Origin of the sequence: Proteus sp. G3927, from assembly GCF_963894685.1 — a bacterium.
In the GTDB taxonomy this organism is placed as follows: domain Bacteria; phylum Pseudomonadota; class Gammaproteobacteria; order Enterobacterales; family Enterobacteriaceae; genus Proteus; species Proteus mirabilis.
Genome location: NZ_CAWQGX010000028.1, coordinates 1 through 57,671 on the forward strand (window position 1 = coordinate 1; position 57,671 = coordinate 57,671).

The window sequence follows — 57,671 nt, forward strand, 5'->3', positions numbered from 1 at the left end:
CGCCTGCAGTGATGTTGCCCTGAGTTTTTCCTTCAATGGAAATATAGCAAGGAGTTGGCATAACAATATCCTTTTATCAAAAACGACAAATTAAATTAAATGATTGTCTTAAAAACAATCCGTTAGTCATGTCTGTCATCTTAGCCAGTGCGCACGGTAAGACTTCGGTAAAGGATAATAAAATCTTATCAATATGCTGTAAACAGCCCGTTTTTTTTGTATCTCTCTAGGATAAGTCACTTAGCGTAAACTGGTTGAAATATCACTATATCATGCTGTAAAAACAGTCATAAAAAGTGTTTATCAGCATAAAATATGATGAATAAATAGACAAATTGCTCGCAGCCCAAGAAACACTATGTACATAAAAATATATTTTGTAACAGAAATGTTAAATCAAAAATAGCGCATATAATCCATTGATTTTAAAGTATTAAAAATCAATTGCATTGAATTATACTGTCCTTTTTCCATGAGCAGTCCAAATTGGTCAATATATTTAGCTGTTAAGCTCAATTTAATTAAAATATCATGCTAATTAAGCCACTATTTTTATTTAACACACTCAATATGCGTATATTTCAGTCTTATTTTTACGTACCAATACTCATTTTATGGAGGCTAATTATAAAACTATACAATGAACAAGTAGAAAATAAGGATAGGGAGATACAAAAGTTTTAGTTTAACTATCTTGGTCTTTGCTTATTGATGATAAAGATATGCTGTTATTCCAGTATAAATTAAGAAGCGATGCTCATTACAGTAGCAATATTGAGAGAAGATTTTTCATATCATATTAGGGTAAAGATCTATTTGAGCCATATTAGTATTTATCCTTGATTGGAATAGGTAATCCTCTTATTTGATAACAATAAAGATATCTCTATAGTTATTTAGCTATTTATGGTTAGTCTTTTTTGGCTTATAGCACCATCTTCTTACTCACTATAAGAGATACATCGTACTAAAAAATTAAAAATCCATTTATTAAAGCAGAATATTTTTCAGATCATACCCTTAAGTTAAACCAAATATAGCTGTATTATGTTTGCAATTCTGTTTTCATAAAAAACTAATTCACACCTAAATAGTTTCATTGCGTTTTTATTTTTTATCATATACTCGTTATATATATGTTATTTTTAATATATCAATATGTAGCGTCACAAAGGGCTTGAAAACCTATTATCCCCTCTTATTTTCTAACACGTTATATTCCTATGAATAAATTGATATCTCAAAAAAACCTCTTTATTGCTCTTAAATCAAGATTAACGCCTTAACTTAAAAAACCATAAGATATTGAAAATAAAGCAAAATATAAAAACATCACCAATATCCAAAAAGGCTTGTTTAATATGTATCCATCATCGTGATACAAATATAATGAGTAAAAGCTAACTTATCCTAAAATTGAAATAACCTTTCAAGCAAAATAGATAAAATAAGTAATTATGCTAGAAAAAGATGAAATTATATTACTAATTGTAAAATATGAACTTAGCTCACAGAATTTTATAAATTAATATATTCTATATTTATTAAATTGAGTTTAATTTATATTGCAATTAGCTATATCATTTAGATACTCATTATTAGAGTAACCACCGAATAAGTTAGCTTTCATAATTATAGTCAAACTTATTTCTTATCCCGATAAGATGCCCTATTGATACTGCTCTCAGCTTATTTAATATAAAAATAAGAACTCATATAATAAATTACCTATTGACCCTAAGTTAATTTTGTATATCATGACCAAAACTAAAAAATAAACTTTGTACAATATTAAACATATTTAAACACCTTACTGGGAAAAGAATTCTTAACGCAGAGCCTGTTTTGTTCTGTGTAGGGAAGTGCATGCTCTAAATTTATTATTAATTTTTAATTTAGGCATTTTATTTATGGAATTAAGAAGTTATTGCATACTCATACAAGGAGCTTAACTTAAATGAGTAAGAAAAATCTCGGTAGTGTTGCCCCTAAAGAAAGGATTAATATTAAATATACGCCAAATACTGGCGGAGCTCAGGCTGAAGTCGAACTTCCATTGAATATGTTGATTGTTGGGGATATGAAAGGTAAAACGGAAGAGACCCCCATTGAAGATCGCAAAGCGATTTCAGTCAATCAAAACAACTTCAATTCTGTTATGGAAAGTGCTGGCATTAATTTAAATATTAATGTTCGCAATACCTTAGAAGAAAGCAGTGATTCAGAGCTTAATGTTAACCTTGATGTGAAATCTTTACAGGATTTCTCTCCTGATAGTATCGCTCGCCAAGTGCCCGAATTAAATAAACTTCTCGAATTGCGTGAAGCTTTAGTTGCATTAAAAGGTCCTCTAGGCAATGTCCCAGCTTTTAGAAAGCGTCTTCAAGAACTACTTGAAAATCAAGAAACTCGCGAACAGCTTCTAAAAGAGCTCGATATTGCTGCTAATCAAAAATAATGTTTATAGAGGATTATTTCATGTCACTAAATGCAGAAGCTCAAGAGCAACAAGCCCCCGCATCTACAGGCTCTTTACTTGATGAAATTATGGCTCAATCACGTATGTCTCCAGAAACAGAAGCATACGATATTGCCAAACAAGGTGTTGCTGCTTTTATTAGTAATATTTTCGCCAGTGAATCTGAAGACCAACAGATCAATCGATTATTAATCGATAAAATGCTTGTTGAACTTGATAATAAACTAAGTACTCAAGTTGACGAAATTCTTCACGCGCCTAAATTTCAAGAAATTGAAGCTTCATGGCGTTCTTTAAAATTACTCGTTGATCGCACTGATTTTAGAGAAAATATTAAGATCAATATTCTTCATGCAACTAAAGAAGAGTTATTAGAAGATTTTGAATTTTCTCCAGAAATTGTTCAATCAGGCTTCTATCAACACGTCTACTCTTCAGGATACGGCCAATTTGGTGGTGAACCTGTTGCAACAGTTATTGGTAACTACGCCTTTAACAATACTGCGCCAGATATGAAGTTAATGCAGTATGTTAGTACTGTTGGTGCAATGGCTCACGCGCCATTCCTATCATCTGTTTCACCTAATTTCTTTGGTATTAATAGCTACGCTGAACTGCCGGCAATTAAAGATCTAAAATCTGTTTTTGAAGGCCCTGCACATACTAAATGGCGCTCACTGCGTGAAGCAGAAGATTCCCGTTATTTAGGGTTAACAGCACCGCGTTTCTTATTACGTTTGCCATACTCTCCAACAGAAAACCCTGTAAAAATGTTTAACTATTCAGAAAATGTTAAACAAGACCATGAGCACTATTTATGGGGTAATACCGCATTCTTATTAGCAAGCTGTATTAATGATAGTTTTGCAAAATATCGTTGGTGTCCAAACATTATTGGCCCACAAAGCGGCGGTACAGTTAATGATCTTCCTGTGCATATTTTTGAAGCGATGGGTGAATTACAAACTAAGATCCCAACTGAAGTTTTAGTTACCGATCGTAGAGAATTTGAACTAGCAGAAGAAGGCTTTATCACGCTGACCATGCGTAAAGGCAGTGATAATGCTGCATTCTTCTCCGCAAACTCGGTTCAAAAACCAAAAGTCTTCCCAAATACTCCTGAAGGCAAATTGGCAGAGACTAACTATAAGTTAGGAACTCAATTGCCATACATGTTTATTATCAATCGCTTAGCTCATTATATAAAAGTATTGCAACGTGAACAGATTGGCTCATGGAAAGAGCGTCAAGATCTGGAGCGTGAACTCAATATTTGGCTTAAGCAATATGTCGCAGATCAAGAAAACCCACCAGCAGATGTTCGTAGTAAACGTCCATTGCGTTCAGCTGAAATCAAAGTACTTGATGTTGATGGCGATCCAGGTTGGTACCAAGTCGCTATTCAAGTTCGCCCACATTTTAAATATATGGGTGCAAACTTTGAATTATCACTTGTTGGTCGTCTTGATAAAGAGTAACGGTGATGGCATCCAATTATGGCTGGCAGGCTAATGCTGGCGCCAGCTTATTTGAACGGATCCGAGGGAAAAACTTAGGTTTTTCCCATCGTTCGCGAACAAATACACTCATTGAATCAATAAAACAGAATTTAAATTACATCTTAAATGCTAGACCTGATGGTTGCCAAGGAACGCCACCCTTAGGGATCCCTGATTTAAATGATGCGACTCAATCTACGGTTGATTTTAAATCTCACCTAGAAGATAGCATTAGTAGTTGCATTATTGCGTATGAACCACGGATCAGCAAAGTTGTAGTGAAATTTCTTGAAGAAGATGCAGATAGTTTATCTTTACAATTTAATATTAATGCTTTTATTGATTTAGAAAATAAGCAGCAACTTATTGAATTTAATGTGTATTTAGATAATAACCGTAGATATCAGCTTAAATAGCATTAATATGTCATCAAAATCCTACTTTACCAATGAATCAGAATACTTAAATGAGCTGACTGAGCAAGTTGCCAAAGAAAAACCGCAACTTGTTAATTTGCTTTCGCACAATGTTAAAGATCCTGATACTTCGCGGATTATGGATGGGCTATCTTATTTATCGGGTAATTTACGCCAGCAAATAGATAGACAATTTCCTGAGTTAACTAACAGTTTAGCCAATATGCTTTGGCCAAACTACGCACGCCCTGTGCCAAGCATGACGATTGTTGAATATCATCCTAATTATGCTCAGTGCCAACACGCAACAAAAATTTCAGCAGGACAACCTTTTAGTGCCACTCCACTTTATGTGCAAAGTGAGGAAACAAACCACGAGACGTTATTTCAATGTCGATTTAGTCAAAGTCGCGACCTCTGGTTAATGCCGACAAAAATCAGTAACATTTTGCAGCAAACAACCGCCATTGAAATAACATTTGAGTTAGCAACAAAACAGCCACTTGCCAATATTGGCTTAGATAAATTGTGTTTTTACTTAAATGGTGCGCCATTTACTACAAATCAGCTCTATTTTTTATTAAGCCAGCATGTGCAGAGTGCCTCTTTAGTCACAGATGTACATACGCTACCTCTTACTCACTTTTCAGTTACGCCTGTTGGTTTTCAAAAGCAGGATGCCTTACTTCCATACCCGAAAAATAGCTATGATGGCTATCGTATACTGCAAGAGTTTTTCTGTTTTCCTGAAGCCTTTCTCTTTCTAGATATTCATGGTTTGGATGACATTCCTTTGGCTATCGAAGCAGAGCAATTCAAACTGGTGATCAATTTTGATCTAGAAATTCCTGATGGCGTTATTCTTTATGACGACAGTATTAAACTTAATTGCACCCCTATTGTGAATTTATTTCCTATTGATAGTGAAGCAATAAATTTGACGGGGAAAAGTGAGGAGTATGTTTTAAGTCCTAATTACCAACTTACTGAATGTTTTGATATTTTTTCGATTAATGAGGTTAGAGGGTTACGTTATCCTAATGATGCTAAACCTTATCCGATCACCTATACAGCATTTGAAAGTTTTTATCATCAAAACCATCAAACTCAAAATCATGGCTATTACCGTTTAAAGATAAGTCAAAATGAACAGTTATACGGCTATTCCCATCGACTTTCTTTTGTTCGTCAGCAAGAGCCTCAGTTACAACAGTGTGAAGAAACCGTTTCTGTTGCACTCAACTGTACTAACCGCTATATCGCTTCCCAGTTATCGACGCGTTCTATCGATTTAGATAGTGCATCAATTCCTTATGGGGCTTTATCTGCTAAGAATTTATTCGCACCAACACTGCCTTTATATCCATTATTAGATAAAACATTATATTGGTCTGAATTAACTAATTTATCTTTAAATTATCAGTCTTTGCTCAATCTTGATTCATTAAAAAAAATATTACAACTCTATGATTTACCGTCTGTTTATAACACACAGGTTGCAAGGCAATCACAAAAACGCCTAGATGCATTAGTTGATTTACATTCAGAGCATATTGAGCATATCTACAAAGGGCTTCCTGTTCGTGGTCTGAAGACAACGTTAGTTGTTCATCAAAATGCGTTTCTTTCGGAAGGAAGTTTATTCCTATTTTGTACCGTTATCGCTCAATTTTTCACCTTATATACCAGCATTAATATGTTTCATGAGTTGGAAGTTATTAACCTTGATAATAAGGAAGTTTATCGATGGCCAGCACAAATCAACCAGCACATACTGAAGTAATCGATCGTTGGCTGGAACAAGCTGGCTCATCGGTAACAGAGTATAATTTTTATCAACTCGTTGAATTGTTAAATAAAATAATTCATCAAGATGTCAACTCGATGGAGGATGACAGCGGTATTCTTCGCTTTAAATCTTATTCAAATATTGCATTTCCGACGCGAGATGTTATTTCCATTGAAAAAAATAATGTCGAACAATATGAATTAGAAGTCGCTTTTTTGGGCTTACAAGGAAGTCAGTCCCCCCTACCAGGCTATTATCTGGATGAGTTTGCTTGGGAAGATGCACAACAGATAGAAGGTATCTCCGCTTTTCTCGATATCTTCAATCATCGTCTGATAGCGTTACTTTATCGGATCTGGCGCAAATATCGTTACTACATTTGCTTTGAAAATGAAGGACAGGATTCATTTTCACAATATATGTTTTCTCTCGTTGGATTAGGTAATGGAGCTAATCGCGGTCGGATCAAAATCAACCATAGCAAAATGCTCGCTTATGCTGGTCTTTTGGCGAGTCCAAGTCGCTCTTCTGATGTGATTAGTAGTCTTATATCTCACTGTTTCGACTTAGAAAATGTAAAAGTAATTGGTTGGGAGACACGCCGTGTTCCTATTCCTGAATCACAACAAAACAAGTTAGGTACGATTTCTCATCAATCCGGACAAAAATCTCGCCCACGAATGTTATTAGGGGAAAATTTTAGTCTGGGCTCACACATATATGACTGCAATGGAAAATGCACCATCGAAATCAGTGAATTAAGTTTAGAACGCTATATGCGTTTTTTACCTAACGGCAGTGATTTCGCACCATTAGTTGCCTTTGTTTCTTACATTTTTCATGAGCAATTAGCTTGGGATTTACGTCTTAGCATTGCTGAAAAGCAAGCCGAAGGGTTCCGTTTGGGTCACCAACAACACAACCAATTAGGCTGGCAAAGCTTTTTAGGTCAACCCGCAAAGAAACCGGATGTCACCATTACGGTATTGGAATAAAGAGATGGATAAATATCAGCCAACAATTTCTTTTAGCATCAAAAATAGTGAACAGCTAGAAAGTGGTTATCTGCCAAATGCGACTTTAACTCAAAGTGGCGGACAGATTGGTAGTGGCAATCAATGTGACTGGAAAATCCAAGATAATGAAGGTGCTATTGCCGATCGGCAATGTACGGTGTTTTGGAAAGATCAACACTTTTGCTTAAAAGTAAATTCAGGTCCTGTTTACATTAATAATGCGATTATTCCATTGCATCTTGATGCCGTTAGACTGACCCAAGGTGATCAGATAAAAGTGGGTAAATTAGTTATTGCCACCAATATTAGTCTTACCGGAGAGCCGGTACAAAATATGATGGCGATGACGCCTCAGTCTATTATCGCAAAAGATCATAATCCGCTAGATTCATTATTTGATGTTGATACAACAGTCAAAAATGAGCGGAAAGAGCCTCCGTTTGTACCAACCGTTCAGGGTGCATTAACAACAGACCCACTACAGGCTTTAGAAAACGAAAATCTAAGCTTAATTTCTAAAAACACACAAGCTACTTCAGACGATCCTTTATTGAGTGACCCCCACTCGTATTCATCTGCCTTTCCGACATCAGATAATCAAGAGAATACTATGGTCCAAGAATTTATTGATTTACCTAAAATCACACCTAATGAAAACGAACATATGACCGATGTCGATCATGTGGCAGTTAACCCTCTGATGAAGGGATTAGGTATCCACCTTAATTTAACAAATACACAGCATGCTAATGATTTTCTTGTTGAACTGGGTAAAACCGTCAAAGCGGCTATTGAAGGTTTACTGATTTTGCAACAACAACAAGAAAGCTTACAAGATAAGCAATTACGCCCAATTGAAGATAATCCTTTACGTCTTAATAGTGGCTATGAAGAGACAATGAAGTTGATGTTTACCGATGAACGTAGCCCTGTACATCTTTCAGCACCAGCGGCAGTAACAGAAAGCTTGCACAACATCCAATTGCATTATCAAGCGAATCAAGAAGCTATTTCAACCGCACTATCAACCATGTTGGCAGCATTCTCTCCTGAACATTTATTAAACCGCTTTTCTCAGTATCGACGAGCTTCAGATAACACACCAATGAATGATGGCTGGGCTTGGGAAATGTACAACAACTATTACAAAGAACTCTCTTCATCTCGGCAACAGGGTTTTGAAAAATTATTCTATGAAGTATACAGCCATGCTTATGACAGAGCGCTGAGAAAAGGAATAGAGGAAGCTTAATATGCAGCTTAGAACTTTCTCAATATTACTGTTATTTAGCTCTTTTTTAATATTGAGTGGATGTAGTAAACCTTTTGAAGCCGCGGGTAAAATGGGGAAAATCTTATTAGATCCCTCAACTCCTGTTGGGCAACCGAAAGATCAGCCCTCTACCGTTGCATTAACCATCCTTGCGGAGCCCTATATTAATCCTAATCAGGAAGGTGAAGCTGCGCCGATAAATATCCAAGTTGTTTATCTTAATGAAGATTCAGTATTTGGCTCTGTTGATCATGATCAGATAGATGCAAAAGAGGGTGACTTAGAGAAAGTTCTAAAGAAAAATTATATTGACCATCAAGACTACACCATTTTACCTGGCCAATATAAACCCTTCCCTACTATGACGTTAGACCCATCTAACCGTTACATTGGCATTATTGCCTATTACTCAGATCCTGATAAAGCAGAATGGAAGAAAATAGTCAAAGCGCGTGGTAAAGGACGCCACTACTTCCTATTAGTGCACATTAGGGAAAATGAAATCGAATTTAGACAAGAAGAGGATGATTAATATGTCAACTAAAAATAGAGTGATCTGGCGTGAAGGGCTATTTATCAAACCTCAACATTTTCAGCAACAACAACGTCATCAAGATTATATGACGGTGAGTATTTTAAATAACTTTTTTTCACACTTTTGGGGATTTAGTACCTTAAAATTGAGTGACGATTTATATGCTTTAGGTCGTATTGGTATTAAAGAAGCTTCTGGTGTTATGCCAGACGGCACCATTTTCTCTATACCAAACCAAGATTTACTACCACAGCCTATTGATATAACGAATATTACTGATAGTGACAGCAGTATTATTTATCTGGCTTTTCCTTTAATGAACGAGAATGTCAGTGAAATTTCCACTGAACATAACGGTAGTCGTTTACTTTCTCGCTACAGCGAAAGCACCGAAAATATTCGTGATTTACATACTGAAAATGGTGATATCAGTGCTATTCATGTTGCACAGCTCACACCAATACTCAAACAAGGTAAACATGGTTTAGATGCCTATGTTGCTTTACCTATCTGTCGTATTAGAGAGCGTAATGCTAATGGTAATTTAACGCTAGATAATGATTATATTCCCAGCCTATTAAATATCCGTGCCTCAACATTATTGAGCCAATTTCTCACCGAGCTTGAAGGAACGCTATATGAAAGAGGAAAACAAATTGCCTCTCGCATTGGTGCCCCAGGTCAGCAAGGTGTTGCGGATGTGGCAGAATTTATGATGTTACAAGTGCTTAATCGCACTTATCCACTCTATTCGCATTATGCTCAAGAGCCGGTGATCCATCCTGAAAAACTATTTCGAGATTTATTAGAGCTTTGTGGTGAACTACAAACATTCACGAATACTTCACGTTTACCTGAAAATATTGCCAAATATCAACATGCTAAATTAACAGAAAGTTATATTCCATTAATAGCCAGTATCCGCGAAGCACTCAGTGTTGTCTTAACACCAAGAGCGATCCCAATCCCGCTACAAGTTCAAGAGCATGGTATTCGTGTAGCAACCATTCATGACAAACAACTGCTACAACGTGCTGAATTTATTATTGCGGTGAAATCACAAATGCCGCAAGAGCAACTACGTCGCCAATTCCCACAACAAACTAAGGTGACAACAATCAATAACATTCGCAGCTTGGTTAGTGTGCAAATACCGGGTGTTCCTTTATCACCACTTTCGGCTGCACCAAGACAATTACCTTATCACTCGGGATATAACTATTTCCATTTTGATCAACAAGGCAATGAATGGAAAGGGATCCAGCAGGATGGCAACATCGCATTCCACGTTTCAGGAAACTTCCCCGATCTCGATATTCAGTTATGGGCAATAAGAGATGGAGCACTCTATGACTGATGATATTTTACTGAATCATGATGATGAAGAGCGCATTACAAAGAAAAATTACCAACTGCCGCTAAGAGGAAACAACATCAATCCAATGATAGATGCTGCTACACCTTTATTAGGCATGGTATTGCGCATGAAAGCGATGTCTGAAACCCCACTTTCAGAAAAGCTGTACCAACAAGTTGTCATGGATATTACCTCTATTGAGCAACAATTACAGATCCAAGGTTACGAGCCAGGTGCCATTGTTTCATTTCGTTATGTGCTATGTACTTTTATTGATGAAACCGCCCTTGGATTAGGCTGGGATCAAGATAATGGTTGGGTAAAACAATCATTACTGGTTCATTTTCATAATGAATCATGGGGTGGTGAAAAAGTCTTTGTCTTAATTGAAAGATTATTAGGTGAACCTAAACGTTACCTCGATCTGATTGAATTTATCTACCTTTGTTTATGCCTAGGATACCGCGGGCGCTACAAAGTCTCTGCGGGACAAAATGATGAATTTAATCATTTATTAAGACGCTTACAAAAACAGATCCAACAGCTAAGAGGTAACGCTAAGCCAATAGTTCTATTTGAAAAAGGTGATAACCAACAAAGCCGTTATCGTTTAGGTAAGCGTTTAGGGGCTCGCTATATTCTCATAGGTACAGCGGTATTCGCGTTGATTATTTATAGCATTTATTCATCCAGACTGAATTATCAAACACTCAGTATTGTGGAACAACTTAATACTTTACTTGGCTAGGACGCATTATGATCCAAATTGATCTCTCTACTCTCGTTAATCGATTACACCCAATAGCTAAGCATGCCTTAGAAAGTGCAGCCGCTTACTGTGTAAGCCACCAGCAACCTGAAATTACGATTGCTCAGTTTCTACAAAAACTGATAGAAACGCCATTAACTGACATTCGTATGATCAGTCAAAAAAGCGCATTAGATATTAATGCGTTATCAGAGTTATTAGATATCGACATTCCGCCACATCAAGTTATTACACAAAGTTATCCTAGTTTTTCACCCTTATTAGTTGAATGGATGAAAGATAGCTGGCTATTAGCGTCAACTGAACTAAATCACAGTGAACTTCGCTCTGGTGCATTGTTTTTAACTTTATTACAAATGCCTTTGCGTTATCTTGCGAAACCTGTTGCCGATATGCTTGCGCAGATTAACCGCGACCAATTAAAACTCAATTTTGATCAATGGACTGAAGGCTCTGCTGAATCGCCTTTTGACGAAAAAACAGTATCAGAAAAAGGTAACCTTGCTGCTGATTCATTGTTAGCGAAATTTACTCATAACATGACTGAACAAGCGCGAAATGGTGAGTTAGATCCGGTCTTATGTCGCGATAATGAAATCGACTTAATGATTGATATTCTGTGCCGTCGCCGTAAAAACAATCCTGTAGTAGTCGGAGAGCCCGGTGTGGGTAAAAGTGCGTTAATTGAAGGACTAGCACTACGTATTATTGCCGGAGATATTCCTGATAAATTAAGGGGTTGTGAACTTCTTACTCTTGATTTAGGCGCATTACAAGCAGGTGCTGCAGTCAAAGGCGAATTTGAAAAACGCTTTAAAGGCATTATGCAAGAAGTCACTCAATCTCCTCACCCTATCATTCTATTTATTGATGAAGCACACACCCTCATTGGTGCAGGTAACCAGCAAGGTGGCTTAGATGTTTCTAATTTATTAAAACCGGCTTTGGCGCGTGGAGAGCTACGAACTATCGCAGCAACGACTTGGAGCGAATACAAAAAATATTTTGAAAAAGATGCCGCGTTAGCGCGCCGTTTCCAATTAGTGCAAGTCAAAGAGCCATCATCTGCAGAAGCCATTATCATTATGCGTGGCTTACGTAGTATCTATGAAAAATCCCACCATGTCTTTATTGATGATGAAGCACTACGAGCCAGTGCTGAATTAAGTGAACGTTATATCTCTGGACGTCAATTACCAGACAAAGCCATTGATGTATTAGATACAGCCTGTGCAAGAGCCGCGATTAATCTATCTTCGCCACCAAAGGCATTATCCTCTTTGAAAACAGAACTCCATCAAATCAATATGGAAATGGATGTATTACAAAGAGAACACTATTTAGGTTTAGATGATCATTCTGAGCGTCTTGAAACGTTAGCCTCACAAGCAAGTGCTATTGAACAACAAGCAACTGATTTACAGCAAGCATGGGAGCAACAAAAAGAGCTTGTATCTCAAATTATTACGTTACGAGCAACATTACTTAATAATGCTACCGAAGCGACTAATGACGATGTCGCAAATGATGTTGCAAATAATGAAGAGGTAAGTGATATAAGAACTTATAGTGAAGCAGAAGATGCTGAAGATAATGCTGAAGATAATGATGAAAAAATAGCAACACAGCCCCCCTGCTCATCTGAAGAATTAAAGCAACAGTTACAACAATTAGATAAACAACTTGCTCAGTTACACGACACGCATTTACTGGTTTCACCTCACGTCGATAAAAAACAAATTGCGGCGGTAATTGCTGAATGGACAGGCGTACCATTAAATCGATTATCACAAGATGCATTATCAATTGTCACTGAGTTACCGACCTACTTGGAAGAGAGTATCAAAGGCCAATCATTAGCCATTCAATGTTTACACAAACATTTACTTACAGCGCGGGCTGATTTACGTCGACCGGGTCGACCGCTGGGGGCATTCTTATTAGCAGGTCCTAGTGGCGTGGGTAAAACAGAAACGGTTATCCAAATTGCCCAATTAATGTTCGGTGGCACACAATATCTCACGACTATTAATATGTCTGAGTTTCAAGAAAAACATACTGTTTCTCGCCTTATTGGTTCACCTCCCGGTTATGTGGGATATGGTGAAGGAGGGATCTTAACAGAAGCTATTCGTAAAAGACCTTACTCAGTTGTTTTACTCGACGAAGTAGAGAAAGCGCATCCTGATGTGCTAAATCTATTTTATCAAGCTTTTGATAAAGGAGAGATAGCCGATGGAGAAGGACGAGTCATTGATTGTAAAAATATCGCATTTTTCCTCACCTCTAATTTAGGTGACCATGTCATTACTGCTTACGCGGATAAACCGGACGAACTAGAAGATGCACTCTACCCTGAATTAACAACTTTCTTTAAACCGGCATTACTTGCTCGAATGGAAGTGATCCCTTATTTACCGTTGCCTGCAGAGGTTTTACGACAAATTGTTGATGGCAAATTAGCTCGTCTTATTAACCTGTTAAAACAGCGTTTCAACGCAGAAATCAATGTAGAAGAGAGTGTTGCTACGGAAATTTTACGCAGAGCTTCTCGTGCTGAAAATGGTGCGCGTATTTTGGAATCTATTATTGATGGTGCGTTATTGCCGCCTCTTTCTTTATTACTTCTACAATATAGTGCACGTAATGAAGCTATCTCTCATATCCGCTTAGCGACTGAAAATGATGAGTTTATTGCGGAGGTTAATTAAGCAATGAAAGCGAGACTAAAAAATGCGCTTGCACTACTAGAATGTCATGATGTAGAGACGCTAGCTGTTCAATTTCTAAAATATAGCTTTTTTCGTAGCTCACTGAGTGGGTTAATTATTTCGTTAATGAATAAAGCTGAAAATAAATTGGAAAGTTGGAATATCGACTTAACGCTTCAAGTGCAAAGCCATTTTTTAGATACCGATATTACCGATGCAGATCACCCTTTAATTCAACTGCTATTTAAGGGTGAACCTGTATTTTGGCAAAACTTACAACAAGGTAGTTATATTAATAATGCTGCTATGCGCGGTTTTATTTCACAGCTTCCGGTGAACACCGGATTGTATAGTTTGCCTATCTATGATGTTAACCATAAAGCATGCGGCACAATTATTCTTTTAGGGCAAGCTGAAGAGCTAGAAAATATCGAGCAAGGTATTTTCCCTATTTATTGTGAACTATTTAATCATCAATTAAAGCATCTTTTTGAATTATCAAATATGCAACAAAAAATCTCTTACTTGCAATATATCAATCAATTACAAAGGGAAAAAGAAACCACGCTTAATGAAACGTTAGATAAATTAACCGCATCTGTAGCGACTATTGCACTTCCTACCATACAAATCAAAGGAGTTAATGATTTAGAAGTTGCTATAGAAAATTATGAAAAAGAAATTTTATTAGATAAACAGCAAGAATTGAAAGGAGATATTAACGCCATGGCAGAACAGCTTAGTATTTCTAAACGAGCGTTAATATATAAATTGAAGAAATACGGAGTATAAAATGAACGTATTGAAAATCTTTTTCTGCACATTACTCCCTTTACTCTTCACTTCACCGGGAAAGGCCGAAAATAATCTTAATCAGAAAATGATTGAGGAATTAACTCAATGCCGTTTGGAATCATCTCAGCTAATTCGTTTAGATTGTTATGACAAAATTGCGCTTTCTTCAACATCTTCCTCCAATGCACTGCCTGATGTTACTCAAATGGGTAAAACATGGCGCCAAGCAACAGAGCATGAAATGAAACGGACGGGAAACAGTGCAGGTTTTCTCGTCTCAGTACCAGAAACCGGTGATTATCCCGTATTAATGACCATTCCAGCGATTGGCTTTCAACCGCCTCGCCCCATCTTAATGCTGAGCTGTATTGATAACATTACTCGGATGCAAATTATCCTGCCAACAAAACAAGATGCTGGCAGTGTGATGGTTTCAACGGATAAAACACAATTTACTGCAGAATGGTTTTTACGTGAAAACGGTTATGTATTGGAATCAAGCCGCGGTATACCGGGCATAGATGAAATTAAACGCTTGTTAAATGCTGAAAGATTGACATTGAAATTATCTAATAACGAAAAACTCACCTTCAATATTTCAGGTATTTCACAACAAATAATCCCTTTAAGAGCGGCTTGCCACTGGTAGAAATCATGATGAACAATACTTCTTATGCATGGAAACAACAGCTACTGACAGCGCTTGATGAACAGCAAGTCAGTAGTGCTGTCAATGATAATGATGCCGACTGGGAATATATTGACAGTGAAATGATAAAGTTCGGCTCACTTAGTCATGGTCAATTAGATATTAAAGAGATCCAGCGTCGCTGTTTACACCTATTTGAAACGCAGACTAAAGATTTTCGGATCTTAGTCCATTTATTACGTACTTTACAGCATGCTGGAGAGCCAAAAGAATTAGTATTGGCAGCACAGATCCTAACTGATTTTAATCGTCAATATTGGCAAAGTTGCTACCCAACCAATATGAAATTGAAATCACGTTTAGCCAATCAAGTTTTGAAACGTTTTGAAACAGCGAGTGAGAGTTTTTGTCATGCAGCCAACAGCGCGATGCGTGATGATATTCTAGGCTCGTTCGCCTTTCTAGCGCAATTTTGGCATGAACAAAGCCCGGCACTTGCAGAACAAATTGATGATTTAAGCAGAGATTATAATCGTATTGAAAATAACGATGCGCCGATTATTGTTGCTTCACCTGTCGAGAAAGAAGAAAAAGTACAGACTCCGCCGGTTAGCGAGTCTATAGAAACACCGACAAAAAATAGCTTAACACCAACTATTAACGTTAACCATCAAGATGAAAGACAATGGAAACAAACATTACTTCAAGTGGCTGATGTTATCTGCCAACAAGCCCCTGAAAGTTCAGTAGGATATCGTATACGGCGTTATGCAATTTGGCACGCTATTACGGTCTTACCTCAAGCTAATGCTCAAGGTAAAACGCCTTTAGCCCCCGTATCAATTGACCGTGTAATGGATTACAAAGCTCAACTGACTCAAGCGTCCATTACGCTATTAAACAATATTGAACAGAGTCTCTCACTCTCTCCTTACTGGTTAGAAGGCCATATGTTAGCTGCACAAGTAGCAGCTAAATTAGGTTATGGGGAAGTAGAAAGTGGCATTATTGAAGAGTTACGTATTTTTTTAGCGCGTCTTCCTGAACTTGTTAACTTGCACTTTTCGGATATGACACCCTTCTTTCCTGAAAGTGTACAACAGTGGTTAGAGCAATATAACCAAACTGAAAACGGTCAATTGCCACCATCGAATACAAATACTGCAATCCTAGAGCAAGAAGTCTTGCAATGTTATGAGCAACAAGGTCTTGAAGCAGCCCTGAAGCTTATTGAATTAAATCTTGCTAGCAGATCAGAGCCTAGAGATAGATTTTATGGACAATTATTGTCTGCACAACTATTTGAATTGTCAGGTATGGATTATATGGCTACACAGTTATACCAACAACTTAATACCTCTGCCTCACATTATTCACTTGCAGATTGGGAACCCAACTTAATACGACAACTCATGCAAAAAATAGACAAAAAGACAGAAATAACAATGACTATGGATAGGGATCAATAATAATGAAATTACCGGTTTTCTCCATTTCAAACATTACGAGTTCGGTAAAAAAACTCTTTTTTGCTGATAAATCTAAAATTGCCTCCTTTTTGCTATTTTTATTGGCATTACTTCCCGCTTTGCTCATTATTTGGATCTGGTGGTGGGGGCCAACATTTCGTTATCAAGATTCCATACCGTTTAGCGAGGTCACCACACGTTGGTTAGCAACCGTCGTTATTGTATTGCTTGTTGTGAGTTGGATTGGTCTAGCAACATGGCGTCGAGTTAAAAAATTGGAAGCATTAAAACTTGATGTCGAATTGGCTGTAGTTGATCCGGTAAGACAAGATCTTGATTTTCAAAAACGTTATTTAAACTATTGGAAATCACAATTTATTCGTCACTTAAATGGTCATACTAAAGCGGTTTATTTACGCCCTTGGTATTTTGTTTTAGGAGCTAACCAAAGTGGAAAGCATAGCTTATTAAAAAATACGGTAAACCCATTAGATATTGCGCCTAGCGACAATATTGTTAACGAACAAAATATTGCATTAAATATTCAATGTCTATTAACCGACAATGCTGTACTTTTTGTCCCTAATGGTGATCTATTAACCCAACCGGCAAATCAGGCTGATAAACCTCAACTTTATCACCGTTTGTGGGGCGATTTACTCAATTGGATCAAAACTAATCGCCCAAGACAACCAATGAATGGCATCGTCTTAACTGTCGATACCCTATCGTTATTAACCAATAGTAAGGAGCAAAATAGTCAGCTACTTGCTGATTTACAAATGCGTATTGAAGAAATACGCATGACATTTAATAGTCGCTTGCCTTTATATATCGTCTTAACCAAGCTAGATCTATTACGTGGTTTTGACTCAATGTATCAATCATTAGATGTTCAACAACGTAATGAAGTATTAGGTGTTTCTTTCAACCAGAAAGCAAAAAGTAATTGGAAAAAGGAATTAAATCATTTTTGGTCACAATGGGTAGGCCAAATGAACAGCGCATTACCAGAAATGATGCTACAAAGAGCAGAAGGTAACCAGCGTAGTGATCTATTTAGTTTCGTGCGCCAAATTGAAGGGTTACAACATTCTGTATGCACATTAATTGATGCATTGCTCATCAATAATGAGCAACATAATATCTGTTTAAGAGGGGTTTATTTAACTTCTGCATTGCAAATCGGTCAAATCGATGATGTGTTTAGCCAAACAGCGTCCGAACAATATCATTTACCGACAGCACCTCTTACTACATGGCCAATTAATGATAGCCACCCTTATTTTACTACCCAATTATTTAGTCAAGTGCTATTTAGTGAGCCTAATATTGCAGCAGAAAACCATTATTGGGTTAAAAAACATCGGACTCGCCTATTAGTCACCACTGCTGTTAGCTTTGTCGGCTTAATCGCAATTTGGAATGGTTGGAGCCACTATTACGACAAAAACTATCGTGCTGGAGAAAACGTTCTTAATGAGGTAAAAGCATTCCGTGCTATTGAGAACAATGCTCAAAAAGATACTGATGGTAGCCTACAATTACCGGTGCTCAATCCATTACGTGAAGCAACCTTAGCTTATGGTAATCATCGTGATAAAAATGTGCTCTTTTCTGATATGGGTCTTTACCAAGGTCAAAAAGTTGGCCCACAAGTTGAACAAGTCTATTTACAACTACTCACCGATCGCTTTTTACCTGCGGTTATGTCTGGGTTGTTAAATGAACTTAACAGTGCCGATAAAGGAAGTGAAGATAAGTTAGAGATATTGCGTATTATGCGCATGTTAGAAGATAAAAGTGGCCGTAATAATGGCATGGTAGAAGATTTTATGGCTGATTATTGGAGCCAACTGTTCACTGGTCAACGTGAAAAACAACTGCAACTAAAAGCCCATTTGCGCTATGCCCTTGAGCACACAGATTGGAAACAAGAGCGTGAAAAAGGATTTGTTTCAGCCACTAAAGCCTTTATGCCTTTTGCTGGACCTATAAAAAATGCACAAGCAGAGTTAAGTGTATTGTCACTTTATCAGCGTGTATATCAAGCCTTACGCTTAAAGGCTAATCAAGAGCTTTCAGCGCCTTTAAATTTACAACATCAAATTGGCCCAAGTTTTAATACGGTCTTTACGGCTATTGATGATGATAAATTAGAAATTCCACAATTCTTAACGCGCTCAGGGTTATTAAACTATTTTATCCGCCAAAATGATAAATTGGTCGAGCTAACATTACTTGATGCTTGGGTTCTTAATCTAACCACCAACACACAATATAGTGAAAGTGATCGTAAAGAAATTCAGCGTCAAATCAGTGAACAATATCTTAGTGACTATACGGCTCAATGGCGTAATGCCATGAGCAATTTAGAAATTCGTCAATTTGATTCAATACAAGATGAAATTACCGCTCTTGAGCAAATTATTAGTGGTGAACAACCATTACGCCGAGCATTACAAGTTCTACGTGATAACACGGTTATTCCAACTATTGATGAAAATTTACCACTTGATGAACAAAAAACACTGATGGCTGAGCCATCTTACCGTTTATTAACCCGCTTAGATCGCGAATTTACTCCTCAAACTGAGATATTAGTCAGTAACCAAGGGGAAAATTTACAGAATCTGAATCAAAAACTAAATGACTTACATCGTTACCTATTGGGGATCAAAAACTCTCCAGTGCCGGGGAAAGCGGCGCTTAAAGCAGTTTCGATGCGCTTAAACGATAATAATCGCGACGCTATTTTTGAGCTATCACAAATGGCGAAAACATTACCAGAGCCGCTTAACCGCTGGGTCGATGAGTTATCAGTGCAAGCATGGAATGTGGTCCAAAAAGAAGCTATTCGTTATATGGAAGTAGAATGGAATGAAAATGTTGTCAAACAATACAATACTTATATTGCCGGTCGCTATCCATTTAACCCAGCAGCTAAACAAGATGTTCCTTTAAGTGAATTTGAACGTTTCTTCAAACCAAATGGAACATTAGATAGCTTCTATCAACAAAATCTGCGTTTATTCGTTGAGAATAACTTAGTCAACGATAGTGATAGCCAATCATTGATCCGCGCTGATGTATTAGCACAAATTGAAATAGCCAATCGTATTAGAGAAACCTTCTTTAATGCCCAAGGTAATTTAGAAGCACAATATGCTATTGAGCCACTGTCATTAAGTGGTAATAAGCGTCGTAGCATCTTAAATCTTGATGGACAATTGATTGATTACGCTCATAGTCGCAGCCATGTGACACACTTGGTATGGCCAAACTCAATGCGTTCCAATATTGAAAGTAAACTGACTTTAGTGCCTCTTTCCGGTGATAAATCGCCACGTTCAATCAGTTTCTCTGGGCCATGGGCACAAATGCGATTAGTTGATAATGCAAAACTCATCAATATCAAATCTAACTCATTCGATATTCGCTTCACAATCGACGGTGGTGATATGACTTATCGAGTTATAGTTGATGAATCTAATAATCCTTTCTTCGGTGGATTATTCACAAAATTCCGTTTACCTGAAACGCTTTATTAATGTGATTTCCCCCACTTTATAGTGGGGGAATAAAAGGATGTTGAGTGCGATGAAATCAGAAAGTTTAGTGATTAAAATTGGGGGATCTCCACTTGATACCCCTGAATTTATTGCCCTGAAAACCGAATTTAATAAATTGAGCCACCCTGCTCGACCAGAAATAAGTTGGACACTTATTGAGTCACTTTGCTTATCCCTATTTAAAAATCATGGTATCGACCTACAAAGCGGTGCTTACTATACCATTGCAAGATTACAACAGCATGGTTTAAGCGGTTTTACTGAAGGATGTGAGTTATTAGCAAATGTTATTGTGACTTATTGGGATAGCCTGTGGCCGGAAAAGCCAAATCAACGTACAGAGGTATTAAACTGGTTTAATACTAAAGCCAGCGCTTTATTAAGACAACAATCCTATCAAGCAAAAGATCTACGATTAATCTATCGTTCAGAGCGCGCGTTACAGTTAATAATCGATAAACTGGCTAAAACAACTTGGGAAAAACTGCCTAAAATTGAAAACTTACTGTGGTTTTTCCAAAACTTAGCCAAACAAATTGAAAAGCAAGAAAAACAGACGCAACAAGATAGTGCTGAACCCGTTAGCGTACCGCCATTAGTCTGTATTCAACAACCGTCGAAAACAACGGACAAAGCAGCCCCCACTTTTGTGATTGAAACACCTCAACCCGCCTCTTCTTTCACTGTAGTAGCAAAAAAAATGAGTGCGACCCGAGGTTTTATATGGGGCTGTGTGCTCAGTTGCATACTGTTTTTAGCTGTCGGATTTGGTGTACATCTCTATTTAAAACAAGAGATGAATGCGATTACTTCAATACCTGAAGGTGCGGCTGCCAAATGGTTGTTTAAACCACAGTTAAATAGCTACGAATATCATTTAGCATTATTAGAAAAACGTTCTCCCCTTTCTAATTTACGGCTAATTGATACGATGCAAGAAAAAGCCAAAAACGCTTGGCCTACAGATGCAGAGCAAATTTATTTTACACGTAATTGGCAAAATCTTTATCAAACGCGCTTAGAGAATATGCCAATTAATGATAGCTGGTCTGAAACCGCGACATTATTACAACAACTTTCTAATAAAATAGTTCAGCAAGAACGAAATAGAGGCAGTTTTACACTCTCTTATCTAAAAACGGCAATTTATGATATTCAAAAGCAGCACAATAAAGTTGAGCCAATCGAAGAAAAACTGCGACAACTCGCTGTACAAATTGAAACAGGGCAACCTATTTCTCCTGCAACTCTCAATAATATTGATAATAAAATTAATGGGTTATTAGCTCGTTATTATGATTTACAAAAACAAGCTGAACAACAAGGTTTAAAACCTGGCTCATATTCATCTTTTGGATTAGATCATGAGTGAAATTAAATATATTAAAGAAAAGCAGTACTTACAAAAACTGTTCAGTGAGTATGCAGATAAAGCGCCACATTTAGCGAGCGTACTTGATCCTCAAGATCCACAAACAAGTTATCTCTTAGAAGGCTTTGCTTTTTTATCTGCTCGTTTACAAGATAAAATTGATGATGCTTTTCCTGAGATCACATTACCCCTACTGCAACGACTAAATTCCCAAGCCATTAAAGGGCTACCATCCACAACAATTATCCAAATTGACCAAAGTGAAATTCTCCCCTATCCCATGGAGATTAATGAAAAACATTTGGTGATTGGCGACAACGGGGCACAATTTAGTTTCTGCCATAATTTCACCATCATGCCTTATAGCATTTTGGATAGAAAAATTACTCAGCATCCAAACCACTCTTGTATCTCTCTTGAAATATTATATCGTGGTGATGTGGAATTAACTCAAACAAATGCACTTAATGTTTTTTTAGGGGAAAATAAAACCACCTCAGACATTTTATTACTCGCATTTAGTCAATACTTTGAAAAAATTGAGGTGGTACATAACGGTGAACGTTATGAAGGCGATCCTCTTAATTATGCTTTTGAACCCAAAATTGGCAATGACTATAAAATCTTCCCACAGAAAAATAACTCATTTTCTGCGCCACAACGTTTATTAGAAGGTCTTTATTTACCCCATGTTCACCATTTTATTGAGTTAGATATACCACAAATAGTGACTCAATTAGATTGGAAACAACAGCAGCGGTTTGTTGTGAATATCTATTTCAGTCAGCAACTTTCTTTAACTCAAGAAGAGTGTAATCAGAGCTTTTTTTTAAACTGTGCTCCAGCGATTGATAGTGAAGCAAAACATACACTTTTAATTGATTTTAAAAAGAATAAATCAAGTTATTTACTCCCTATTCCAACCCATCACTATTTGGCCGATCTTGATAAAATTGAGTTATCACTAGAGCCTCATGAGCTAGCGCGTGGCATATACTGTCATTTTTATCCTACGACAGAATTAACCGCCGCCTCTCGTTTAATGCCCCAATTTCATAAAGCCATTTTCTATTCATTAACAATGGAGAAAAATATTACTGGGCATACACTTTATTATTTGAATTTCTTTGATAATAAAGGTGATCCTATGGTCACACCGCCTAGTTTACATTTTGCATGTGTTTATATTGGCTTTGAACAATATAAAAGAAATGAGTTAGGTCTATTAAATAAACACAGCGAAAAAATGCCTGATGCAGTAAAAACAGGAAATATCACATTATTATCATCTTGTTATCCACCTATTGTAAATAATCACCATTTTTGGAAATTGTTATCTCATTACAGTGCTAATGGTTCAATGTTAATGTCATTAGATACTATTAAACATATGATTTCTGATTATATTCTTTACCGAGATACTGATAGGCAGATCACTCGAAAATGTGAGCGATTATTAAATGGACTCGTTGAACTAAAAACACATTTATATGACTATATTTTAAAAGGTAAACCCTATCGTTGTTTATCTTTATCGCTATTCATTGACGAAACACAATATGAAAATAGAGGTGAAGCTTTTGTCTTTACTACACATCTTTACCATTTTTTCCCGTTCTGTTTATCTGAAAATATGTTATTGGAAATGTCAGTTACACTCAATGATCAGAAAAACACCACTTGGTATTTATCTCCCTCACCACTAAGGGGCTATAAATCAATGATTTAATAATTAGCAGTATTAACTATGGCACATAATAAAAGTGTTTATAAAGTTGATAATATCATATGAAGAAATATCAAAAAGGAGTTATAAATAATGGCTAATTCAATATATTTAAAGATAATAGGGAAATCTCAAGGTGATATATCTAAAGGGTGCTCTACTTTAGGATCTATAGGCAATAAATATCAGCACGGACATGAAGATCAGATATTTGTGTATTCATTTGATTATGATTTAACTCGAGCACAAAATTTAAATCATTCTCCTGTGGTAATTTCAAAACCTATAGATAAATCTTCACCCTTACTTGGGGTTGCAATAACAAATAATGAATTATTAGAGTGCGAGCTAGAATTCTATAGAACAAGTTCAAACGGCAATCAAGAAAAGTTTTATACCATTAAGCTAACAAAAGCCAGCATTACCAATATATCAGCACATTACCCTAATTCACTGACGCATGCAGATGCCCAGCCTTATGAAGATATTACTATTCGATATGAAAGTATCTCTTGGAACCATATTTGTGCAGGAACATCAGGTTATAGTATCAGCAAAAATATTTAATTTTACCGACGATGAGCGATATCATTTTTAATTTTTTATCTATAAAAAAGCCCTTTAATATAAAGGGCTTAAAGAGTTTGCTTTATTTTAAATTACCAAATGGGCATTTCATCTTGTAAAAAAGGATTATATTGACGCTCATGACCTAAATTAGACATAGGGCCATGGCCGGGGATAAATAGATAATCATCACCTAGTGGTAATACTTTATTTTTGATAGAGGCAATCAGATCGGCATGATTACCACGAGGGAAATCAGTACGACCAATACTTTCACGAAATAATACATCTCCCATCGAGATAAGTTTATTTTGGTGATTAACAAAAATAATATGGCCCGGTGTATGGCCCGGACAATGTAAAACCGACAAAGTAATGGTTTTACCAATAGTGACAGTATCCCCTTCATTTAACCATTGATCAGGCGTAAAAGATTTTCCACTGGGGAAGTTAAACATACGACACTGTTGTTCTAAATCTTCAATAAGGAAGTTATCATCTTTATGTGGCCCATAAACAGGCACATGAAAATGCTCAACAATTTGAGCCGTTCCTGCTACGTGATCAAAGTGACCATGAGTTAATAGCACTTTAGTCAACTTTAATTGACGTTGTTCAATTTCTGCAATTAATGTTTCGACATCACCACCGGGATCAACAATGGCCGCTTCTTTGGTATCATCACACCAGATAAGGGTGCAATTTTGCATATAATTTGTCACAGGTATAATGTGATACATCATAGCTTACTCCGCGCTTTCTTAATCTATATCTATTTATTTATTACATAGATTACCATGAGCGCACGGGTCCTGTATCGATATGAACAAAATTACTTCGTGGATAATAACCCACTCCTCCCGCTTTCATTCTTAGTGCTACTTGGCGTACTTTAGATAAATCAGTACCTACTAAACGGAAATCCATTGCTTGACCACGGGTATGATAGCTTTTTTTCGCAACACCGCTGGTGTGTTGACGTAGATGATTATTAGTCGCGAGTGAACGATAACCCGAAATAAGTTCAACGGCTTTATTGTTGTTTAACATCACCTGTAACAGATAGATTTGATCAAATAAGGCTGGATCGATAGTTTTAACTTTATTTTGACGGTGATCTCTAAAAAGATGATTTAGTCTAGCAAGCTCTTGTTTATTATAACGTTTACCATCAAAAAACTCGGCTTTAATAGTTTCACCAGTATTTAAATTATTAAAGCGAAGAATTTTCGGTCGGGGAGTTGCTAATGATGCAAATGCATGTGAGGGAAGTAAACCTAAACCAACAGCAGCCATACCAAGGCCTAACCACTTACGACGATGTGAATCAACAATATCCATGATAGCTACACTCAAAATAATGATAGAAGGAAGAACAGACCTTTATTATGACAATATTTTTCTTGAATTGTTGCTTATTGTTTGTATAGATTTGTAAACATATCATTGATATTATTTTATAAAAGTTTATGTTTTATTATTAATAATAGCCGTGTTAGCAATTAACATTTTATTAATATTAATGTTATTTCTAAAAATAGATTAAAAATAATAGCTATTTTTTAAAATTTATTAATAAAACTGAATGAAATTATTTTATCTCAATGATTTTTATGAAAAATAAAGAGCAAGCATAATGCTTACTCTTTATTGTTGTTAGCCATCTGTTCTATTACAAATATTTCTTAATATTCTCTAAAAAAGAGGTTGCATTATTAATGCTTTGGTCATAATTATAAATATCTGCTCGATATTGAGGGGCATTTTCTTCTGCTACCCAAGCTGTTTGATAATATAAATAGACAGGGATACGTTCTGGAATTGGTGCATATTGTGTTGAACCTCGTTTTAAGGCTGCATCAATTCTATCTTGTTTCCATCCTGCATCACCTAATAATATCGTCGCTAATTGCGCCGCTTTATTCACACGAATACAACCTGAACTAATTGCTCGCATATTTTTAGTAAATAAATTGTGGTTTGGTGTGTCATGCAGATAAATCGCTTCAGAGTTTGGCATATTAAATTTATATCGGCCTAGGGAGTTAGTTGGCCCAGGGGCTTGCCAAATGCGATATGGAAAATTAGCCGCAGAGATGTTTTCCCAATCTATATCATAAGGATTGATTGGATAAGCGTCATTCCCCCACCCTGAATAAATCGTATAACCTTTACGGCTAAAATAACTAGGATCAGCCTTTCCTTTTGGAACTATATCTTTACGCGTCATACTCGTAGGTACATTCCAAGGCGGATTAACCACAACATTATTAAGCGCACTACTCATAATGGGGGTTTTTCTATCTGGTCGACCAACAATCACTTTTGAATCTAAAATCAGTTGATTATTAGCATAAAAATAGAGGGAGTAATCAGGAATATTGACCCAAATTCCAGTGTCACCAATAGGTGGGGTTAAACGTAACCGCTGTATATTTAATGCCATAATTCCAGCACGCTGTATTGGTGTCATATTTAACCAATTACGCGTCTGTCTACCAATAATACCGTCAGTTTCTAATCCATGGGCCGCTTGAAACGATTTTACAACAGCAATTAAAGGCTCATCATAAATCGTTGTTGCTACTTCTTGCTCATTTTCAGCCAATTGAGGCAGTAAATTTAAGTTACGCAATATTTGTCTTAATGCAATAACTTCTTCTGCCGATTGGTTTGGCTTTAATGAATTTTTCCCTTCCATGACGGGCCAAATAACCTCTTGATGAAGCTGTTTGCGCACTTCCTCTTTCATTAATGGATAGTAAGGGTGTGAGGGTGCAAAGGAGACGACAAAGCGCCCTAAGGTATTTTGTTGTAGATTGAGTTGGAAATGCTCGACAGCTTGCACAGTCGGTGCCGGTAATGCTTGTATCGCAGCGCGATATAACAGTGTTGTTCCTGATTGATTAATCTGTTCAACAAAGCTGATATAACCTAAAAAAGCGTCAGATAAAATAATATCTCGTGCTTCTGGCGTTAATTGTGCTGTTTCTAATAGCGTTAACCAACGTCCAAATTGTGGTTGAATTCCAGTTAAGGCAACCTCTGCCAGTTGCTGTTCTAGTTGTTTTGTAATTTGTTCATCTTGCCAAATCAGTGCTAAATCATTGCTTTGATAAACATCCACGAGTTGCTTAAAGTAAAGTGGTTTATATTCGCTTGGTAACCAAGATTGTAGTTTAGTACTAACTTCCTGCTTACTCACTAATGGTGAATTTAATGTATCTTGTGTTGCCACATCTTCTGTGAATGCGGGTACTAATGCAGGTGTTTCTGATGTGAATAGCGGTGGCGTTTCACTTTCTGAGGCAATAGCATTATGCCCTGAGAGAAGTGTGCCTATTACAACCGAATACGTTATTGCTCTTTTAATTGCTTGTTGCGCCATAGTCCTCAGTGCCTCATCCCTTGTTATTATTTTGCTATCGTAAAATATTAGATGAGTTAGACAAAGAGTTTTATAGGAATAAACTAATATTTGTAAAGTTTTATAAAATCTTTTCAACAATAGGCATTTAAATCATCATAAAAAGATGTTTAATACACTTTTTATATTAAATAAGAGTATAAATACTAAATACTCACAATGCCGTGCACAATAAATATTCAAATAGAAAGTATATAGATTTAATCTATCATATGGTTCTATTTTGTTCTATAAAGAAACCCAAAATGAAAAAGGCGTAGTTTCCTACGCCTAACAAATAAAGGTCAACAGCACAGAGACAGATTAGTACTCTGAATTGATAACCACTTCTTCACCAAATTGTCCCGCTTTAGGTAACGGCTGGTAAGAAGAGTTAGCAGCACGTAAGATACGGATCCCACGGATATTTAGCTCATCAGCTGCTGCGATATCAGCATCTGCATCACCGTAGTAAATTTTCAGTTTGTGATCGCGCATCCAGCTTACTTTGTTATTTGCGCCAGGTTGGTCACCGGCAAAAATAACAGGTTGCATTTTGTCTGCAGGAATATTTAAACCTTCTTGAACATATTTAGTCACAGTCTCTGTTTTAGTCTGTGTACGACCGGTAATGAAATAAACAGTATCACCGCGTTTTAAGTGCATCTGAACAAGATCGATACCGACTTGTTTAGGCATACTGAATTTATCCCATTCGTTGTTCATTTTTTCCCAGAATTCTGGGTTTTTCAGATAACTGAAATCGTTAGGAGAATATTCCAGTTTACCACGATAAAAGCCTGGGCTTGAGAACAGAACGGTGTCATCAATATCAAAACCTACCGCCATTGGTGCTTGGCCTTCTAAGCTTTTTTCAATTTCTGCAACAGAAACCCATTTAATTGGTTGCTGGTGTGCAAGTTCAGTAACAGTAACCCCTGGGCTAACAACTTCTGGCATATGAACTTTTGCCATTGCTGCGCCATTTAAACTTAACGCCAACGCAATTGCACTAAGAGTAAGTGTGACTTTACGCATTCTCTTTCCTTTAATTTTTATATTAATCACAGAAGGTGATAATAATAAACATCATAATTACATTTAAATGAGATATAGCGCACGTTATTTTATTTAGGCTGGTACTCTTTTGTTAGTTTACTTTCATTTTTTGATCTATCTAACACTTTGAAAAAAGAAAGCACTATCTACGAAAGCAGATAGCGCCGTTATTATCTAAGTCGTCCCCAAATGAACACATCAATGACTCTGTTATTTTTGAAACATTTTTTGGTAAAAAATAAACATTTTAAAATTAGCCAAGAAAAACCCATTACCTATTATAGGTTATGGGTTTATCTACAGATAGAGGTTCGAAATTGTTTTAATAATTTATAAGTAATATACAATTAATTTAAATTTGGATTAGAAAATAGGAAAGCTAACATGGACACAAAGCGCGTGGGATATACTGTTGTTGATCTATCCCAATGGGGACGAAAAGAACACTTTGAAGCATTTCAGTCTTTTGCTCAATGCACCTTTAGCCAGACCGTTCAACTGGATATTACTTCATTATTAAAAACCGTAAAGCAAAATGGGTACAAATTCTATCCGACATTTATATACATCATTAGCCGATTGGTAAATAAACATGCAGAATTCCGCATGGCAATGAAAGACGGGGAATTGGTGATATGGGATAGTGTTAACCCTGGGTACACTATCTTTCATGAACAGACCGAAACATTTTCATCTTTATGGAGTTATTACCACAAAGATATCAATCAATTTTTGAAAACTTATTCAGAAGATATAGCGCAATACGGTGACAATCTAGCCTATTTTCCAAAAGAATTTATCGAAAATATGTTTTTTGTGTCAGCAAATCCTTGGGTAAGTTTCACCAGTTTTAACTTGAATGTGGCGAATATAAACAATTTCTTTGCCCCTGTATTTACAATAGGTAAATATTATACGCAAGGAGATAAAGTTCTGATGCCACTAGCAATTCAAGTGCATCATGCCGTATGTGATGGCTTCCATGTAGGCAGATTACTCAATGAAATACAGCAATACTGCGATGAGGGATGTAAATAATCAATGGGACTTAAAGCACATTTTTTTGTTCCACTCAAACCTGTCGCTATCCTCTGTTTCCACTTTTATTGATTATTTTAACATCGATATAAATTGATGAGAGGCATTTAGTATTTCCCTTTTTATTGAGGGGTCACGCTATAAAATTTGTACACTGATTTGTACTAATAACGGTGATAAAAATACTAAATGCCATTAACACTCATGAATAACCAAAATATAAAATAATGAAAACAATAAGTTATATTATAAGGTTATTCACTTACTCATCATGATCCTTCATCAACTATCTGCAATATTTTCGGATAAATGTTTATCTTTTTCACTTTGTTGCCCAAAGCCTTTTAATCCGACCACATGAACATGCTCGCTTCCATTAAAAACTTTACGCACTAATTTATAAGTTGTGCCTTTTTCTGGACTAATATTTTCTGGTGCAGCAATGATAAGTTGCATATCAAGTCGTTCACACAGTTCAAATAGGGTTGCGATAGATTTCGCATCTAAACGTGCGGCTTCATCAAGGAAGAGCAAACGACAAGGCGAAATATCTTTTCCTCTTAAGCGTCGTGATTCTTCTTCCCAACTTTGAACCACCATCACTAAGATAGACATACCTGTACCAATGGCTTCACCTGTTGATAGCGCACCACTTTCTGCTTTTAACCAACCTTCTGGCCCACGATTAACTTCAACTTCCATCTCAAGATAGTTACGGTAATCAAGTAGCTCTTCACCCACCGTTTGTGGCATACGCTGACCAAAATCAGCCTGTGGATTTAAGCGTTGATACAGTTTTGCCATCGCTTCAGAGAAGGTTAGGTTTTGGTTTTTAAATAGATCTTGATATTGGCTATCTTCTTCTTCCGATAATACATCCAGTAAGATTTGATGGCTTTCACGAATATTAACGTTTAACCGTACACCACGAACCTGACCAAAGGAAACCGCTTGTAAGCCCTGATTTAGCATGCGAATGCGATTTTGTTCACGTTGGATAGTTTTACGAATAATATTTGCCACACTGCGAGAGCTGATCGCCAGTTTTTGTTCACGACTGGTTAGCTCTTCGGTTAAGCGAGCTAATTCAATTTCCATCTGTTCGATAGCATCAACCGGATCATCGGTTTTGATAATATCTTGTCGAATGCGTTCTCTTAAATGTTGGTAAACCGCAATAAAGAATTGGACTTTACGATCAGGGTATTTTGCGTCTTCAGAGCGACGTAATGCATCCCGTAAATATTCATTATCCGCCACAGCCTGACGTAACGCACCTAGCGCCTTATCCGACATTGAACGTAACTCATCCGCTGAAAGATAGGCAAAGTCACGACGATGTAAACGGCGCTCCATACCATTTTCTTTCACTAAACGCATAACAGCACACCAACTGGCTTTAGCGCTGACGACGTGCTCACGCATTTGGCCATAATCACGTTCTAATTTGCGAATTTTCTTCGCCATATTTTCACGTTCAGCTTCACTAAGCGCAATATCACGCTCAAGTTGGCTAATACGCGTACGGTTAGCACTCACCGCAGCATAACGTTGATCACGTAACTCTTTGGCTCGCGCTTCTGCACCCGCATCAATTTGCAAGCCAGTCTCTTTCATCTCTTGCTCAAGCTCTCTTAATAGTTCTGATTTGGTATCAAAAGAACTTTTTAGTGAGGCTAGTACTTGATTAAACTGATCACATTGTGCCTGCTGTTGACGATATAACTCTCTCGCTGTCGCTCGCTCTGTTTCAGCCATTTCTAAACGACGACGTAATTTTTCATTAAGATCGTTATTTTCACTGACAATTTCAACCGCATCGCTATAACTAAAATGTGGACGACGCTGAACCACTTCCACCAGCAAAAATGCTTGTTGTTGATAACGTTGCTGCTCTTCTTTTGCGTATTGATAATCTTGTGTTAATTGATCATGCTCTTGTGGATCGCTTTGTAAAATCGAGGCTATAGGCTCTAACGCAGTTAATGCTTTCTCATGACGCTGTAAATAACGCATCGACTCTTCTGCGTTATAAAGCTCTTCACGTAGCTCTTCAACACGATCAATTAATGTTTCGTCCAATAATAAATTGACTTGAGGAATGAGTTTATTTAATAAATTGAGCGACTCTTTGGCTTGCGCATAATGCTGACGTTGTTGCTGAGTGCCTTCTTCATATTGTGATAACTCGCGCTCTAATTCATTACGACGTTGATTTAATTGGCGAATATCTTCTTCAGGATCGGCATCAAATGCCACTGAAATATGTTGCCCAACAAATTGGCTAAATGCATGGTGTGCACGTTGAATTTTCTGCACATCAAAGGCCTGTGTGGCATACAGCTCTGACAGCTCATCTCGTTGACGGGATAATATTTCTAGCTGGTTTTCTCGTGCTGCACGGCCAAATAATGGAATTTCGGGATAACGTGAATAGCGCCACTGCCTATCAGAGCTTTTAATAAGTACCGCTTTTTCCATTTCTTGGGCATTAAACACGCTATCATCAAAGGATTGTGGATCACCTTCAATAAAATAGAGATCTTCCGGGCAATCTTCTAAAGAAGCTAATTGCTCTTCGATCGCACTGAGATCTTGTACCACAATCGCATGGCGCGCAGGTCCATATAATGCTGAGAAATAAGGTGCATCATCTAAGGTGATATCATCGTAAATCTCTGATAATAAAACCCCGTTAAAGCGTTCTGCTAAAGTAATTAATCGACTATCTTCAGCCCCACTAGGCTGACTTAATCGTTCAATTTGAGCTTCAATTTGCTGTTTGCGAGCAGCGGTTTCATCACGCAAAACCGTGGCTTCACGCTCTTTCTCAAGTAACTGTTGCATATATTCAGTAACTTGATTGCTTGTTTCAAAAGATTGATGCGTTTGTTCACACAGTTGCGTTAAAGCATCTTGTGCAGCAAACCAAACTGGCGCTTGTTTTCTTAATTTTTCAATTTGTTGTTTTAGTTGATCAAGCTCTTGGCGCATTTGCATACGCTGTTCGCCAGAATCACTAACATAATCGCTCAGCTCTTCAATCTTTGCTTCTAGCTCTTCTTGTAGAGTAAATAGATCATCAGGCTCAACATTTTTGCCATACTGTTTATTAAACTCTGCAAGTTGACGTTCAGCATTATTTCTTTGCTGTAAACGTTGCTCTAATTCAGCTAATTGCATCCGAATAGGGTGAACACGATCGGCTTGATGGCGATGTGATGACCATTCACGTAATGCGCTTTTAGCCGCACTCCACGCATTTTGACGCTCAACTTCCCCAACAATCGAGGTGATCAATTTATAGGCTTGATCAAATTGCGTTTTGGCCGCATCAGAAACACCGAGTTTCTGCTCCATAGAAAGTAATGAATGCGTGATGGATTGAATTTTTGCTTGAATACGTTCAGCCCATAACTCTGCATTGGTTTCATCTAAATCATCAATGCCACATTGTGCTTTCGCACGCTCTAATGCTTGTACCGCCTGACGATATTGAATAGCTCGGGTTTGTTGAACATCTAACGCTTGTTGATAATCTGCCAATTGACTTTTCAGTTCATCAACTTCTTCTTCCGCAGATCCAACTCGCGCTTCCAACTCTTCTTTTTTTGATGTTGCTTCTTCAACAACTTCACTTTGCTCTTCTAAACGGAATGTGATTTCTTCAACATCCGCAACATAGCGATCGATTTTTTCTTGTTGGCGTACCGCATTTTGTACAAGATTAAGTCTATCACTGGCGGCTTGATAATCTGTTTCCAAATCAGCCGATAACGCTTGTTGCTCTTCTAACTCTTTGCCCATTTCAATAAAGCGATAAGCTTCATTGTTAATCGCTTTACGCTGATCCCACAACTCTTTACGTAAAGATAGAGCCTGATCAAGGTGTACTCGTCTTTCATTAGCATGACGCATATAGTCCGCTGCAACATAAGAGGTCGCTTCGGTAACTAAATGTTTAAACAGATCACGATCGGATTGAGTGACCCGAATAGCTTCTAAGGTCATGCGGTTTTCACGTAATGCCCCTTCCATATCTTGGAAGGCTTTTCTTACTCCGCTATTTTCAGGTAATAAATAGTCGCGTAAAGAGCGAGTGATGGCACTTGAAATACCACCATATAATGAAGCTTCAATAAGACGATAGAATTTTGCCCGATCGCTTGCTGAGCGTAAACGTTTCGGAATAACCCCTAAATCAAAGAGTACAGAGTGGAAATCAGTAATCGAGTTAAATTGTCTAAAAACAACGCCTTCTATCGCTTCTACTTTTTCTTTTAATTCATTAAGTGGTAGAACACGTGCTTGGCGTCCATCGACAGCTTGCGTCAAAATTTCTGTTGGATTTTCAGCAATAGGTAGCCCTTGGATCATAAAAGGTTTGATATCAACCTTTTTATCTCGTCCGGCAACTTGTTGTAAGCGTACACCAACGACAGCTCGTAAATGGCGGGAATTAATCACATCTAAAACGGCGTAACAAACTCCCGGGCGTAATTTCCCATATAATCCTTTATCACGAGAGCCACTGGTTGAACCGGCTTCAGTGGTATTTCTAAAATGAAGTAAAGTCAGGTCGGGGATCATCGCGGTAATAAAAGCCGCCATGGTGGTGGATTTACCCGCTCCGTTACCACCGGATAAAGTCGTGACTAATTCATCTAAATCAAAAGTACGAGCAAAAAACCCATTCCAGTTGATCAATGTTAATGAGCGAAATTTTCCTCGTTCAATCATTTATTTTCTTCCTCTGCATCATCATCTTCACTGGACTCTAATTGCTCATCTTCCTGTTCATCGTCATCACTTGGCTCGCTATCTTGCTCTAGTGGCATAGCTTCACCATCGCGGATCATACGCATTTGCGCTTCAAGAGGAGAGTCACCACTACGCACATCAGCACCAAAGCGAAACACCGATTCAGTAATTGAAAAACGTTGCGTATCATTGGGTAAAAACGAAATCATCCCTAAACGACGTAGTCGGTTAAGTGACGTTCTCATTTTCTCTTGCAGTTTTTGTAGGTCTAAATCCGATCCTGTTGAGCGTTGATTAACTAAGCGTAACAATTTGCTTTCATCGGCCAGTGTACGTAATTCATCAAATAATTCTTGTACAGTGAAGATCCCCTGATTAGCTAATCGCTCAGGGCTAAGGTAGAGATAACAAAGAATTTTGCCGACCAACATATCCATTTCAGAAAGCACTGAACGAGGAATAAGCGTCGTTGAACGGGGGCGTAAGTAAAAAAAGCCTTCAGGTGCTCGAATTAATTCGACATTATAACGCGCATAAAAATCTGTTAACTCATCTTGAAAGTCCATCAAAAAAGCATGGTTATCTAGTGAGTCTATACCAATATGTCGACCTGCACGTAGCTGACTATCCAGTTCAGGAAAAAGTGAATTCGCTAATGCCTGTGCTAATTTAGCTGGTATAAATTGTTCAGTATGTATCGATGACATGCGCTTGTACCTTAGCTCCATATTCGTTAATTTCTGCCCATTTTGCTGGCAATCCTGCAAGTTCAGCTTGCGCGACACCTAATCGTACCGCTTGATCAATGACAATCCGTGCCACATCAAAATGCTTCTGTTGTGGATAACGATTAAGATACTCAACTAATACTGAACTGAGATCTAACGCTCGTTGTTCTAATTTATAAGCAGCCAGCTCTTGTTCAACCCATTGAGCAATTTGTTCATTTACTTCACTGAACATTTGATATTCCAGCTCTTCAGGCAATTCCCCGGTCACTTCTTCATCTCGCAACACAAGCTCTTCATCACGCATATCAAATAGCCTATCCGCATTAGCATAAGTTAATGCCCATGGGCTGTCGAAATAGTTTTGTACGGATTGGCGTAGGCGACGTGAAAAAATACGGTTTTTATCCATATCTATCGCCGTGCGAATAAATTTATGCACATGCCTATCGTAACCTATCCATAAATCGATAGATTGCTGTCCCCAACTAATAATACGGTCAAGTTTACTTTGTAACTCAAAAACTAAAGTATCTATTTGGTCGACATGGCCTGAACTCATATTTGCTTCTTGAATACGTAATAGATTTGCTTGTAATTTGTCCCCTGCCGCTTCCAGTGTGTCTTGTAACTCTCTTAATGTCCCAGAGGTTTCAGATAGTAATTGTTCACAGTTTGAAATGGCAGCTTGCCAATCTTGGTTTAATAGTGCAGCAATATCTTCTTTAACGATATTTTGCTGTTCATCCATAATGCGTTGAGATAAATCGATGCTATCGAATATCTCAGCCACCGAATATTTTAACGGTGCAAAAACATTACGATGCCAATGGTATGCATCACCACCTTCTTCTGCGGCACTTGCCGCTGAATCTAACTCACTTGCCACAATTGACAGCTGCATTGACAAGCGTAGTGATGAAAACTCACGTTGACGAATGTAGTAATCACTGATGCCAATACCTAATGGCGTTAAACGATATATCGCATTACCTTCTACCAGTTCACTGGTAAAACGGTTAAAAAGCCGCTGCTTGACCATATCATTAATGGCATTATTAGCACGAACTTGTATTGATTCTGCGGGTTGATCAAAGCCTTTACACACCTCTCGAAAGGCATCAATCAACTCCCCTTCACTCATCTCGCCATCAAGACGTTCGCTGTTTAATACAGCAACTGCCATCAAAAAAGCTAATCTTTCCGGTGGCAGTGAAATAGAGAAATCATTTTTTCTCGCCCAAGACACTAACTCAGGAACGGTCTGGGTAAAATCACTCATAGTACATTCCTTAATTTACACACTTTTGTGCCATGACATGAATGTAACGCCCCAGACTGATATAGGGCTCTTGCCGACAATAGCGTTGCTCTAAGGCAAGCAACGCTGGAAAATCTTTATTTTGCAACTGACGACTTTGCAAATAGTCATGAAAAACACGCACTCCCGTTTTTCCTAAAATCGTCATTGAAAATGACGCTAACCATTGATAAACATCCTCAGGTTGTAGCGGATTTTGTGGGGATAATGAGCGTTTTCTTCTGCGTGGTATTTCCGGATTTGCCAAATGGAAATTTCCCAAAATAGCATTTCTCATGACAATGCCATTCGCATTGTAAAACATTAACGATAGGATACCATTAGGAAGTAGCATATCGGTAAGTACATTTATGGCGTTTTTCTGATCTGTGATCCACTCTAATACGGCATGGAATAGAATTAAGTCAACACCATCATCTAGATGCTGGTTTATCTCTTGTGCTGCACAACAAATAAACGTCATTTGATTGACAACACCTTCATCAATAGCCGCTTCTTGAGCGCGGTTAAGCATCTCTTGTGATAGATCACATAAAATTATCTGGTGCCCTAATTTTGCCAGTTGTCTGGAAAAATAACCTTCACCACCCCCCGCATCTAAAATACGCAACGGACGATCAGGGAGTTGAGTTAATAATTGTTGTAAATCATCCCAAATCACCGCTTGGCGGATTTTTCCTTTTGTTGTGCCATAGATATTGCGAGAGAATTTATCAGCAATATCGTCAAAATTACGGTCTGACATTAAAACGCCTCATGATAACAACTTGTTACTTGCGCTCTTTGCATTCTGATAAATTCAAAAATATGAGACACTGTACTGAAGGTAAACAAAGACAACAATTTTACCAGTGTTCGATGATACTGGCTGTTTTCAATCACAAAATAAGCCATGAATCAGATTATTCGCAAAGCGCAGTATAAATATAACGCTTATTAATGAAAAAATTAACGCTCAAACGTTTATCGTTTTACAATTTCTAAATTAGTGAGTATTTCTGTTCGTTAGCATTTAGTAAAAACTATACTTATACGCTATTTTGACACAATGCTTTATCAATCCCCTAGTTTTCACTAGATTTTTACTCTCAGTTGCTGACATTTCACTCAACTTAGGAAGATTTATGCTGTTTTTGCTCAAAAAATATCTTGGTAGCCTAATCATGCCACTACCGTTGTTATTAATAATTGCTTTTTTTGCGCTTATTTTACTGTGGTTTACTCGTTGGCAAAAAACAGGAAAAAGCGTACTCACTATCGTGATTGTGTTACTTACGCTGTTAGGCATGCAACCTGTCGCAGATACTCTATTGATGCCGAGTGAAAAAGCGTATCAAGCACGTTATGAATTACGCGAAAACTCACCACAAGATGTTAACTACATTGTCGTTTTAGGGGGCGGTTTTACTTATAATCCTGAATGGGCTCCTAGTGCTAACCTGCTAAATAATAGCTTATTTCGTGTTGCTGAAGGCGTAAGGCTTTATTATCGTTATCCTAATGCCAGCTTAATTTTTACCGGTGGTGCCGGCGTCAATAAAATAAGTAGCGCCGAAGTGGCTGCACAAGTTGCACAATCATTAGGTGTTCCAGCAGAAAAAACGATCGCCCTTTCCCAACCTAAAGATACCGAAGAAGAAGCGTATGAAGTGGATAAACTTATCGGTAAACAACCTTTTTTATTGGTGACCTCAGCAAACCATTTAGCGCGGGCAGAACGTTTCTTTTTAGCTAGAGGTATGCACCCTATTGTTGCACCTGCTAATCAGCTAGCCATTACTACCCCTCTGCATCCTTGGGAAAAATATACCCCTTCCGCGTATTATTTTCAGCATAGTGAGCGAGCATGGTATGAATTTATCGGCTCGATTTGGCAAACCATAAAACCTAGCGAACCATCTAGTGTAGAGGCGGTTATTGAGAATAAAAATGAAGCTGACAATGGCATAAAATAGCGTATGAAGAATGAGATCATTAGGTAAAAAAGTAATCAATCCTCTTTTTTATCGATGGAAGAAAACAACAACGGCACTGAATACCAGTGCCGTTAAACATTAATTTGCAATATACTGCAAATATTAGAACTCTTGGTTTAGTGCCCGAAAAGCGGCTCTCGCGGCAATTAAGTCATCTTGAGTATCAACCCCGACACCCGGTACTTCAAGCGCTTTTGCTACATGGATTTTCTCGCCATACCACAATACACGCAGCTGCTCTAACATTTCGATAGACTCCAATGGGCTTGGCTCCCAAGTAATATAACGACGAATAAAGCCTGCACGATAAGCGTAAATACCGATATGACGTAAGTAATGCTCGCCTATTTCATCATGAGAGAGATTAAAACGATCTCTTTCCCAAGGAATAGTGGCTCGAGAAAAGTACAGTGCAAAACCTTTCGCATCCATAACCACTTTTACAGCGTTAGGATTAAAGGCTTCTTTTGAGTCGACGATAGGCACAGCAAGAGTTGCCATACCTGCACCACAATTAGCTAAATTTTCCGCCACTTGCGTAATAATTGCGGGTGGAATAAGTGGTTCATCGCCTTGTACATTAACGATTATCTCATCATCTGCAAATTGATATTTTTCGATAACCTCAGCTAAACGCTCTGTACCTGAGTGGTGGTCTTCACGGGTCATACACGCTTCTCCACCCGCTTGTTCAACAGCACGAACCACATCTAAGTTATCAGTTGCAACAATGACACGTTTAGCACCTGAACGCTTTGCTTGTTCCATAACACGAACAATCATCGGTTTGCCATGAATATCAGCAAGTGGCTTACCGGGTAACCGAGTCGACGCATATCGACCTGGGATAATGACCGTAAACATTAGGTTATTTTTCCTCTTCTAATGACAACTCTCTGGCTTCATTCTCTAGTAGAACCGGAATATTGTCACGAACAGGATAAGCGAGATGATCAATTTTGCAGATAAGCTCTGAATTTTCTTTATCAAAGATAAGTTTGCCATGGCAAACTGGGCAAGCAATAATTTCGAGTAAGCGGTGATCCATTTTGTCCCTCACAAGGGTTAATCATGTTATAGGATAAAAGGATATCATAAGGAAGGATCAGCGTTAATACTCTACACCGCGGGTTTGGTAATTATTCGCTAAATATTTTCTCTATTAATAAATTTACTATTTTCTTTTTCACTATAAGCAACAAAAAAGCCACAATAATGTGGCCTTTTATCGTTTTGTCTGCAACATCATTAATAAAGAATTACATTCCGCTTTTATTGATAATAATTTAACCTTTTTATTATCTTTATTGCATTCTAATTAACGTGGCAACCATTTTATATTACCTTGAGCAATCAGTGATAACGTCTTATTTTATCCTTTTTGCATCAACGTAATGATAGATTTTAATTAAATCAATAGGTTAAAACATGGTCTCACCCATTTATTATAGGTGTCGACTATTTAGAACCCGATAACATCAGCGGCTTCTAGACCTGCTGCTGTTTTGATAACAGAAAACTCAACGTCTTGGCCTTCGGTTAGTGCTTTATTTTTTGTATTGGCAATCGCTTTTTTATTGACGTAAATATCTTGTTCAAGATCTTTTGCAACAATAAGACCATATCCTTTATTATTGTCAAACCATTTTACGCGACCCATTCTTAATTGTAATGTCATGATAGATAAACTCCTTTTGTTCTTTGTATAGTTTTTATCTTCTATACACATGCATTCTACTTTTTATTAAGTCTTCTTATATAAAACCCCATTAAATTCTGAACACATTAATTTAAGTAGTGCATTTTATTATTCAATATAAATGTTCAAAATCGTGATAGCTAAATTAGATAACTATTTATTGAACAGACACTAAACTACAAAATATTCATGACAAATATATGACATGTTCTATATTGTAGCCTGTACCTATCAATAAACTTGCTTGATATAAATGATAAAGTAATTTCTATTCGAAAGCATTTTAACTATCAAGCATGAATAATATCCACAGCATAACAATATTAACTCTACAATAAAGATCTAAAAACTCTCCACACAAGGCTTTTGAGTAGATAGGGTATTAGCGAGTTAAATTGAACTACGACAAAAGCGGTATACGATTAGTGGGTAGGTAATCTTTATGTAACGCTATCCTGATTTCCATTATAAATATCATTGTTTCAGATCATATACAAGTTTTTTTCGCGTTGTCACTAATTGGCTGACTTGATTTAGCACAGATAGATCTTCCAATACCGCACTGACAGGCAAATACCACCAGTTGTTTTGCGCAAAATGCTGGCATTTAACTGCGTCTTTTTCTGTCATAATCAGCGACTCTTGGTGAGGCGTCAGTATTTGTAACTCTTGTAGGGTATATTCACTATGATCATTAAAGGCTTTAGTCGCAATTAGCCTAACCCCTTTATCTTGCAAGGAATTAAAGAAACGAGGAGGATGACCAATCCCTGCCATAGCAACTGCATTACCCAACTCAGTAATGGCTTTTTTCTCACCTGTCTTTAGATTTACCGCGATTTCTCCCTCTAAACTCATCGCTATTTCATTCGCTTGACAATCACCACCATTGACAATAACCGCATTAACAGAATCAAGACGATGAGCGCGCTCTCTCATCGGCCCTGCGGGCAACCACCAGCCATTACCAAAACGCCGTTGTCCATCAATAACAACGATTTCATAATCTCGCTGTAGGGCATAATGCTGTAATCCATCATCAGTAATAATAATATCAAGATCATATTGCGCTAATAGCGCTTTGACTGCATCACTGCGAGAAGGTGCAACGGCAACAGGTACGCCAGTGCGATGATAAATTAAAACCGGTTCATCTCCTGCAACGGCCGGCTGTGTTTCTGGCGACAATAATAAAGGATATTGGTCTGATTTCCCGCCATAACCACGAGAAACAACCGCAGGTTTAAAGCCTTGTGCTTTTAATTGCTCAACAAGCCAAATCACCACTGGTGTTTTACCATTACCTCCCGCCGTTAAGTTACCTACCACAACAACAGGTACGGGGGATTTCCATGAGGATAACCAGCCTTGTTTATAGGCAAAACGCCTAAAAAGGCTGATCGCCCCATAGAGCCATGAAAAAGGCAATAAAAGAAGGTAACACCACGATTTACCAGACCAAATCCGCTCAATCATTTGCCAAATTGCATCCTGTGTAGCTGAGCATAAACGCCTTTTCGCTCAATTAAATCAAGATGAGCACCACGTTCAACAATTTCCCCATCTTCAATCACTAAAATTTCATCTGCTTTTTCAATGGTTGATAGACGGTGAGCAATCACTAATGATGTTCTATTTTTTTGCAGTTCATCAAGTGCGGCTTGAATTGCCCGCTCTGACTCAGTATCTAATGCTGAAGTTGCCTCATCTAAAATAAGAATAGGCGCATCACGCAATAGTGCCCTTGCAATGGCAATACGTTGACGCTGACCACCTGATAACAACACGCCATTTTCACCAATTTCAGTATCGAGACCATTATCTAATTTTTGGATAAAGTCCATAGCATGAGCCATTTTAGCCGCTTTCTCGATATCCTCACGGGTATATTGGTCTTCACAAGCATAAACAATATTGTTTGCTACCGTTTCATTAAACAGATGCACATTTTGTGAAACTAACGCAACCTGATTACGTAGTGATCTTAATGTGTAATCACGAATATCGTGACCATTGATCAAAATCTCCCCTTCGTTAACGTCATAAAAACGAGTGAGGAGGTTTGCAATAGTAGATTTACCTGAGCCTGAACGCCCTACTAGTGCCACTGTTTTCCCTTCAGGAATAGTGAAGGACAGATTTTTCAAAGCAGGTGTATCTTTGGTGATATATTGGAAAGTGACATTACGGAACTCAATATCACCTGTTGGTTTTTTCAGCTCAAGGGTGCCGGTATCTTTCTCTTGTTCCATATCAAGGATAGCAAATAATGTTTGGCAAGCAGCCATGCCTCGTTGGAATTGAGCATTAACGTTAGTTAATGATTTTAATGGGCGCATTAAAGCGACCATTGAAGAGAAGACCACCGTAATTGTCCCTGCAGTCAGGGTATCCATAATCTCAGGAAAACTGGCTGCATATAAAACAAAGGCTAAAGCAAAAGAAGCAATAAGCTGGATAATGGGATCTGATATAGAAGATGCCACCACCATACGCATACCTTGGCGACGAATATGGTTACTAACATGATTAAAGCGCTTATTCTCAACTTCTTGACCATTAAAAATTAAGACTTCTTTATGGCCTTTAAGCATTTGTTCAGCACTTGTTGTCACCTGCCCCATACTATTTTGGATACGCTTACTGATGGTTCTAAAGCGTGTTGATACCATTCTGATCACCACCGCCACAATAGGTGCGATCACAATCAAGATAAGTGATAACTGCCAGCTATAGTAGAACATCAAGCCAAATAAGCCGATGATATAAGCCCCTTCACGGACAACAGTGATCAAAGCCCCTGATGAAGATGAAGCGACCTGTTCTGAATCATAGGTAATACGTGATAATAACGTACCTGTAGATTGCTGATCAAAAAAGCTCACCGGCATTCCCATAATATGAGAAAACAGCCGACGGCGCATATTCATCACGACTTTTCCTGATACCCAAGAAAGGCAGTAACTAGAAATAAAGTTAGATATACCACGCAGAACTATCAGGCCAATAACGGCTAAAGGCATCCATTTTAATACATCATTACTTGCTTTACCGAAGCCTTCATCAAGCAGAGGTTTCAATAAAGAGATCATAAATGCATCAACACCCGCATTTATGATTAATGCGCCTGCTGCAGCAAACAACCCCGCTTTAAAGATCCGAATCATCGGCCATAAGCGTCGGAATGTTTGCCACGTTGATAGGTCTATATCATTCATATATATTACCAAACTTTTAATAAATAGCGGGCTATTCTACTCGGGAAACGTCAAAACACCAAACCACTGATGATACCAACGAGGTAAAATATCTCTTCTATAGGTGACTACATCAATCTTTCCGTGTTTAAACTCGATAGAAATTTGCCCATTTATCGATGTTGTTAGCCAATCAATGGCCTCTTTTTTATAACGGTTATGTACTTTATCAGAAGGTAAACGCCAAGGGCTATAACGTGCAGCAGAAACTAGTGCATATTTTGGTGATATTGCTTGAATAAACGCCAATGTGGATGATGTTTGGCTACCATGATGAGGAACTTGTAAAATATCCGCTTTTAAATAGGCTTTTTTCCTTCTCAGTAGTTGCGCTTCCCCCTCTTTTTCCAGATCGCCTGTTAATAAAATAACACTGTTACCATCCGTTAATGAAATCACACAAGAATCATTATTTTTAGGTGAGCGAGATAATGTCAGCGGCCAGAGCGCGTTGAAAGTAAGGTCTTTCCATTGCCATACTCCCCCTTGTAAACACGGTAAATGTTGGGGATTGTCAAAGCTACTACGGATAGTTAACTTGGGATAAGCACGTAATAAGTCGTAAATACCACCGGTATGATCAAGGTGATCATGGCTAATTATCATGGCAACAGGCTGTAATCGATGATGCGTTAGATAGGGAATAATGACATTTTTAGCAATAGTGCCACCACTTTTCCAGCGTATCCCTGTGTCATAGATAACCGCTTCTCCCTCTTTTTCAAGAATAATAGCTAAACCATGTCCAACATCTAACATGGTTATTCGCCAATCATAACGTTTAGAGAAAAACAGTTCACAATATAAAAAAGTAGCAATAGTGATCAAAATAATCACATGATGACGCCACCAGCTCATTTTAATAACTAAAAGAGTTATAATACCGCTTAATGCAAATAACCAAGGGACAGCGCCACAGGGTTGCCAATACGCAAGAAAATAAGGCGCACAGAAAAATGCCCAATTGATAGACTGATCAACCCATGACCAAATAATAGGTTGTAGAACAGGTAAAAAGGCAGTAAATAGCCCACACATAATAAGTGGTACGGTAATAAACGAAATAATAGGCACAGCCCATAAATTAACAAGCAAGCTAAAAAGATTACCACCACCAAATAAGTAGTATTGAAAGGGTAATAAGATGATCAATAGTCCTAGTTGCAAATGAATGAGTCTAATAACAAACCAACGTTTTTGCTGGCTAAATCTTTTATTTAATGGATAGAGCCAATACCAAACAATGATGGCAAATACCGCAGAAAAGGATAACCAAAAACTAGCGGATAATATGGCGAGCGGATCAAGCAATAAAATCACTGCTGCACTCCAAATCGCCCACTGCCAAGGTAAAAAAAGCCCACTACGCCAATGGAGTAAAACCCAAATAGTTAGGCCTATTATCGCTCTTGTTGCGGGGATCCCCCATCCTGATAAAGCCGCATAAAAAACACCACAACCTAAACTAATAACCAAAGGAAATTGTGGGTTAATCCATTGCGTTGGGAAAAGATATTGTACTCCTCTCGCTATCAGCCAACCAAACAGAGCAGCAAGGCCAATATGCAGCCCTGAAATCACAATGAGGTGCGAAATACCTGTTTTCATATAAAGTATTTTATTTTTGGCAGAAATACCTCGTTTATCACCTAACACTAATGCTGTGATTTCACCACTATTTTTTGTGGCTTGCCAATAAGATGAAAGATAGTGAATAAATTGAGTATAAATAGGAAGGTGAGAATTCGTTAATGTGGCTGATAATATTTTTCCTGACAATGTTTCTCTTACTGAAACTGCATATTTTTGGCTATCAAATCCTCCCTCATTTAAATAACCATGTACTGCACGAAAGTGAATTTTAAACAGCCATGTTTGCCCGACTACGACATTTTTAGGCGGATGACGCCAATATATATTGGCATAGAGCTTAGCAGAAAAGAGATGCTGTTTAGGAATAGCAACTTTAATCATTATATTGCTATCCGGCAAGCGACGATATTCTAGAATTGCGCTTTCTATTGTGGCAATGGTGTCAGCAAGTTGAGAGGTTTTAGCCATTAAAGAAGAGGCAGTACTGTTTGCATAGCACCAAAAACAGAGTAATAGCAACAAAAAACGTAAGTATGAAAAAGGAATTAAATATAACAATATCCCTACGATAATCAGTGTATAACTCAGGGATAAACTCAGTGTTTCACGTTGAATAAGTAAAGGTAAGCAACTTAATATAATGATAACGGCAAGATAATCTATATTAAGAGGTTTTAGCCCTAGCATTGTAATATATTTAGCATAAAGATAATGCCATTTTATTAATACTATTTTATTTCTATAAATATATTTTATCTTGGCTAATAAAATCATATTCTACATCCATATAATTAATTTTTCCTTGTAATATCATGCTGTTAAATTGTTACTTAAGATAGTTAAAATCGTATTTTTTTCGAACTCTCTTTTAATAAAAACTTTCGTTTTAAGCGCATACACTATTTTTTGCGAAGTTGTTCTAAAAAGTGATGGAATAACGGCAAATATCAAAATTAACTCAAGCCAAATAGATAAAGATCACGTAAGGTAAGCCCAATGTCTTACAACAATCGCTAATAAAGAGAATATAGAGAAGTGATAAAGAATATAGAGAAGTGATAAAGAATATAGAGAATAGAGAATAGAGAATAGAGAATAGAGAATAGAGAATAGTAGAACGTAACTTAATACCAACCGATAACCCAATAAAAAACGGCACCGAAGTACCGTTTTTGAAAAAGTTTACTAACTTTATGCCTATTTGATAGGAAACTATTATTCCGTATAAATATTTACACGGTCACGTAACTCTTTACCTGGCTTAAAGTGTGGAACGTATTTACCTTCCAGCTCTACCTTATCACCAGTTTTCGGGTTACGACCCGTACGCGGCGCACGGTAGTGTAGAGAAAAACTGCCGAATCCGCGGACTTCGATACGCTCACCATCAGCCAAAGTATCAGCCATATGATCAAGCATTTCTTTTACAGCTTCTTCAACCGTCTTAGCCGAAAGATGAGATTGTAGGCCTGCAAGTCTCTCGATTAACTCAGACTTGGTCATATTACCTCCCTAGACTACCGATAAATAGGCAACGACTCTCGTTGCCTTCCGTTAATAACTTAAATTATTCGCCTTTAGCTGCTTTGAAAGCTTCAGCCATAGCGTTGTTTGAAAAACCAGCTTCTTCTTTGTTGTTTACAGAAGCGATAGCGTCTTTCTCATCTGCTTCGTCTTTAGCACGAACAGACAGGTTGATAACGCGGTTTTTACGGTCAACACCAGTGTATTTAGCTTCTACAGCATCGCCAACATTCAGAACCAGAGTTGCATCTTCAACGCGGTCACGTGAAGCTTCTGAAGCACGTAGGTAACCTTCAACGCCGTCAGCTAATTCTACAGTTGCGCCTTTAGCATCAACAGCAGTTACTTTACCAGAAACAATAGCACCTTTTTTGTGAGCAGACAGGTAATTATTGAATGGATCTTCTGATAATTGTTTAACGCCCAGAGAGATACGCTCACGCTCAGCGTCAACTTGCAGTACTACTGCAGCGATTTCGTCGCCTTTTTTGTACTCACGAACAGCTTCTTCACCTGCAACATTCCAAGAAATGTCAGATAAGTGAACCAGACCGTCAATACCACCGTCTAAGCCGATGAAGATACCGAAGTCAGTGATAGACTTGATTTTACCTTCAACACGGTCGTTTTTGTTGTGAGTTTCTGCGAATTGCTGCCATGGATTTGCTTTACACTGTTTCAGACCCAGTGAAATACGACGACGTTCTTCATCGATGTCAAGAACCATAACTTCAACAACATCACCAACGTTAACAACTTTAGATGGGTGAATGTTTTTGTTAGTCCAATCCATTTCAGAAACGTGTACCAGACCTTCAACGCCTTCTTCGATTTCTACGAAGCAACCATAGTCAGTCAGGTTAGTTACACGACCAGTCAGTTTAGTACCTTCTGGATAACGTTTAGCGATAGCTACCCATGGATCTTCGCCCAGTTGTTTCAGACCTAATGATACGCGAGTACGCTCACGGTCGAATTTCAGGACTTTAACAGTGATTTCGTCGCCAACATTGACAATTTCGCTTGGGTGTTTAACACGTTTCCAAGCCATATCAGTGATGTGCAGTAAGCCGTCAACACCGCCCAGATCAACGAATGCACCGTAGTCAGTAAGGTTCTTAACGATACCTTTAACTTCCATGCCTTCTTGCAGGTTTTCTAACAGTTGATCACGTTCTGCGCTGTTCTCAGATTCGATAACCGCACGACGAGACACAACAACGTTGTTACGTTTTTGGTCTAATTTGATGACTTTGAACTCAAGCTCTTTGTTTTCCAGATGAGTTGTATCGCGAACTGGGCGAACGTCTACCAGTGAACCCGGTAAGAACGCACGAATGCCGTTCAGTTCAACAGTGAAACCACCTTTAACTTTACCGTTGATGATACCAACAACAGTTTCGTTTTCTTCGTAAGCTTTTTCCAGCATCAGCCACGCTTCGTGACGTTTAGCTTTCTCACGAGACAGAACGGTTTCACCGAAGCCATCTTCAACCGCGTCCAGAGCAACGTCAATTTCGTCACCCACTTGGATTTCTAATTCGCCTTGCGCGTTTTTGAATTGTTCTACAGGAATCGCAGATTCTGATTTCAGACCTGCATCAACCAGAACAACGTCTTTATCGATAGCAACAACAACGCCACGAACGATTGCACCTGGACGAGTTTCGATTGTTTTTAGGGATTCTTCAAAGAGTTGAGCAAAAGATTCTGTCATGTTAATGATCTTCAAGTAAATTTAATTAACGTCCATTTAGCATCCGGCCGAATGGGGTTGTTTCACATACCTCGTTACATCCTTTGTGACAAGGTCATCGGGCATTATTGTGTATTCATTAACACGTCAACCCGATTTTAATAATTACCTAGTATAAACGAAATAAAAACGAATTACGCTGTTAATTGCAGATTTTTTTCGCATAAGCTAACGATTTTTCAATAACTTCATCAATAGATAAGCTTGTTGAATCGAGAATTAATGCATCTTTTGCCGCAACCAAAGGCGCTACTGCGCGATTTCTATCACGATAATCACGCTCTTTTATCTCGGATAAAAGGCGTTCAAAGTTAACATTAAAGCCTTTCTCCTGCAACTGTAACATGCGACGACGTGCACGCTCTTGCGCACTGGCATCAAGAAATATTTTTACTTGCGCATCAGGAAAAACGATTGTGCCCATATCTCGGCCATCAGCAATTAATCCCGGTGCAGTACGAAATGCACGCTGACGGCGTAATAATGCTTCTCTTACGCGAGGAAACGTTGCTGCTTGTGACGCTGTGTTGCCAACGGTTTCAGTACGAATTTCGGTTGAAACATCTTCACCTTCAAGAATAACACTTAATCCATTTTCATTAGGAATAAAGCGCACATCCAAATTCGCCGCTAAAGGCACTAATGCATCTTCTGATGTAATGTCCACATGATGATGTAATGCTGCTAATGCTAATACACGGTAAATAGCACCGGAATCAAGTAAATGCCAACCAAAGGCTTTTGCTAATGCTTGACACAATGTTCCTTTACCTGCTCCGCTAGGCCCATCAACAGTAATTACAGGGACGATAACCGCCATGAGTTTCTCCTTTTCATGGGCACTGTTTTTCTATATTTACTGCCGTGAACCTATGGCGTTCTACAACATAAGCTCTAAACAGAGAAAAACAGTATTAATATATTGCGCGTCATTATACGCATACTATGTAGAGGAGGAAACAAGCAGTTAAAAACAAGCAGTGCTTTTTAAAGATAATTTTTTATTAATCTACTTATTTATAGAATAAAAACACGCTTAAATTAAGAAAATCGATAGTATCGTACTAGAGAAAAGCCAATACTATCGATTTAATTGATGCTATTTTAATTAAACTTTTGCATGAGAAATACTTGCTAGTTTTTCAAAATAGTCAGGGAATGTTTTTGCCGTACAGCCAGGATCAAGAATAGTAATCGGCGTGTTAGACAATGCCACCAGTGAAAAACACATAGCTATCCGGTGATCATTATAGGTTTTTATTTCAGCCGTCGTTAACTGTTTAGGCGGTATCACAGTTAAGTAGTCGCGACCTTCATCAACCATCGCACCAACTTTACGTAATTCTGTCGCCATGGCAGATAGACGGTCGGTTTCTTTTACCCGCCAGTTATAAATATTACGGATAGTCGTTTCACCCTCAGCAAAAAGCGCTGTCGTAGCAATCGTCATTGCCGCATCAGGAATAGTATTCATATCCATATCTATCCCTTTTAACTTGCCACGTTCACACTCTATATAATCGTCACCCCAACGTATTGTAGCCCCCATTTTTTCAAGCACAGACGCAAAATGGATATCACCTTGCAAGCTATTTTTACCAATGCCGGTTACTCGCACGATCCCTCCTTTAATGGCGGCTGCCGCCAAAAAATAAGAGGCAGAAGATGCATCGCCTTCAACCAAATATTTACCCGGAGATTGATATTGTTGACCACCTTTAATCATAAAACGCTGATAGTTTTGATTTTCAATTTCTCCACCAAAAGTGTTAATCAAGGCTAACGTGATATCAATATAAGGTTTAGAGACTAATTCACCTTTAATGGTAATAGTGGTATCTTGCTGAGCTAAAGGCGCCATCATTAGTAATGCGGTCAGAAATTGGCTGGAAACGGAGCCATCAACATCAACGCTTCCCCCCGAAAATCCCCCACAAACACGTAGCGGCGGATAATCCGTTTGTTCAAGATAATCAATCTTTGCCCCCCCTTGACGTAACGCATCCACTAAATGACCAATAGGACGCTCTTTCATGCGAGGCTCACCCGTAAGAACAATATCGTGCTCTCCGAGGCTTAAAGCTGCCGCCAATGGGCGCATCGCTGTTCCTGCATTGCCTAAAAAGAGTTCAAGTGGCTGCTGGGGATGAAAAGAACCTGCTAACCCTTCAATATCACATACCGTATTATTATTTGATAATTGATATTGTACCCCTAAGGCAGTTAATGCATTGAGCATATGACGAATATCATCACTATCTAATAAATTAGTTAAACGCGTTTTTCCCTTGGCTAAAGCTGCCAATAAAAGTGCACGGTTAGAGACACTTTTTGAACCGGGTAAATTGATAGTGCCTTCAATATGTACGATGGGTTGTAATGTCAACGATTCCATAAACAGGTAAAAGCTCCGCTAGATAAGTCAAAATAGGTAGAGACGCTGTGTAATAATGTCAAATAGTATGATTATCGTAATTAATATTTATCTATTTGCCATATTGGCACAGAGATAACAGTTATTGGCTCTCTGTGCTTTAATTATCAGAAAACCTGCCAATAAGGCAGGTTTTGCAGCAGTGAAAAGGTAACCATTAAGCGTGGCGACGCTCAAAATCAGCCATAAAATCAACTAATGCTTGTACACCAGCAAAAGGCATTGCGTTATAAATAGATGCACGCATACCACCTGAAACACGGTGCCCTTTCAGCGCAACTAATCCTTGCTCTTCAGCTTCTTTTAAGAAAACCGCATCTAAAGCAGGAGAAGACATTTGGAAAGGTACGTTCATCAAAGAGCGGTTTTCTGTGGCAATACGGTTAATATAGAAATCACTGTTATCAATCGCACTATAAAGCAGTGTCGCTTTCTCATAATTGCGTTTTGCTATCTCTTGCAAGCCACCTTGCTCTTTTAACCATTTAAACACCATGCCTGATAAGTACCAAGCAAAAGTCGGCGGTGTATTAAACATGGAGTCATTTTCAGCCAGTACTGTGTAATCAAATACTGAAGGGGTTTCTTTACGTGCTTTACCCAGTAAATCTTCGCGAATAATTACCAGTGTTAACCCCGCAGGACCAATATTTTTTTGTGCTCCAGCGTAAATCATGCCAAAACGGCTAACATCAAGTGGCTGAGATAAAATAGCGGAAGAGTAGTCGGCAATAACAATTTTTTTATCATCAAAATCCGGCTCTTCGTGGATAGCAATCCCATCGATAGTCTCATTTGGGCAATAATGCACATAGGCTGCATTATCACTTAATTGCCACTCTTTCATTGGCTTAACCGCGATTTTACCGTCAATTTCTGTTTTTATTTTAATGATATTAGGTGAACAATATTTTTCCGCTTCATCGGCAGCACTTTTAGCCCAATATCCTCCATCGATATAATCAGCGGTGGTTTTCTCACCTAATAAATTAAGCGGTAATGCCGCAAAATGACCACGAGCGCCACCATGACAGAACAGAATTTTATAATTTTCTGGTACATTGAGTAGATCCCGTAGATCTTGCTCTGCCTGGTGGGCAACCTCCAAAAATTCTTTACTGCGGTGGCTGATCTCCATAACAGAACGCCCTAATCCGTGCCAGTTGCATAATTCTAATTCTGCACGACGAAGAACTTCTGCCGGTAACATGGCCGGACCTGCACTAAAGTTATATACCTGACTCATTCAAATTCACCCTATCTGAATATGTTTTGACAAAACGACCTCTATCGGTTGTATCATTCTCCTCTAATTGGCGCAATGACTTTTGTAAACTTACGTATTATGTGTAGCACACAAAAATAATCGTTAGGAGTATTTTATGTCGGGGAGTCAGTATAAAAAGGAAGATGCGAGCTGGGGAATGCTACTTAAAGGACGAAATAGTCTAAAATCACTCGCTTTAGCAGGGGGAGTGGCATTACATGCTATTAATGTCTATATCACCATTACCACCCTACCTTCTATTGTTCGTGATATCGGTGGGCTTAATTTATATGCATGGAATACCACCGTTTTTATTTTGGCATCCATTCTCTCTTCGGCGTTGACTTCTCGTTTATTAATTTTACTCGCGCCACGTAATAGCTACTTATTTGCCACACTCTGCTTTTTAGCAGGCTCTATTATCTGTGCTACCGCCCCTTCAATGCCAATCTTGTTGGTTGGCCGATTTATTCAAGGTGCGGGGGGCGGAATGTTACTGGCTTTAGCTTATTCATTGGTCAGGGTGATGTTTCCGCAACCATTATGGTCTCGAGCTATGGCGTTAATGTCCAGTATGTGGGGAATATCAACGTTGCTGGGTCCCGCATTAGGAGGAATATTTGCAGAATATAATATTTGGCGGGGTGCTTTTTGGTCTATTCTTTGTGTAGGCATTCCTTATGCTATTCTACTGTTTACTATCCTTCCTAAGGAAAACAGTGCTGATATTGCTAACAAAAAAACATCACTTCCCTACCTACAACTTACCTTATTAATATTAGCAGTGTTATCTATCTCAATCGGTAGCTTGTATCACGTTACGCTATATCATATTTTATCTTTTCTATTAGCAATTATTTTTATCTTATTATTAATTTATATCGATAAGAGATCTCATGATGGGCTTTTTCCTAAAGGAACATTCTCTTTTTCAGCCCCACTATCCCCTATTTATCTGACTATGGCATTGCTAGGAATAAGTGTTCAGACAGAAGTGTTTGTGCCCTATTTTTTACAAATGATCCATGGTATTACTCCGTTACTTTCCGGTTATTTAGCTGCTTTAGTCGGTGCTGGTTGGTCTTTTTCGGCTATTATCTCTTCATCTCAACCAAGCGGTATTGCTCAGCGTCTTATGCGTATCGGCCCTGCCATTAACTTTACTGCCATAATTGTTCTTGGCTTATTAATTTCAAATTATCTCCTTTTACCTTATGGGCAAGTGATTATTATTTGTCTAGCCCTCTTTTTTACAGGTGCAGGAATTGGCATGGCTTGGCCTCATTATCTCACTCGTGTATTACAGGTTTCTCAAGGGGAAGAAGCGCAAAAAGCGGCGACGTCAATCACCACTATTCAGCTATTTTCAACCGCTGTAGGTGCTGCCATTTCAGGTACTGTTGTAAATATAGCAGGATTAACCAACCCCGGAGGTATTGCTGGCGCACAAAATGCAGCCCATTGGTTATTTATTGTATTTTCTATTACCCCACTGATTGCATTTATTACTGCAAAAATAGTTGTTTCCAATATAAGAAAACATTAATAACATATAACCCAAAAGGCTATTAAAAAAATAGCCTTTTTATTTTTTATAAATAAACGCCTTTTAAACCTGACTATCTTTATTTATGTTTTTAATATCGTTAAATTAGCCCTAAATAATATACAAGGGTAAACATATGAAATTAAGAAATGCAATAATAATTGGCGTAATATACACACCATCAATATGCCAGGCCGTAGAACAAACTAGCTATAAATATATTTCTATTAATCAAGACTCTTCAACAATAGTTAAACCTAATGAAATTAATCCTAAACAAGCAGAAATATTAATAGCACCAAAAAATCCCAAAGGCATTTCTCATAATAAATATGATACATTTGATGTAACTGATGCTGGCATTATTTTAAATAATAAAGAGGTTGCCGCTGAGACTATTATTAATGAAGTGGTTAATGGAGCAACGTCATTCTTAGCGGGGAATATCGCGGTAGCTGGCAATGCAGCTCATGTTGTTATAGCCAACCCAAATGGTATTGAATGCCATAATTGTAGTTTTTCGAATACATTACAAGAAACGTTAACAACAGGGAAACCTGTTATCAATAATAATAATGATGAATTAATCGGCTACCGCTTAGAAAAAGCTATCGCTCCCATACATAAAGGATATAGGGGTGGAAAATCAATTGAACATATTGGAAAAATTGTATTCAGTAATAAAAATGACCGTAGTTCTAGTCATTCTTTTAATAAACTTAATATCATATCTAATAACATTAAGTTAGAAAACGGCTTTATATCCTCTAAAGGAGATATAAATATTTATTCAGGTAAAAGAGATATAATAATTAAAGAAGGTGAAAGTATCTTAAAACAAGAATACGCCATGCGCTCACATATAAAAAGAAATAATTTCCCCAATCAGATAATATTAGGTGATAAAAATGGTGATCCTAAAAAACAAGGTTTAATCTCTTCTAAAAATATCATTATCAATGCTTCTGATACTACTATTTATAATTATGGTAGTTTAGAAAGTAGTAACCGTAGTAAAAATGCCATACAACTTAATCTAAATAAAACAACATTTAATAACCATGGATATATTCTCGCCAGAGGCGGATATTTAGATCTGCAAAATAAGTCTTTCTTCTATAATATGGAAAGTGGAACTATTGGCATGCAATATTGGCTTAATACTGGTAAAAATAACAATAACTATAGCGAGACATACATAGGGTTAATACCCAAAAATACTATTAGCCAAATGAAAAACTTAACTTTAGATATTAGTGAGGATAGCCAACTGATAAATAATGGTGTTATCAACACTGAACGATTATACACTCGCGATAAAAATATGAATAATATTCAAAACAATAGAGAAGATATCAAAATTTATACTAAATTACGCAAAATTAAATAATATTTAACAAAGAAAACCATCTGCTATGCATCAGCGGATGGTTTTCTGATTTAACTAAAAAACAAAAAAACTAATCAATATTTTTCAAAGTTTTCTTGGATCGTGGCGGGATCTTGTGTTTCTGTCAAAGATAACTGTAATAACACTCTTGCTTTCTGTGGATTTAAACGTTCTGAAGCAATAAAGCCATATTTTGCATCATCTACTTCACCATTTTGTGTGGTAAATCCAACCGGAACACGACTTGAACGAACCACAACAACACCTTTTTTTACACCATCTGCTAAAGTATTTAAGATGTCAGAATACAAGTTACCATTGCCGACACCTGCACTAACAATACCTTTAAAGTGGTTATCTATAAACGCCTTCGCCGGTAAATCAGATGCATTAGCATAGTTATAAACAATACCTACTTTTGGTAATTCGGTTAATTTGCTGACATCAAAGGCAACTTTCTCAGCGCGTGGTGTTGCAGCAGTGTAATAGTGTACTTTACCATCATGAACATAACCTTGTGCACCCGCATTAATCGACTGGAATGCTTGCACTTCTGTCGTATTCATTTTGACAACATCTTTACCACTGATCACCGAATTATTCATGGTAACTAATACACCACGATTTTCAGATGCTTTATCACTCGCCACCACCACGGCATTATAGAGGTTTAATGGACCATCAGCACCTAATGCTGTTGCTGGGCGCATAGCCCCTACCATCACCACCGGTTTTTTACATGCTGTGGTTAAGTCAAGAAAATAGGCGGTCTCTTCCATCGTATCTGTACCATGGGTTATCACAAAGCCGTCTGTTTTATCACAATCCGTATTAATTTTATTCGCCAGTTTTAACCACACTTGGTCGTTCATATCTTGCGAACCAATATTAACCACTTGCTCGCCTGTTAAGTTAGCCACTTTTTTTGCCTCAGGTACGGCATTAATCAATGTATCAATGCCTAATTTTCCTGCTGTGTAGCTTGAAGAAGTGGCAGAGTCTCCACCCCCTGCGATAGTTCCCCCAGTTGCGAGGATTGTCACATTAGGTAAAGCAAAAACGGTACCACTAATTACGGTTAATAAGCTGGCTAGCAATGTTTTTCTTATCATTTTTTAATCCTTATGAGTCTATAAAATCGCGTCCAATTATGATGATTTATTATCAGTAATTCCGTGATAAATAGAACGAATTTATCAAAAGAACTAATATATTAGTGCATTAATGATAAGGAATGTTATTTAAAATCAACCGACACGAGAAATAATTAGTGCATTAGCGACGATTTCAGTATCATGTGCCCCTAACTATCACTCGTAAAATATTGATGAAACCTGCCATGTCACAAACATTTATTCCCGGCAAAGATGCCGCACTGGAAGACTCTATCGCTAGCTTTCAGCAAAAATTAACTCAGTTAGGTTTTAACATTGAAGAAGCTTCATGGTTAAATCCTGTTCCTAACGTTTGGTCTGTTCATATTCGTGATAAAGATTGTCCGTTATGTTTTACTAACGGCAAAGGTGCTACTAAAAAAGCAGCATTGGCTTCAGCATTAGGCGAATATTTTGAACGTCTCTCAACCAATTATTTCTTTTCTGATTTCTGGCTAGGTGCTGATATTGCAGAAGGTGAGTTTGTTCATTACCCAAATGAAAAATGGTTTCCACTGACAGATGATGATGCTGTACCTGAAGGCTTATTAGATGCACGTTTACGTCAATTTTACGATCCTGAAGGTGAGCTATGTGGCAGTGAACTGGTTGATTTACAATCAAGTAATTCAGAACGTGGTATTTGTGCCTTACCGTTTATTCGCCAATCAGATAAAACACCTGTATATATACCTGTTAATATCATTGCAAATCTTTATGCATCTAATGGTATGTCAGCAGGAAATACGCAAAATGAAGCTCGAGTGCAAGGGCTTTCTGAAGTGTTTGAACGCTATGTCAAAAATAGAATTATCAGCGAAAGAATTAGCTTGCCTAAAATCCCCCATGAAGTTTTAGCTCGTTATCCTGCTGTTATTGAAGCTATTACGACATTAGAAAAAGAAGGCTTCCCTATTTTTAGTTTTGATGCTTCTTTAGGGGGACAATTCCCCGTTATTTGCGTCGTGCTGTTTAACCCACAAAATGGGACTTGTTTCGCTTCTTTTGGTGCTCATCCCGATTTTGGTGTGGCATTAGAGCGTACTGTTACTGAGTTATTGCAAGGCCGTAGCCTTAAAGATCTCGATGTTTTCAATCCACCGAGTTTTGATGATGAAGAAGTCGGTGATCACACTAATCTTGAAACCCACTTTATCGACTCTAGTGGTTTAATTAGTTGGGATCTGTTTAAAAAAGATGCAGACTATCCATTTGTTGATTGGGATTTCAGTGGTTCAACCGAAGAAGAATTCCACACATTAATGTCACTGTGCCAGCAATGTGATGCAGAAGTGTATATTATGGATTATAACCATTTAGGGGTTTATGCTTGCCGTATTTTAGTCCCTGGCTTATCCGATATTTATCCTGCTGAAGATCTGCAACTAGCCAATAACATTATGGGTGTCCATTGGCGTGACACCATTCTTTCTTTACCAACAAGTCATGGCACAAAAGAAGAGTACCTCTCACTTATTGGCCAATTTGATGAAGATGGCTTAGATGACTTTACTCGTATCAGAGAAATGATTGGTATTGCACCGGGTAAAGATAATGGTTGGAGTCATTTACGTGTAGGTGAATTAAAATCAATGTTAGCACTCGCTGGTGGCGATTTAGAACAAGCATTAGTTTGGGTTGAGTGGACACAAGATTTTAACGCATCATTATTTACACCAGCGCGTCAAAATTATTATCGTTGCCTGCATAATCTTTTACTCCTACGTGAAGAGCATGAGCGTGAGCCTGCACAATATATGGAGGCTTT

At 37.8% G+C, this 57,671-nt stretch carries 42 protein-coding genes and 1 pseudogene (1 of these 43 running past the window's edge); 22 read left to right on the plus strand and 21 right to left on the minus strand.

Features of this window, described 5'->3' with window-relative positions:
• Positions 1-61, minus strand: a pseudogene (locus tag AACV00_RS11355) (type VI secretion system tube protein Hcp); the annotation flags it as partial.
• A 1,896-nt stretch (positions 62-1,957) separates the two neighbouring features.
• Here AACV00_RS11355 and tssB point away from each other — a divergent pair.
• The 17 genes from tssB to AACV00_RS11440 all read left to right on the plus strand — a co-directional run bounded on the left by tssB (position 1,958) and on the right by AACV00_RS11440 (position 23,994).
• The gene (gene tssB / locus AACV00_RS11360) at positions 1,958-2,458 is read left to right on the plus strand and encodes a type VI secretion system contractile sheath small subunit (protein WP_004247653.1); all 501 of its coding nucleotides are present in this window, start codon (positions 1,958-1,960) and stop codon (positions 2,456-2,458) included.
• A gap of 20 nt (positions 2,459-2,478) precedes the next feature.
• Entirely contained in the window at positions 2,479-3,957 is a 1,479-nt protein-coding gene (gene tssC / locus AACV00_RS11365) for a type VI secretion system contractile sheath large subunit (RefSeq protein ID WP_004247652.1), read from the plus strand.
• 5 nt (positions 3,958-3,962) lie between these two features.
• Entirely contained in the window at positions 3,963-4,394 is a 432-nt protein-coding gene (gene tssE, locus AACV00_RS11370) for a type VI secretion system baseplate subunit TssE (protein WP_004244624.1), read from the plus strand.
• Between the two features lie 7 nt (positions 4,395-4,401).
• Positions 4,402-6,177: a type VI secretion system baseplate subunit TssF gene (tssF, locus tag AACV00_RS11375; RefSeq protein WP_017628432.1), complete on the plus strand. Its 1,776-nt coding sequence runs from the start codon at positions 4,402-4,404 to the stop codon at positions 6,175-6,177.
• Entirely contained in the window at positions 6,141-7,178 is a 1,038-nt protein-coding gene (tssG, locus tag AACV00_RS11380; RefSeq protein ID WP_004244621.1) for a type VI secretion system baseplate subunit TssG, read from the plus strand. The genes tssF and tssG overlap by 37 nt, the downstream gene beginning before the upstream one ends.
• A 4-nt stretch (positions 7,179-7,182) precedes the next feature.
• Entirely contained in the window at positions 7,183-8,451 is a 1,269-nt protein-coding gene (gene tagH, locus AACV00_RS11385) for a type VI secretion system-associated FHA domain protein TagH (RefSeq protein ID WP_004247648.1), read from the plus strand.
• A 1-nt stretch (position 8,452) separates the two neighbouring features.
• Entirely contained in the window at positions 8,453-9,004 is a 552-nt protein-coding gene (gene tssJ / locus AACV00_RS11390) for a type VI secretion system lipoprotein TssJ (protein WP_004244619.1), read from the plus strand.
• Position 9,005: 1 nt separating this feature from the next.
• Positions 9,006-10,364, plus strand: coding sequence for a type VI secretion system baseplate subunit TssK (gene tssK, locus AACV00_RS11395; protein WP_004247647.1), 1,359 nt, complete (start codon positions 9,006-9,008; stop codon positions 10,362-10,364).
• On the plus strand, positions 10,357-11,112 hold the full coding sequence (gene icmH, locus AACV00_RS11400; protein WP_004244617.1) for a type IVB secretion system protein IcmH/DotU: 756 nt from the start codon (positions 10,357-10,359) through the stop codon (positions 11,110-11,112). Before tssK ends, icmH begins: the two co-directional genes overlap by 8 nt.
• An 8-nt stretch (positions 11,113-11,120) precedes the next feature.
• The gene (gene tssH, locus AACV00_RS11405; protein ID WP_107337113.1) at positions 11,121-13,844 is read left to right on the plus strand and encodes a type VI secretion system ATPase TssH; all 2,724 of its coding nucleotides are present in this window, start codon (positions 11,121-11,123) and stop codon (positions 13,842-13,844) included.
• 3 nt (positions 13,845-13,847) lie between these two features.
• Positions 13,848-14,636 carry a helix-turn-helix domain-containing protein gene (locus AACV00_RS11410; RefSeq protein WP_004244614.1) on the plus strand — a complete coding sequence of 263 codons (789 nt, stop codon included), beginning with the start codon at positions 13,848-13,850 and terminating at the stop codon, positions 14,634-14,636.
• A 1-nt stretch (position 14,637) separates the two neighbouring features.
• Complete coding sequence (vasI, locus tag AACV00_RS11415; RefSeq protein ID WP_004244612.1) at positions 14,638-15,288, plus strand: type VI secretion system-associated protein VasI; 651 nt, start codon at positions 14,638-14,640, stop codon at positions 15,286-15,288.
• 5 nt (positions 15,289-15,293) lie between these two features.
• Positions 15,294-16,757, plus strand: a complete 1,464-nt coding sequence (gene tssA / locus AACV00_RS11420) for a type VI secretion system protein TssA (RefSeq protein ID WP_012367720.1) — start codon at positions 15,294-15,296, stop codon at positions 16,755-16,757.
• Between the two features lie 2 nt (positions 16,758-16,759).
• Positions 16,760-20,308, plus strand: coding sequence for a type VI secretion system membrane subunit TssM (gene tssM, locus AACV00_RS11425; protein WP_161680281.1), 3,549 nt, complete (start codon positions 16,760-16,762; stop codon positions 20,306-20,308).
• Positions 20,309-20,357: 49 nt separating this feature from the next.
• Complete coding sequence (locus tag AACV00_RS11430) at positions 20,358-21,701, plus strand: VasL domain-containing protein (RefSeq protein WP_223307218.1); 1,344 nt, start codon at positions 20,358-20,360, stop codon at positions 21,699-21,701.
• Positions 21,694-23,430, plus strand: a complete 1,737-nt coding sequence (locus AACV00_RS11435; RefSeq protein WP_161680283.1) for a type VI secretion system baseplate subunit TssF — start codon at positions 21,694-21,696, stop codon at positions 23,428-23,430. The genes AACV00_RS11430 and AACV00_RS11435 overlap by 8 nt, the downstream gene beginning before the upstream one ends.
• 90 nt (positions 23,431-23,520) lie before the next feature.
• On the plus strand, positions 23,521-23,994 hold the full coding sequence (locus tag AACV00_RS11440) for an Hcp family type VI secretion system effector (RefSeq protein ID WP_004244607.1): 474 nt from the start codon (positions 23,521-23,523) through the stop codon (positions 23,992-23,994).
• Positions 23,995-24,086: 92 nt separating this feature from the next.
• On the opposite strand, the gene AACV00_RS11445 is transcribed toward AACV00_RS11440, so the two are convergent.
• The 4 genes from AACV00_RS11445 to aphA form a co-directional block, all read right to left on the minus strand.
• Complete coding sequence (locus tag AACV00_RS11445; RefSeq protein ID WP_004247640.1) at positions 24,087-24,737, minus strand: MBL fold metallo-hydrolase; 651 nt, start codon at positions 24,735-24,737, stop codon at positions 24,087-24,089.
• 49 nt (positions 24,738-24,786) lie between these two features.
• Positions 24,787-25,335, minus strand: coding sequence for a YcbK family protein (locus tag AACV00_RS11450; protein ID WP_004244605.1), 549 nt, complete (start codon positions 25,333-25,335; stop codon positions 24,787-24,789).
• A 331-nt stretch (positions 25,336-25,666) separates the two neighbouring features.
• The gene (ldtD, locus tag AACV00_RS11455; RefSeq protein WP_161680285.1) at positions 25,667-27,382 is read right to left on the minus strand and encodes a L,D-transpeptidase; all 1,716 of its coding nucleotides are present in this window, start codon (positions 27,380-27,382) and stop codon (positions 25,667-25,669) included.
• Between the two features lie 342 nt (positions 27,383-27,724).
• On the minus strand, positions 27,725-28,438 hold the full coding sequence (gene aphA, locus AACV00_RS11460) for an acid phosphatase AphA (protein ID WP_004247637.1): 714 nt from the start codon (positions 28,436-28,438) through the stop codon (positions 27,725-27,727).
• Between the two features lie 405 nt (positions 28,439-28,843).
• On the opposite strand from aphA, the gene catA reads away from it, so the two are divergent.
• Positions 28,844-29,497, plus strand: coding sequence for a type A chloramphenicol O-acetyltransferase (gene catA / locus AACV00_RS11465; RefSeq protein ID WP_004247636.1), 654 nt, complete (start codon positions 28,844-28,846; stop codon positions 29,495-29,497).
• 282 nt (positions 29,498-29,779) lie between these two features.
• Here the strand turns inward: catA and mukB are convergent, their stop codons facing one another.
• The 4 genes from mukB to cmoM are packed head-to-tail and all read right to left on the minus strand — an operon-like array spanning position 29,780 to position 37,052.
• Positions 29,780-34,237, minus strand: coding sequence for a chromosome partition protein MukB (gene mukB, locus AACV00_RS11470; protein WP_012367715.1), 4,458 nt, complete (start codon positions 34,235-34,237; stop codon positions 29,780-29,782).
• The gene (gene mukE / locus AACV00_RS11475; RefSeq protein ID WP_004247634.1) at positions 34,234-34,965 is read right to left on the minus strand and encodes a chromosome partition protein MukE; all 732 of its coding nucleotides are present in this window, start codon (positions 34,963-34,965) and stop codon (positions 34,234-34,236) included. The genes mukB and mukE overlap by 4 nt, the downstream gene beginning before the upstream one ends.
• Complete coding sequence (gene mukF, locus AACV00_RS11480) at positions 34,946-36,268, minus strand: chromosome partition protein MukF (RefSeq protein WP_004244597.1); 1,323 nt, start codon at positions 36,266-36,268, stop codon at positions 34,946-34,948. Before mukF ends, mukE begins: the two co-directional genes overlap by 20 nt.
• Before the next feature lie 10 nt (positions 36,269-36,278).
• The gene (gene cmoM, locus AACV00_RS11485; RefSeq protein ID WP_004244596.1) at positions 36,279-37,052 is read right to left on the minus strand and encodes a tRNA uridine 5-oxyacetic acid(34) methyltransferase CmoM; all 774 of its coding nucleotides are present in this window, start codon (positions 37,050-37,052) and stop codon (positions 36,279-36,281) included.
• 379 nt (positions 37,053-37,431) lie between these two features.
• On the opposite strand from cmoM, the gene elyC reads away from it, so the two are divergent.
• Positions 37,432-38,262, plus strand: a complete 831-nt coding sequence (gene elyC, locus AACV00_RS11490) for an envelope biogenesis factor ElyC (RefSeq protein ID WP_063215360.1) — start codon at positions 37,432-37,434, stop codon at positions 38,260-38,262.
• A 123-nt stretch (positions 38,263-38,385) separates the two neighbouring features.
• Here the strand turns inward: elyC and kdsB are convergent, their stop codons facing one another.
• The 11 genes from kdsB to serC all read right to left on the minus strand — a co-directional run bounded on the left by kdsB (position 38,386) and on the right by serC (position 51,792).
• Positions 38,386-39,147 carry a 3-deoxy-manno-octulosonate cytidylyltransferase gene (gene kdsB, locus AACV00_RS11495; protein ID WP_004244594.1) on the minus strand — a complete coding sequence of 254 codons (762 nt, stop codon included), beginning with the start codon at positions 39,145-39,147 and terminating at the stop codon, positions 38,386-38,388.
• Between the two features lie 4 nt (positions 39,148-39,151).
• Positions 39,152-39,331, minus strand: a complete 180-nt coding sequence (locus tag AACV00_RS11500) for a Trm112 family protein (RefSeq protein ID WP_004244593.1) — start codon at positions 39,329-39,331, stop codon at positions 39,152-39,154.
• 414 nt (positions 39,332-39,745) lie between these two features.
• Positions 39,746-39,961, minus strand: coding sequence for a cold-shock protein (locus AACV00_RS11505; protein WP_004247631.1), 216 nt, complete (start codon positions 39,959-39,961; stop codon positions 39,746-39,748).
• Positions 39,962-40,456: 495 nt separating this feature from the next.
• Positions 40,457-41,458: a tetraacyldisaccharide 4'-kinase gene (lpxK, locus tag AACV00_RS11510; protein WP_161680287.1), complete on the minus strand. Its 1,002-nt coding sequence runs from the start codon at positions 41,456-41,458 to the stop codon at positions 40,457-40,459.
• Positions 41,455-43,200, minus strand: a complete 1,746-nt coding sequence (gene msbA / locus AACV00_RS11515) for a lipid A ABC transporter ATP-binding protein/permease MsbA (RefSeq protein WP_004244589.1) — start codon at positions 43,198-43,200, stop codon at positions 41,455-41,457. Before msbA ends, lpxK begins: the two co-directional genes overlap by 4 nt.
• 36 nt (positions 43,201-43,236) lie before the next feature.
• Entirely contained in the window at positions 43,237-45,606 is a 2,370-nt protein-coding gene (locus AACV00_RS11520) for a DNA internalization-related competence protein ComEC/Rec2 (protein WP_087726643.1), read from the minus strand.
• Between the two features lie 441 nt (positions 45,607-46,047).
• Positions 46,048-46,335 carry an integration host factor subunit beta gene (ihfB, locus tag AACV00_RS11525; protein ID WP_004244587.1) on the minus strand — a complete coding sequence of 96 codons (288 nt, stop codon included), beginning with the start codon at positions 46,333-46,335 and terminating at the stop codon, positions 46,048-46,050.
• A 64-nt stretch (positions 46,336-46,399) separates the two neighbouring features.
• Positions 46,400-48,073: a 30S ribosomal protein S1 gene (rpsA, locus tag AACV00_RS11530; protein ID WP_004244586.1), complete on the minus strand. Its 1,674-nt coding sequence runs from the start codon at positions 48,071-48,073 to the stop codon at positions 46,400-46,402.
• 181 nt (positions 48,074-48,254) lie between these two features.
• Complete coding sequence (gene cmk / locus AACV00_RS11535) at positions 48,255-48,932, minus strand: (d)CMP kinase (protein WP_004244585.1); 678 nt, start codon at positions 48,930-48,932, stop codon at positions 48,255-48,257.
• 288 nt (positions 48,933-49,220) lie between these two features.
• On the minus strand, positions 49,221-50,507 hold the full coding sequence (gene aroA / locus AACV00_RS11540; protein ID WP_004244584.1) for a 3-phosphoshikimate 1-carboxyvinyltransferase: 1,287 nt from the start codon (positions 50,505-50,507) through the stop codon (positions 49,221-49,223).
• Between the two features lie 196 nt (positions 50,508-50,703).
• Positions 50,704-51,792: a 3-phosphoserine/phosphohydroxythreonine transaminase gene (serC, locus tag AACV00_RS11545; protein ID WP_004244582.1), complete on the minus strand. Its 1,089-nt coding sequence runs from the start codon at positions 51,790-51,792 to the stop codon at positions 50,704-50,706.
• A 136-nt stretch (positions 51,793-51,928) separates the two neighbouring features.
• Between serC and AACV00_RS11550 the strand changes: the two genes are divergently transcribed.
• Positions 51,929-53,359, plus strand: a complete 1,431-nt coding sequence (locus tag AACV00_RS11550) for an MFS transporter (RefSeq protein ID WP_104459796.1) — start codon at positions 51,929-51,931, stop codon at positions 53,357-53,359.
• A gap of 136 nt (positions 53,360-53,495) precedes the next feature.
• Entirely contained in the window at positions 53,496-54,749 is a 1,254-nt protein-coding gene (locus AACV00_RS11555) for a two-partner secretion domain-containing protein (protein WP_104459797.1), read from the plus strand.
• Positions 54,750-54,823: 74 nt separating this feature from the next.
• Here the strand turns inward: AACV00_RS11555 and ansB are convergent, their stop codons facing one another.
• A complete protein-coding gene (ansB, locus tag AACV00_RS11560) occupies positions 54,824-55,861 on the minus strand; it encodes an L-asparaginase 2 (RefSeq protein WP_104459798.1) in 1,038 nt (345 codons plus the stop codon).
• A 227-nt stretch (positions 55,862-56,088) separates the two neighbouring features.
• Between ansB and ycaO the strand changes: the two genes are divergently transcribed.
• Positions 56,089-57,671, plus strand: the 5' portion of a protein-coding gene (ycaO, locus tag AACV00_RS11565; protein WP_017827047.1) for a 30S ribosomal protein S12 methylthiotransferase accessory factor YcaO. 175 nt of this gene lie beyond the right edge of the window; only the first 1,583 of its 1,758 coding nucleotides appear in the window; the start codon lies at positions 56,089-56,091; the stop codon falls past the right edge of the window.

Excerpts from the sequence above, each read along its gene's own strand:
- AACV00_RS11505 (WP_004247631.1), bottom strand. The coding sequence starts at position 39,961 with ATGACATTACAATTAAGAATGGGTCGCGTAAAATGGTTTGACAATAAT.
- tssE (WP_004244624.1), top strand. The coding sequence starts at position 3,963 with ATGGCATCCAATTATGGCTGGCAGGCTAATGCTGGCGCCAGCTTATTT.
- tssB (WP_004247653.1), top strand. The coding sequence starts at position 1,958 with ATGAGTAAGAAAAATCTCGGTAGTGTTGCCCCTAAAGAAAGGATTAAT.
- AACV00_RS11450 (WP_004244605.1), bottom strand. The coding sequence starts at position 25,335 with ATGGATATTGTTGATTCACATCGTCGTAAGTGGTTAGGCCTTGGTATG.
- mukF (WP_004244597.1), bottom strand. The coding sequence starts at position 36,268 with ATGAGTGATTTTACCCAGACCGTTCCTGAGTTAGTGTCTTGGGCGAGA.
- tssA (WP_012367720.1), top strand. The coding sequence starts at position 15,294 with ATGATGAACAATACTTCTTATGCATGGAAACAACAGCTACTGACAGCG.
- aphA (WP_004247637.1), bottom strand. The coding sequence starts at position 28,438 with ATGCGTAAAGTCACACTTACTCTTAGTGCAATTGCGTTGGCGTTAAGT.
- AACV00_RS11555 (WP_104459797.1), top strand. The coding sequence starts at position 53,496 with ATGAAATTAAGAAATGCAATAATAATTGGCGTAATATACACACCATCA.
- AACV00_RS11500 (WP_004244593.1), bottom strand. The coding sequence starts at position 39,331 with ATGGATCACCGCTTACTCGAAATTATTGCTTGCCCAGTTTGCCATGGC.
- kdsB (WP_004244594.1), bottom strand. The coding sequence starts at position 39,147 with ATGTTTACGGTCATTATCCCAGGTCGATATGCGTCGACTCGGTTACCC.
- lpxK (WP_161680287.1), bottom strand. The coding sequence starts at position 41,458 with ATGATTGAGCGGATTTGGTCTGGTAAATCGTGGTGTTACCTTCTTTTA.
- AACV00_RS11410 (WP_004244614.1), top strand. The coding sequence starts at position 13,848 with ATGAAAGCGAGACTAAAAAATGCGCTTGCACTACTAGAATGTCATGAT.
- ansB (WP_104459798.1), bottom strand. The coding sequence starts at position 55,861 with ATGATAAGAAAAACATTGCTAGCCAGCTTATTAACCGTAATTAGTGGT.
- rpsA (WP_004244586.1), bottom strand. The coding sequence starts at position 48,073 with ATGACAGAATCTTTTGCTCAACTCTTTGAAGAATCCCTAAAAACAATC.
- aroA (WP_004244584.1), bottom strand. The coding sequence starts at position 50,507 with ATGGAATCGTTGACATTACAACCCATCGTACATATTGAAGGCACTATC.
- AACV00_RS11520 (WP_087726643.1), bottom strand. The coding sequence starts at position 45,606 with ATGATTTTATTAGCCAAGATAAAATATATTTATAGAAATAAAATAGTA.
- AACV00_RS11550 (WP_104459796.1), top strand. The coding sequence starts at position 51,929 with ATGTCGGGGAGTCAGTATAAAAAGGAAGATGCGAGCTGGGGAATGCTA.
- tssH (WP_107337113.1), top strand. The coding sequence starts at position 11,121 with ATGATCCAAATTGATCTCTCTACTCTCGTTAATCGATTACACCCAATA.
- mukE (WP_004247634.1), bottom strand. The coding sequence starts at position 34,965 with ATGTCATCGATACATACTGAACAATTTATACCAGCTAAATTAGCACAG.
- icmH (WP_004244617.1), top strand. The coding sequence starts at position 10,357 with ATGACTGATGATATTTTACTGAATCATGATGATGAAGAGCGCATTACA.
- ihfB (WP_004244587.1), bottom strand. The coding sequence starts at position 46,335 with ATGACCAAGTCTGAGTTAATCGAGAGACTTGCAGGCCTACAATCTCAT.
- tssK (WP_004247647.1), top strand. The coding sequence starts at position 9,006 with ATGTCAACTAAAAATAGAGTGATCTGGCGTGAAGGGCTATTTATCAAA.
- msbA (WP_004244589.1), bottom strand. The coding sequence starts at position 43,200 with ATGAATGATATAGACCTATCAACGTGGCAAACATTCCGACGCTTATGG.
- tssG (WP_004244621.1), top strand. The coding sequence starts at position 6,141 with ATGGCCAGCACAAATCAACCAGCACATACTGAAGTAATCGATCGTTGG.
- vasI (WP_004244612.1), top strand. The coding sequence starts at position 14,638 with ATGAACGTATTGAAAATCTTTTTCTGCACATTACTCCCTTTACTCTTC.
- AACV00_RS11445 (WP_004247640.1), bottom strand. The coding sequence starts at position 24,737 with ATGATGTATCACATTATACCTGTGACAAATTATATGCAAAATTGCACC.
- AACV00_RS11430 (WP_223307218.1), top strand. The coding sequence starts at position 20,358 with ATGAAATCAGAAAGTTTAGTGATTAAAATTGGGGGATCTCCACTTGAT.
- tssF (WP_017628432.1), top strand. The coding sequence starts at position 4,402 with ATGTCATCAAAATCCTACTTTACCAATGAATCAGAATACTTAAATGAG.
- ldtD (WP_161680285.1), bottom strand. The coding sequence starts at position 27,382 with ATGGCGCAACAAGCAATTAAAAGAGCAATAACGTATTCGGTTGTAATA.
- AACV00_RS11440 (WP_004244607.1), top strand. The coding sequence starts at position 23,521 with ATGGCTAATTCAATATATTTAAAGATAATAGGGAAATCTCAAGGTGAT.
- tagH (WP_004247648.1), top strand. The coding sequence starts at position 7,183 with ATGGATAAATATCAGCCAACAATTTCTTTTAGCATCAAAAATAGTGAA.
- mukB (WP_012367715.1), bottom strand. The coding sequence starts at position 34,237 with ATGATTGAACGAGGAAAATTTCGCTCATTAACATTGATCAACTGGAAT.
- tssM (WP_161680281.1), top strand. The coding sequence starts at position 16,760 with ATGAAATTACCGGTTTTCTCCATTTCAAACATTACGAGTTCGGTAAAA.
- elyC (WP_063215360.1), top strand. The coding sequence starts at position 37,432 with ATGCTGTTTTTGCTCAAAAAATATCTTGGTAGCCTAATCATGCCACTA.
- catA (WP_004247636.1), top strand. The coding sequence starts at position 28,844 with ATGGACACAAAGCGCGTGGGATATACTGTTGTTGATCTATCCCAATGG.
- tssJ (WP_004244619.1), top strand. The coding sequence starts at position 8,453 with ATGCAGCTTAGAACTTTCTCAATATTACTGTTATTTAGCTCTTTTTTA.
- cmk (WP_004244585.1), bottom strand. The coding sequence starts at position 48,932 with ATGGCGGTTATCGTCCCTGTAATTACTGTTGATGGGCCTAGCGGAGCA.
- tssC (WP_004247652.1), top strand. The coding sequence starts at position 2,479 with ATGTCACTAAATGCAGAAGCTCAAGAGCAACAAGCCCCCGCATCTACA.
- serC (WP_004244582.1), bottom strand. The coding sequence starts at position 51,792 with ATGAGTCAGGTATATAACTTTAGTGCAGGTCCGGCCATGTTACCGGCA.
- AACV00_RS11435 (WP_161680283.1), top strand. The coding sequence starts at position 21,694 with ATGAGTGAAATTAAATATATTAAAGAAAAGCAGTACTTACAAAAACTG.
- cmoM (WP_004244596.1), bottom strand. The coding sequence starts at position 37,052 with ATGTCAGACCGTAATTTTGACGATATTGCTGATAAATTCTCTCGCAAT.